The organism is Croceicoccus sp. BE223, from assembly GCF_031457155.1.
Classification (GTDB): Bacteria; Pseudomonadota; Alphaproteobacteria; order Sphingomonadales; family Sphingomonadaceae; genus Croceicoccus.
Window position 1 is genome coordinate 56,209 of sequence record NZ_JAVDWB010000009.1, and the last position, 55,558, is coordinate 111,766.

60 protein-coding genes (2 of these 60 running past the window's edge) are annotated in these 55,558 nt (G+C 63.5%); 46 read left to right on the plus strand and 14 right to left on the minus strand.

The genetic code is table 11. The features are described from left to right. Positions 1-220, minus strand: the beginning of a protein-coding gene (locus tag J2X37_RS15475) for a DM13 domain-containing protein (protein WP_310023006.1). It extends 269 nt beyond the left edge of the window; only the first 220 of its 489 coding nucleotides appear in the window; it begins with the start codon at positions 218-220; the stop codon falls past the left edge of the window. Positions 221-223: 3 nt separating this feature from the next. Beyond that, positions 224-697 (minus strand): redoxin domain-containing protein, encoded by a 474-nt coding sequence (locus J2X37_RS15480; RefSeq protein ID WP_310023008.1) that lies wholly within the window; start codon positions 695-697, stop codon positions 224-226. A gap of 264 nt (positions 698-961) precedes the next feature. On the opposite strand from J2X37_RS15480, the gene J2X37_RS15485 reads away from it, so the two are divergent. From J2X37_RS15485 to J2X37_RS15565, 17 genes are all read left to right on the plus strand, one after another. Further along, positions 962-1,891: a VPGUxxT family thioredoxin-like (seleno)protein, type 2 gene (locus J2X37_RS15485; protein ID WP_310023011.1), complete on the plus strand. Its 930-nt coding sequence runs from the start codon at positions 962-964 to the stop codon at positions 1,889-1,891. Between the two features lie 303 nt (positions 1,892-2,194). Next, a complete protein-coding gene (locus J2X37_RS15490; protein WP_404979638.1) occupies positions 2,195-2,800 on the plus strand; it encodes a sulfite oxidase-like oxidoreductase in 606 nt (201 codons plus the stop codon). After that, positions 2,793-3,539 carry a ferredoxin reductase gene (locus J2X37_RS15495; protein WP_310023015.1) on the plus strand — a complete coding sequence of 249 codons (747 nt, stop codon included), beginning with the start codon at positions 2,793-2,795 and terminating at the stop codon, positions 3,537-3,539. The genes J2X37_RS15490 and J2X37_RS15495 overlap by 8 nt, the downstream gene beginning before the upstream one ends. A gap of 31 nt (positions 3,540-3,570) precedes the next feature. Continuing rightward, entirely contained in the window at positions 3,571-4,836 is a 1,266-nt protein-coding gene (locus tag J2X37_RS15500; RefSeq protein ID WP_310023018.1) for a thiolase family protein, read from the plus strand. Positions 4,837-4,851: 15 nt separating this feature from the next. Continuing rightward, positions 4,852-5,922: an NADP-dependent oxidoreductase gene (locus tag J2X37_RS15505; protein WP_310023020.1), complete on the plus strand. Its 1,071-nt coding sequence runs from the start codon at positions 4,852-4,854 to the stop codon at positions 5,920-5,922. Positions 5,923-6,162: 240 nt separating this feature from the next. Further along, positions 6,163-7,701, plus strand: a complete 1,539-nt coding sequence (locus tag J2X37_RS15510) for a GAF domain-containing protein (protein WP_310023022.1) — start codon at positions 6,163-6,165, stop codon at positions 7,699-7,701. A gap of 7 nt (positions 7,702-7,708) precedes the next feature. Continuing rightward, complete coding sequence (locus tag J2X37_RS15515; protein ID WP_310023024.1) at positions 7,709-8,077, plus strand: response regulator; 369 nt, start codon at positions 7,709-7,711, stop codon at positions 8,075-8,077. Positions 8,078-8,192: 115 nt separating this feature from the next. Then, positions 8,193-9,926 (plus strand): cytochrome c biogenesis protein DipZ, encoded by a 1,734-nt coding sequence (locus J2X37_RS15520; protein WP_310023027.1) that lies wholly within the window; start codon positions 8,193-8,195, stop codon positions 9,924-9,926. A 60-nt stretch (positions 9,927-9,986) separates the two neighbouring features. Then, positions 9,987-10,259, plus strand: a complete 273-nt coding sequence (grxC, locus tag J2X37_RS15525) for a glutaredoxin 3 (RefSeq protein WP_310023029.1) — start codon at positions 9,987-9,989, stop codon at positions 10,257-10,259. A 44-nt stretch (positions 10,260-10,303) separates the two neighbouring features. Next, a complete protein-coding gene (locus J2X37_RS15530; protein WP_310023031.1) occupies positions 10,304-10,585 on the plus strand; it encodes a DUF427 domain-containing protein in 282 nt (93 codons plus the stop codon). Positions 10,586-10,612: 27 nt separating this feature from the next. Continuing rightward, complete coding sequence (argS, locus tag J2X37_RS15535; protein WP_310023033.1) at positions 10,613-12,370, plus strand: arginine--tRNA ligase; 1,758 nt, start codon at positions 10,613-10,615, stop codon at positions 12,368-12,370. Positions 12,371-12,480: 110 nt separating this feature from the next. Then, entirely contained in the window at positions 12,481-12,786 is a 306-nt protein-coding gene (locus J2X37_RS15540) for a hypothetical protein (protein ID WP_310023034.1), read from the plus strand. Positions 12,787-12,953: 167 nt separating this feature from the next. Next, positions 12,954-13,457: a Dps family protein gene (locus J2X37_RS15545; protein WP_084280918.1), complete on the plus strand. Its 504-nt coding sequence runs from the start codon at positions 12,954-12,956 to the stop codon at positions 13,455-13,457. 20 nt (positions 13,458-13,477) lie between these two features. Then, on the plus strand, positions 13,478-13,966 hold the full coding sequence (locus J2X37_RS15550; RefSeq protein ID WP_310023038.1) for a peptide-methionine (S)-S-oxide reductase: 489 nt from the start codon (positions 13,478-13,480) through the stop codon (positions 13,964-13,966). A gap of 207 nt (positions 13,967-14,173) precedes the next feature. Continuing rightward, a complete protein-coding gene (locus tag J2X37_RS15555; protein WP_310023039.1) occupies positions 14,174-14,437 on the plus strand; it encodes a hypothetical protein in 264 nt (87 codons plus the stop codon). Between the two features lie 50 nt (positions 14,438-14,487). Continuing rightward, complete coding sequence (locus J2X37_RS15560; protein WP_310023041.1) at positions 14,488-14,898, plus strand: hypothetical protein; 411 nt, start codon at positions 14,488-14,490, stop codon at positions 14,896-14,898. A gap of 90 nt (positions 14,899-14,988) precedes the next feature. Further along, on the plus strand, positions 14,989-15,258 hold the full coding sequence (locus J2X37_RS15565; RefSeq protein WP_310023043.1) for a hypothetical protein: 270 nt from the start codon (positions 14,989-14,991) through the stop codon (positions 15,256-15,258). 4 nt (positions 15,259-15,262) lie between these two features. On the opposite strand, the gene J2X37_RS15570 is transcribed toward J2X37_RS15565, so the two are convergent. Continuing rightward, on the minus strand, positions 15,263-16,543 hold the full coding sequence (locus J2X37_RS15570) for a hypothetical protein (RefSeq protein WP_310023044.1): 1,281 nt from the start codon (positions 16,541-16,543) through the stop codon (positions 15,263-15,265). Positions 16,544-16,649: 106 nt separating this feature from the next. Between J2X37_RS15570 and J2X37_RS15575 the strand changes: the two genes are divergently transcribed. Continuing rightward, the gene (locus tag J2X37_RS15575) at positions 16,650-17,621 is read left to right on the plus strand and encodes a lytic transglycosylase domain-containing protein (RefSeq protein ID WP_310023047.1); all 972 of its coding nucleotides are present in this window, start codon (positions 16,650-16,652) and stop codon (positions 17,619-17,621) included. An 18-nt stretch (positions 17,622-17,639) separates the two neighbouring features. Here J2X37_RS15575 and J2X37_RS15580 read toward each other — a convergent pair whose 3' ends face one another. Further along, positions 17,640-18,158 (minus strand): XRE family transcriptional regulator, encoded by a 519-nt coding sequence (locus J2X37_RS15580; RefSeq protein WP_310023049.1) that lies wholly within the window; start codon positions 18,156-18,158, stop codon positions 17,640-17,642. A gap of 104 nt (positions 18,159-18,262) precedes the next feature. Continuing rightward, complete coding sequence (locus tag J2X37_RS15585; protein WP_310023051.1) at positions 18,263-18,718, minus strand: hypothetical protein; 456 nt, start codon at positions 18,716-18,718, stop codon at positions 18,263-18,265. Positions 18,719-19,078: 360 nt separating this feature from the next. Between J2X37_RS15585 and J2X37_RS15590 the strand changes: the two genes are divergently transcribed. The 21 genes from J2X37_RS15590 to J2X37_RS15690 all read left to right on the plus strand — a co-directional run bounded on the left by J2X37_RS15590 (position 19,079) and on the right by J2X37_RS15690 (position 38,866). Further along, a complete protein-coding gene (locus J2X37_RS15590; protein WP_310023053.1) occupies positions 19,079-19,399 on the plus strand; it encodes a TrbC/VirB2 family protein in 321 nt (106 codons plus the stop codon). 58 nt (positions 19,400-19,457) lie between these two features. Further along, a complete protein-coding gene (gene traL / locus J2X37_RS15595) occupies positions 19,458-19,748 on the plus strand; it encodes a type IV conjugative transfer system protein TraL (RefSeq protein ID WP_010339788.1) in 291 nt (96 codons plus the stop codon). A gap of 1 nt (position 19,749) precedes the next feature. Next, a complete protein-coding gene (locus tag J2X37_RS15600) occupies positions 19,750-20,316 on the plus strand; it encodes a type IV conjugative transfer system protein TraE (RefSeq protein WP_310023059.1) in 567 nt (188 codons plus the stop codon). Further along, a complete protein-coding gene (locus J2X37_RS15605; protein ID WP_310023061.1) occupies positions 20,313-21,116 on the plus strand; it encodes a type-F conjugative transfer system secretin TraK in 804 nt (267 codons plus the stop codon). Before J2X37_RS15600 ends, J2X37_RS15605 begins: the two co-directional genes overlap by 4 nt. A 3-nt stretch (positions 21,117-21,119) precedes the next feature. Beyond that, positions 21,120-22,451 carry a TraB/VirB10 family protein gene (locus tag J2X37_RS15610; protein ID WP_310023063.1) on the plus strand — a complete coding sequence of 444 codons (1,332 nt, stop codon included), beginning with the start codon at positions 21,120-21,122 and terminating at the stop codon, positions 22,449-22,451. Next, a complete protein-coding gene (locus J2X37_RS15615) occupies positions 22,438-23,316 on the plus strand; it encodes a DsbC family protein (protein ID WP_310023065.1) in 879 nt (292 codons plus the stop codon). The genes J2X37_RS15610 and J2X37_RS15615 overlap by 14 nt, the downstream gene beginning before the upstream one ends. A gap of 38 nt (positions 23,317-23,354) precedes the next feature. After that, complete coding sequence (locus tag J2X37_RS15620) at positions 23,355-24,350, plus strand: TraV family lipoprotein (protein WP_310023067.1); 996 nt, start codon at positions 23,355-23,357, stop codon at positions 24,348-24,350. Position 24,351: 1 nt separating this feature from the next. Next, entirely contained in the window at positions 24,352-26,943 is a 2,592-nt protein-coding gene (gene traC, locus J2X37_RS15625) for a type IV secretion system protein TraC (protein WP_310023069.1), read from the plus strand. Positions 26,944-26,948: 5 nt separating this feature from the next. Beyond that, positions 26,949-27,308, plus strand: coding sequence for a hypothetical protein (locus J2X37_RS15630; RefSeq protein ID WP_310023070.1), 360 nt, complete (start codon positions 26,949-26,951; stop codon positions 27,306-27,308). Further along, positions 27,301-27,993: a TrbI F-type domain-containing protein gene (locus tag J2X37_RS15635; protein ID WP_310023071.1), complete on the plus strand. Its 693-nt coding sequence runs from the start codon at positions 27,301-27,303 to the stop codon at positions 27,991-27,993. The genes J2X37_RS15630 and J2X37_RS15635 overlap by 8 nt, the downstream gene beginning before the upstream one ends. Beyond that, positions 27,974-28,507, plus strand: coding sequence for a S26 family signal peptidase (locus tag J2X37_RS15640; protein WP_310023072.1), 534 nt, complete (start codon positions 27,974-27,976; stop codon positions 28,505-28,507). Before J2X37_RS15635 ends, J2X37_RS15640 begins: the two co-directional genes overlap by 20 nt. After that, positions 28,504-29,178: a type-F conjugative transfer system protein TraW gene (traW, locus tag J2X37_RS15645; RefSeq protein WP_404979640.1), complete on the plus strand. Its 675-nt coding sequence runs from the start codon at positions 28,504-28,506 to the stop codon at positions 29,176-29,178. Before J2X37_RS15640 ends, traW begins: the two co-directional genes overlap by 4 nt. Next, positions 29,178-29,447, plus strand: coding sequence for a hypothetical protein (locus J2X37_RS15650; protein WP_310023074.1), 270 nt, complete (start codon positions 29,178-29,180; stop codon positions 29,445-29,447). Before traW ends, J2X37_RS15650 begins: the two co-directional genes overlap by 1 nt. Beyond that, the gene (gene traU, locus J2X37_RS15655; protein WP_310023075.1) at positions 29,447-30,463 is read left to right on the plus strand and encodes a conjugal transfer pilus assembly protein TraU; all 1,017 of its coding nucleotides are present in this window, start codon (positions 29,447-29,449) and stop codon (positions 30,461-30,463) included. Before J2X37_RS15650 ends, traU begins: the two co-directional genes overlap by 1 nt. Positions 30,464-30,473: 10 nt before the next feature. After that, on the plus strand, positions 30,474-31,220 hold the full coding sequence (gene trbC / locus J2X37_RS15660; RefSeq protein ID WP_310023076.1) for a type-F conjugative transfer system pilin assembly protein TrbC: 747 nt from the start codon (positions 30,474-30,476) through the stop codon (positions 31,218-31,220). Continuing rightward, a complete protein-coding gene (locus J2X37_RS15665) occupies positions 31,217-33,103 on the plus strand; it encodes a conjugal transfer protein TraN (protein WP_310023077.1) in 1,887 nt (628 codons plus the stop codon). The genes trbC and J2X37_RS15665 overlap by 4 nt, the downstream gene beginning before the upstream one ends. A 21-nt stretch (positions 33,104-33,124) precedes the next feature. Beyond that, positions 33,125-33,520: a hypothetical protein gene (locus J2X37_RS15670; protein ID WP_310023143.1), complete on the plus strand. Its 396-nt coding sequence runs from the start codon at positions 33,125-33,127 to the stop codon at positions 33,518-33,520. Next, entirely contained in the window at positions 33,501-33,743 is a 243-nt protein-coding gene (locus J2X37_RS15675; protein ID WP_310023078.1) for a hypothetical protein, read from the plus strand. Before J2X37_RS15670 ends, J2X37_RS15675 begins: the two co-directional genes overlap by 20 nt. A gap of 26 nt (positions 33,744-33,769) precedes the next feature. Beyond that, positions 33,770-34,570, plus strand: a complete 801-nt coding sequence (locus J2X37_RS15680) for a conjugal transfer protein TraF (protein ID WP_404979642.1) — start codon at positions 33,770-33,772, stop codon at positions 34,568-34,570. Positions 34,571-34,635: 65 nt separating this feature from the next. Further along, entirely contained in the window at positions 34,636-36,036 is a 1,401-nt protein-coding gene (locus J2X37_RS15685) for a conjugal transfer protein TraH (protein WP_310023145.1), read from the plus strand. A 22-nt stretch (positions 36,037-36,058) separates the two neighbouring features. Further along, on the plus strand, positions 36,059-38,866 hold the full coding sequence (locus J2X37_RS15690) for a conjugal transfer protein TraG N-terminal domain-containing protein (protein ID WP_310023083.1): 2,808 nt from the start codon (positions 36,059-36,061) through the stop codon (positions 38,864-38,866). A gap of 8 nt (positions 38,867-38,874) precedes the next feature. Here J2X37_RS15690 and J2X37_RS15695 read toward each other — a convergent pair whose 3' ends face one another. The 3 genes from J2X37_RS15695 to J2X37_RS15705 form a co-directional block, all read right to left on the minus strand. After that, positions 38,875-39,078, minus strand: a complete 204-nt coding sequence (locus J2X37_RS15695; protein WP_310023085.1) for a hypothetical protein — start codon at positions 39,076-39,078, stop codon at positions 38,875-38,877. Between the two features lie 488 nt (positions 39,079-39,566). Further along, positions 39,567-40,442 (minus strand): restriction endonuclease, encoded by an 876-nt coding sequence (locus J2X37_RS15700; RefSeq protein WP_310023087.1) that lies wholly within the window; start codon positions 40,440-40,442, stop codon positions 39,567-39,569. Between the two features lie 3 nt (positions 40,443-40,445). Next, a complete protein-coding gene (locus J2X37_RS15705; protein WP_310023089.1) occupies positions 40,446-40,679 on the minus strand; it encodes a hypothetical protein in 234 nt (77 codons plus the stop codon). Between J2X37_RS15705 and J2X37_RS15710 the strand changes: the two genes are divergently transcribed. Continuing rightward, positions 40,668-41,045, plus strand: coding sequence for a hypothetical protein (locus tag J2X37_RS15710; protein WP_310023092.1), 378 nt, complete (start codon positions 40,668-40,670; stop codon positions 41,043-41,045). The genes J2X37_RS15705 and J2X37_RS15710 overlap by 12 nt on opposite strands. 275 nt (positions 41,046-41,320) lie before the next feature. Next, complete coding sequence (locus J2X37_RS15715) at positions 41,321-41,509, plus strand: hypothetical protein (RefSeq protein ID WP_404979643.1); 189 nt, start codon at positions 41,321-41,323, stop codon at positions 41,507-41,509. Here the strand turns inward: J2X37_RS15715 and J2X37_RS15720 are convergent. Beyond that, entirely contained in the window at positions 41,467-42,042 is a 576-nt protein-coding gene (locus J2X37_RS15720; RefSeq protein ID WP_310023094.1) for a hypothetical protein, read from the minus strand. The two genes, J2X37_RS15715 and J2X37_RS15720, sit on opposite strands and share 43 nt — an antisense overlap. 173 nt (positions 42,043-42,215) lie before the next feature. On the opposite strand from J2X37_RS15720, the gene J2X37_RS15725 reads away from it, so the two are divergent. Genes J2X37_RS15725 through J2X37_RS15735 form a run of 3 tightly spaced genes read left to right on the plus strand, consistent with a single transcriptional unit; the run spans position 42,216 to position 47,738 of the window. After that, entirely contained in the window at positions 42,216-42,947 is a 732-nt protein-coding gene (locus J2X37_RS15725) for a damage-inducible mutagenesis protein (protein ID WP_310023097.1), read from the plus strand. Next, positions 42,868-44,424 carry a DUF6504 family protein gene (locus J2X37_RS15730; RefSeq protein ID WP_310023099.1) on the plus strand — a complete coding sequence of 519 codons (1,557 nt, stop codon included), beginning with the start codon at positions 42,868-42,870 and terminating at the stop codon, positions 44,422-44,424. The genes J2X37_RS15725 and J2X37_RS15730 overlap by 80 nt, the downstream gene beginning before the upstream one ends. After that, positions 44,421-47,738: an error-prone DNA polymerase gene (locus tag J2X37_RS15735; protein WP_310023101.1), complete on the plus strand. Its 3,318-nt coding sequence runs from the start codon at positions 44,421-44,423 to the stop codon at positions 47,736-47,738. Before J2X37_RS15730 ends, J2X37_RS15735 begins: the two co-directional genes overlap by 4 nt. Here J2X37_RS15735 and J2X37_RS15740 read toward each other — a convergent pair. Further along, positions 47,716-48,594 (minus strand): hypothetical protein, encoded by an 879-nt coding sequence (locus tag J2X37_RS15740; protein ID WP_310023103.1) that lies wholly within the window; start codon positions 48,592-48,594, stop codon positions 47,716-47,718. The genes J2X37_RS15735 and J2X37_RS15740 overlap by 23 nt on opposite strands. 7 nt (positions 48,595-48,601) lie before the next feature. Then, a complete protein-coding gene (locus J2X37_RS15745; protein WP_310023105.1) occupies positions 48,602-50,011 on the minus strand; it encodes a HEPN domain-containing protein in 1,410 nt (469 codons plus the stop codon). Between the two features lie 152 nt (positions 50,012-50,163). Between J2X37_RS15745 and J2X37_RS15750 the strand changes: the two genes are divergently transcribed. After that, entirely contained in the window at positions 50,164-51,078 is a 915-nt protein-coding gene (locus J2X37_RS15750) for a hypothetical protein (RefSeq protein WP_310023107.1), read from the plus strand. 67 nt (positions 51,079-51,145) lie between these two features. On the opposite strand, the gene J2X37_RS15755 is transcribed toward J2X37_RS15750, so the two are convergent. Then, complete coding sequence (locus J2X37_RS15755; protein ID WP_310023109.1) at positions 51,146-51,769, minus strand: SOS response-associated peptidase; 624 nt, start codon at positions 51,767-51,769, stop codon at positions 51,146-51,148. A gap of 53 nt (positions 51,770-51,822) precedes the next feature. Here J2X37_RS15755 and J2X37_RS15760 point away from each other — a divergent pair, with 53 nt between their 5' ends. After that, positions 51,823-52,344, plus strand: a complete 522-nt coding sequence (locus tag J2X37_RS15760) for an SOS response-associated peptidase family protein (protein ID WP_310023111.1) — start codon at positions 51,823-51,825, stop codon at positions 52,342-52,344. On the opposite strand, the gene J2X37_RS15765 is transcribed toward J2X37_RS15760, so the two are convergent. Then, positions 52,341-53,963 carry a hypothetical protein gene (locus J2X37_RS15765; protein WP_310023113.1) on the minus strand — a complete coding sequence of 541 codons (1,623 nt, stop codon included), beginning with the start codon at positions 53,961-53,963 and terminating at the stop codon, positions 52,341-52,343. The two genes, J2X37_RS15760 and J2X37_RS15765, sit on opposite strands and share 4 nt — an antisense overlap. An 11-nt stretch (positions 53,964-53,974) precedes the next feature. After that, a protein-coding gene (locus J2X37_RS15770; protein WP_310023115.1) for a hypothetical protein crosses the window boundary here: on the minus strand, positions 53,975-55,558 show its 3' portion. It continues 81 nt past the right edge of the window; 1,584 of the gene's 1,665 nt are visible here — the last part of the coding sequence; the start codon falls outside the window, past its right edge — the gene reads right to left on this strand; the stop codon is at positions 53,975-53,977.

Genomic DNA, 55,558 nt, shown 5'->3' on the forward strand with positions numbered 1-55,558 from the left:
GTGACACCTTCACGTTACCTTCGCCCCAATGAACGAAATCGCTGCCCTTCAGTCTACGCTCAAATTGTCCAGTGTAGAGCGCCTGTCTCACGGCCGCTGCTAAGGCAGCTGCATTTGGCGCGGGCGGTGCCGTCAGGATCGGCAGAGCGTAAATACCGGCCGCAAACCCCAGTGCCAGCATCGCGACGTGGGTAGTGGCAAGGATGAGCCAGCGGCGCATCGATCAATCTCGATCCAGATGTGCCACCAGCTTGTCCGCGTCCAAATGAAAGTCCGAGAATACCACCGTCCCGCCGGCATCGATCACGCTGAACCAAGGCGTGCCACGTGTGCGGTAGTCCTCCATGAAGGTCGGGAGACGCGCGCCCTCCATCAGCGGATCATGGCCGAATGGCACCGGAAGCCCATACTTCAACTGGTTTGTTCGCAGCTTCTCGAAGGTGTTCTCCTGCTCTCCCTCAAACACTGTTTGGATCACCGCGAAGCCGACGCCTCGTTTCGCCAAGTCGGCATGGAGCCGCTGTAGCGTGGGGAAGCCGTGTAGATGGCAGCCGCGGCACCAATGCTGAAACGCGAAGAGGATCTTCGGTCCCAGCCCAAGATCGGAGAGCGTGATGGGAGTGTCCAGCTGCTTGCCATCGGCTCCAATCCATTCTCTGACGCGAAGTTCAGGGGCGAATTGTTCGACGTCGGCCATGGCGAGTTTCCTTGTCCTCCGAAGTGCCCGTCAACACCTGGAAGGTGACCACGACCGGCCCTCGGCCGGATTTATGGTGAACTATCTCCGCTTCCGATCTGGAGAACTTGGTGCTTTGTTTCTTCGGGCATCAACCTCAACCCGGGCGTTGGCACTATGAAGCTTGCGCCTGCGCCTTTCCAATAGCTGTAGGACATAGTTTCCATGCCTGCGGGACCGTGACCGCTGATTTGAGTTTCGCCTCACTACATAGTGGGCATGACAATGACTGGCGTTTCGCATCGCGACCATCGCGAGCTTGGGGATGTCCCTTGGCTGCGCGGCTACGAGCAGGGCTTGGCGCTGGCCTCCGCACAAGGCAAACCGGTGCTGCTGCTGTTTCAGGAAGTGCCGGGTTGCTCGACGTGCGTGCACTTCGGGCAGGACGTTCTGACGCATCCGCTGATGGTGGAGCTGATCACCGACCGGTTCGTGCCGGTGGCGATCTTCAACAACCATCCTGGGGCGGACGCCAAGATCCTGCGCCTCTATGGTGAGCGATCCTGGAACAATCCAGTCATGCGGTTCCTCCGACCCGATGGAGCCGAGCTGCTGCCGCGCTTGGCCGATCGCTACGATCCGCTTGGGCTGCATGAAAAGCTCAGCGCCGTTTTGCAGATGCTCGACGGTGATGTCCCGGCGTATTTCCGTCTGCTAGGACGCGACTTGCTGATCGAGAGCGGCCTCACCGAAAACGCTCTCTACAAGACGCCTTGTTTCTGGTCTGGTGAGACGAGCCTTGCACAGCATCCGGCGGTGATCACGACCGATGCGGGCTGGGTGGATGGCGAAGAAGCGGTGCAGGTTCAATTCGACCCGAAGACGGTCACGCGGGTCGACTTAGACGCTTACGCTCGTGAAGAAGGCTTCGCCCCGGCAGCGCCCGGCGGCTTCAGCTTGGATCGGGAGCCGCAATTCTACCTGCGTAAGAACGTCGTCCGCCATCTGCCGTTGACGGCGGCGCAGCGAACTCAAATCAACCTGGCGCTGCCTTACCGCCGATCCATCCCCGAGTTGCTCAGCCCGTCGCAGTCCGCCTGGCTTGCAAATCCGCTTTTGCAGCGAGTGAGCAACGGAGAAAGCTACCGCGAAGACATTCGCCATAGCTGGCCGGCGCTGAGGGCGCAGCTTGGTTCGGCTCGCAAATCCGACTGATACCGAAAGGTATCATCGAAACTTAGGTTTGCGGTGGGGTCGGTGATACGCTGCAATCGACGCCTCTGCGGCTATCGAAACTATAGTGACAGGGTATTGGGAAAGAAGGTTGCTCTAACGGTATAGTCGAGACGCACTTGTCACGGTCCCGGCGAGTGATGTCTGTGCAATTCTGACAGAACGTCAGGCAACGAGTTTTCTGAAGATCCGTTTTCGAACGGGTTCGCGTGCGAAAGTCCCTTGTCGCAGGAGTGTGAGCGGAAAACCAGGCCCGTGCTGTCGCGACGAGAAGGAGAGTCCGGCGTGGTCACAAGAGGTTTTACCGGACGCGGATCGGGCGGGGATCAGTCCGGCCGTATCCCCCCTGGCCAGCATCTCGTGGACAACTTCCCGGTTCTCACAGCGGGACCGACGCCAAACATCGATACCTCGAAGTGGAACTTCACGGTCAAGGTCGGACCGAAGCCAGCGAAGGTCTGGGACTGGAGCCAGTTCAACGCTCTGCCCCAGACCAAGGTTAAGAAGGACATCCATTGCGTCACTTCGTGGTCCAAGCTGGACACGGCCTGGGAGGGCGTGCTGATCGAGGACATCTTGGCCGATGCCGGACTCGAGCGCCCGACCGATTTCGTGCTGGTGCATTCCTACGATGGCTATTCGACGAACGTACCGCTGGCGGATCTGCTGTCCGATAAGGCGATGGTCGCGCTCAAATATGCGGGGCAGCCACTTCCGCGTGATCACGGTGGCCCAGCTCGGCTGCTCGTTCCGCACCTTTATTTCTGGAAGTCGGCCAAATGGGTGAAGGCGCTACAATTCACGACGCGCGATGAAGCCGGTTTCTGGGAGCTGCGCGGCTATCACATCTACGGCGATCCTTGGCGCGAGCAACGGTACACGCATGATTGAGAGCGCGGTGCAGGCTGCCAGGTGGCAGAAATCCGTTGTTGCAAAAATCGTTCAGCAAACGCCGGCCATCAAGAGCTTCTTCCTCCGGTTGGGCGACCCGTTCACTCATGTGGCGGGTCAACACGTCGATGTGCGATTGACCGCCCCTGACGGCTACATGGCGATGCGCAGTTATTCGATCGCCTCGCCAGACGATGGATCGGGCATTGTTGAGCTCGCCATCGAACGCCTTTCGGACGGGGAGGTCTCGCCCTTTTTTCACGACGTAGCAGCGGTCGGTGACGAGATCGAACTTCGCGGTCCGCTAGGCGGACATTTTCTCTGGCCGGAGGATGCAGCAGAGCCTGTGTTCTTGATCGGCGCAGGCTCGGGCCTTGTGCCGCTGATGGCGATGATACGACAGCGCCGCATAAAGGCGCAGAATGTGCCGACGGCGCTGCTCCTATCGGCGCGCACCGCTCTCGACGTCCTGTATGCCAAAGAACTCCAAGCCATCGAGTTCCATGACCGCAGCTTCGTGCTGTCGCTGGCGATCACGCGTGAAGCACCGACGCGTGAAACCGACTTCGCACGACGGATCGATGGCGCAATGGTGCAAGAGGTCATCACTCGGCTTCCCCGCAGGCCTGCGCACGTCTTCGTCTGCGGTTCGAATGGCTTCGTGAACATCGCAACGGACGGCGCGCTGCTCGCCGGCCTGGCCGCCGCTACAATCAAGACCGAGCGCTACGGTGGCTAACGGCGCAGATCCAGAGTCCGGGGAGACTATCATGAGCCGTTTCGCCAAACCCGTCTTCTTGGCTGCCGGTCTTCGTACCCCCTTCGGTCGCGGGGGCGGGGCGCTGGCCGCTTACGACGCAATCTCGCTGTCTGTCCCGGTGGTACAGGCGATGGCGCAGCATGCCGAGCCCGACTTCGTCGTCTGGGGGACCGTGATACCGAACTTGGGCTGGAGCAACATTGCCCGCGAGGTCTGGCTTGATGCCAAGCTCAACCCGAGTGTGCCGGCATTCTCGGTCGTTCTCGCATGCTCGACCAGCATGACTGCGACCTTCGCCGCTGCAGGCATGCTCGGCGGCGGGGCAGACCTGTCGCTAGTCGGCGGGGCCGAGGTCATGAGCCGACCCTCGCTTGCCCTGACGGCCGAGGCGTCCAAGCGGCTTACGGACCTCTTCGTGAGGGATGCAGGTGCCGCGCTGGCCGCGCTGCAGTCGCTCACCGTGCGGGACTACGTCCTGCCAACGAAGGGTTGGGCCAATCGCATCACCGGCCGCACGATGGGCGACCACATGGAGGAAACCGCGAAGGCTTGGAACATCGCGCGCGCGGCGCAGGATGATTGGGCGCTCAAGAGCCACCAGCGTGCAGTCGCTGGCTGGAGTAACGGCTTTTTCGACGATCTCGTGATCCCGCTTCCTGAACTTACGCGCGACGCCAATCCGCGGGCCGATACGTCGATCGAGCGGCTCGCCGCGCTGAAGCCAGCCTTCGACCGCGATAGCGGGCTGGGGAGCATTACGGCCGGCAACAGCTCACCGATTACCGATGGCGCGGCTGGTTGCTGGGTCGCCAACGAGGCCGGTATTGCCAGACTGCCGACTGATACCCCGCACGTCCGGCTGGTCGATTACGAGGTGTCGGCCGTCGATCTCCACATCGAGGGTCTGCTGATGGCGCCGTCCTATGGCATCCCGCGCCTCCTCTCACGGCACCGGCTCGGCTTCTCCGACATCGCGCTGTGGGAAATCCACGAGGCCTTTGCAGCACAGGTGCTGGCGAATGTCGCGGCCATCACCGATCCCGATTGGGTGCGCGCAAAGGCGGGTGTCGAGGCGGACATGGGTCCGTTCGATTGGGAGCGAGTCAATCCTATGGGTGGCTCAGTGGCGATCGGGCACCCGTTCGGCGCCACCGGCGCTCGCGACCTTAGCCAGGCGGTGAAAGAACTGTGGGCGCTACCGATCGGATCACGCGCAATCGTCAGCATCTGCGCCGACGGTGGCCAGGGCACTGTCGCGCTTCTCGAACGCGTTTGAAGGGAGACCTCAGAAGTGAAGGCTATTCGTTTCCATGAGTTCGGCGCGCCGAGTGTGCTTCGATACGAAGATGCTCCAAAGCCGGAGGTGAAACCGGGTGAGGTGCTGATCCGCGTCTCGGCGGCGGGGATCAACCCGCCCGATTGGTATCTTCGGGAAGGGTATGCGGAGCTGCCGCCCGAATGGCGGCCGGAGGTCGCATTCCCGGCGATCCCTGGGTCTGATGTGTCTGGCGTCGTCGAAGCTGTTGCCGATGACGTGCAGGGTTTCGCGCCGGGTGACGAAGTCTTTGGGATGATCCGCTTCCCAAGCTACGGCGATAGCCTCGGATATGCGGAGTACGTATCCGCGCCATCATCCGATCTTGCCCTCAAACCGAACACGATCGATCACGTTCACGCCGCAGCGACTCCGATGTCCGGCCTGACCGCGTGGCAGTTCCTGATCGAGCTGGGTCATGACGAGCCTAATCCTTTGCAGCCAGATAGGCACCGGCCTGTCCCGCTCGCGGGCAAACGGGTCCTTATCAACGGCGCCGCGGGCGGGGTAGGTCACCTCGCAGTTCAGCTCGCCAAGCAGCAAGGTGCGAGGGTCATTGCTGTCGCATCCTCTCGGCACGCAAACTTCTTGGATGATCTCGGCGCCGACGAGTTCATCGATTATACGAAGACGGCAGCGGAGGATGTCGTGCGAGACGTCGATCTCGTGATCGATGCCGTTGGGGGCCCTGCGGCAGACCGCTTCCTGCAGACGCTTCGCAGCGGCGGCGCTCTGTTTCCAATTTTTCCGCTAGGCTTCGCAGGCCACGACGAAGCAGCCCGCCTCGGCGTGACCGTTTCGGCAACGCAGGTGAGATCGAACGGTGCGCAGCTCGCGGAGCTCGGGCGGTTGCTTGAAAGTGGGGCAATCCGCGTCGCAGTGGACAGCACCTATCCGCTATCGCAAGCGGCCGCCGCGCATGAGCGTGCTGCGGCCGGGCACATCCAGGGAAAAATTGTGCTCACGGTCGATGGCGCAGAGCCGCAGTCTGATAGTCCAACTTCTACGTCCCAAACGACGTGGCCGCCGCGTCTGACCGGACACTGACGTGAAGGCTCTAGCTCAACCCTTTGCTTCAGAGCGCCAGCAGCTCTGCAGTGTGTCAATGTGTGCTTACGTCAGCGGAGTGACGCGGGGGGGGCTTCGCTCTCTGGAGCGATGCGCGGTAGCGTCTCGCAGTCTCGCGCCCTCACAAAGCAATATCTTGCTGGGAGGAGAGCAGTGGGACTGAGCGCTGGCACGACCGAGATGAGGGCGGTTTCGCGCCCCAAGGCACTTGCGGACCTGATGGTCCTGGACACTCCCGCCGAGCAGGCGTTCGACGACCTGGTCTTTGTTGCAGCCAAGGCTTGCGGCGTGCCGATCGCGCTGATTACTCTTCTCGATGCCGATCGGCAGTGGTTCAAGGCCAGGTACGGTCTGGATGTCCAGGAAACGGAGATCGAGCACTCTGTATGCCGGATCGAGATCGATCGTGCAGAGATGCTGGAGATCGCGGACCTGACCGCCGATCGGCGCACGGATCGCAATCCACTTGTTACTGGTGCCCGGCACTTCCGCGCATATGCCGGCGCTCCCCTCGTCCTTCGGTCCGGGGCCGTTGTCGGCAGGTTGTGCGTCATCGACACCGCGCCTCGGCCGGAAGGGCTGAGCGAATTGGAAAGGTCGATGCTGCGGGCCCTTGCCCGTCTCGCCAGCGAGAATCTCGAACTTCGTCGTATCGCTAAGGTCAGCGAGCGTCAGACAGAGTTGCAGGTCGCGTTGGTGGAGATCGGCGAGATCATTCGCAACAGTGGCGATGCCGGGCAGATGGCCTTGGCGACCGCCGCCGTTGTCGGGCGGGTGTTGACCGCCGATCGCGCCGGACTGGGTTTGGTCGATGATGCTGTAGAGGTGCTTGACGTCGAACGTGACTGGACTGCTCCCGGTGTCCTCAGCGTCGCCGGCCGGCATGCGCTCGACGAGTACCACGGTTTGCAAGCTCCTCTCTCCAGCGGAGATCCACTTGTCGTATTCGATTCCCTTGCCGACGAACGGACATTGCCAAACGTGGCGCTCGCTATGCGCAATGGGGTACGCGCGCTTGTCGACGTGCCGGTGCGGGACCCCGGCCGGACGACGGCCCTTTTCTTCGTCCATTCGGCACGGCCCAGGTATTGGCTAGCAGAGGAAATCGCGTTTCTCCGCAGCGTCGCCGATCGTCTTGAAGCCGGCGTCGCGCGCCATCGATCGGAGGAGCAGCAGCGCATTGTAAACGGTGAGATCGCGCACCGGCTCAAGAACACGTTGACCATGGTGCAGGCAATCGCAAGCCAGACGCTGCGATCAGCAACCGACCGTGAGTCCGTCTATGCTTTCGAACGCCGCCTGATGGCATTGAGCGTTGCGCACGACGCCCTGCTCCAGAATAGCTGGGCGCAGGCTGACCTCGCATCCATTGCGACAAATGCCATCGAGGCGATCGGCTTCATGGATCGCGTCAGTATGAACGGCCCGCCGGTTGCGCTTGGAGCACAGGCGGCACTGTCTTTTTCGTTAATCGTGCACGAGCTCCTAACAAACGCCTGCAAGTACGGAGCTCTCAAGGGCGACAGTGGAAAAGTATCGCTGACATGGGAAATCAAGAGCGATGGTGATGACGCCGGCCTCATGATCAAGTGGCGCGAACGGGGTGGACCTCTCGTCATCCCACCGGCGCGCCGCGGCTTCGGCTCCAAACTCATCAGCATCGGTCTAGTCGGGACTGGCGGTGTGGATATTCGATACGACCCTGAGGGGTTTGAGGCCGACTTGCGAGCGCCGGTCCGCCATCTGGCAAAGGGCTGACGTGGGAATGCGTATGATCATCAGGCCCGTAATTCTTGTCGTGGAAGACGAGCCAATCGTCCGGCTGTTTGCTTCGGACATAATCGAGGAGGCTGGCTTCGAAGTGCTTCAGGCGGCCGACGCCACCGACGCGATCAGCACCCTGGAAGAGCGCTCAGATGTCCGCGTCGTCTTTACGGACGTGGATATGCCTGGCGGGATGGATGGCATCATGCTGGCGATCTGCATTCGCGAGCGCTGGCCCGACATCCAAGTCATCATCACGTCAGGCCGACCTTGGCCGCAGGAAACCAAGCTACCGAAAAACATGGTCTTCTTTCCGAAGCCGTATCGTCAGGACCGGGTGCTGGAGACGGTCCGGAAGATGGCCGCATGACAATCCGCGCCCGCGTACTGCGCATCAACGCCGCCGAGCGTCCGAGTACTATTAGAGTACGAGCCTCTCACGACCCGAAGCCCGGGCTAATTGCATGGAAGGTGAGGGATCGCCCGTGCTGCTGCTGATCCTCTCTTACCTTGCCGGCGCGCTGACGATCATCAGCCCATGCATCCTGCCGGTGCTCCCCTTCGTGTTCGCGCGAGCGGGTCAACCGTTCATGCGCAGTGGTCTGCCGCTCCTATTAGGGATGGCGGTGACATTCGCCGGGGTGGCAACGCTGGCGGCGGTCGGAGGCAGCTGGGCCGTACACGCGAACAGCCTCGGGAGAGCGGTGGCGCTGCTGATACTGGGGGTGTTTGGACTACTGCTGGCGTTCCCCGCGCTTGCCGACCGAGCCACCAGACCGATCGTCAGGCTCGGTGCCCGGCTCACGGAAGCTGCCGGACCAGAGCGGACTGGTGCCAGCTTCTGGGCATCACTGCTGCTCGGGGTAGCCACCGGTCTTCTTTGGGCGCCGTGCGCCGGGCCGATACTGGGGTTGGTACTGACCGGAGCCGCGTTGAACGGCGCCACTATCGGGACTTCGCTGTTGCTGCTGGCTTATGCCGCTGGCGCGGCAACATCGCTCGCACTGGCGCTGCTCATCGGCGGACGTGTGTTCGTTGCAATGAAACGGTCCATCCGTGTGGGAGACTGGTTTCGCCGCTCTCTGGGCGCGCTGGTGCTTCTTGCAGTATTCGCCATCGCTCTGGGCCTCGACACGGGCTTGCTGACCAAGCTGTCGCTGGCCGGAACGTCCACCGTCGAACAGAAACTCCTGGACAGCTTCCGCCTGGACGATCGTTTGGCGCAGACCAGCACGCTTGGGAATGGTCCGCTCGACATTGAAGGGGAATTGCCACCGCTCACCGGCGCAACGAGTTGGCTGAATTCTGCGCCGCTCACGCGCGAGGCGTTGCGCGGCAAGGTCGTTTTGGTCGATTTCTGGACCTACAGCTGCATCAACTGCCTGCGGACGCTACCCTACGTAAAAGCCTGGGAGCAGAAATATCGGGCCGCCGGGCTGGTAGTGATCGGGGTTCACGCACCCGAGTTCGCTTTCGAGAAGGATCCTGACAACGTCGCGAAGGCCGCGCGTGACTTAGGCGTCACCTATCCCGTAGCGCTCGATAACAATCACGCGATCTGGCGCGCCTTTGACAACCGTTACTGGCCGGCCCACTACTTCATCGATGGTCGCGGCCGCGTCCGATACCATCATTTTGGCGAAGGCAATTATGCTGACTCCGAGAAGGTCATCCAGCGGCTGCTCGCCGAAAATGGCCACGCGGTCGGCGACATGCGAACTGTATCGGTGCGCACTGCGGGATCCTCTGCGGCAGCGAGCTGGAACGATGTACGCTCACCCGAGACCTACCTGGGCTATGTGCGTGGCGAGCGTTTCACGTCACCGGGGGGCTTCGTGCGCGAGACCGCGAATGACTATGTCGCGCCGCCTCAGTTGCCTCTGAACGCCTGGGCGCTTTCCGGACGCTGGCTTGCAGGGTCGGAACATGCCTCGTCACAATCCGCCGGGGCCCGCATCGTCTACCGGTTCCATGCCCGCGATGTCCACCTTGTGCTCGGCCCTTCCGCTACGGGCCGGCGGGTCCGGTTCCGCGTCACGATCGACGGCAAGCCACCCGCTAGCGATCATGGCTCGGACATCGACGACGCCGGAAACGGCACGGTCGAGGGACAAAGGCTCTACCAGCTCGTACGGCAGAAGGGCGCCGTTCGCGAGCGCACGTTCGCGATCGAGTTCCTCGATCCCGGCGCGCAGGGTTTTGCCTTCACCTTTGGCTGAGTCTGTTAGGTTTGAGCCGTTGCAATCCATCCCAACTACGAATGATCGGAGACGAGGGCCATGACGCCAAAGATCCTCATCTTTACGACCGACTGGTGCCCCTTTTGCCGGCGCGCGAAAGCACTGTTCACCGAAAAGGGTGTGAAATGGACTGAACACGACATCGAGGATGATCCTGCTCAGCGGCAGGTGATGGAGGAAGCGACAGGACAGAGCACCGTTCCGCAGATCTTCATCAACGGCAAGCACATCGGGGGCTCTGATGACCTTCTGGAGCTCAATGCCAAAGGCGAGCTCGACAAGCTTCTCGCCGGCGAAGCCTCCGCCACCTGATCAATGGTGCCGCTCAGCCAATCGATAGAGCGAAGGAGCGCATGATGGTTTCTGCAGTTTGGAACGACGCTACTATCGCAGCGAGCGACAAGACCGTGATTGTCGACGGCAATCACTACTTTCCGCCCGAAGCCGTCGATCATACTCGGCTCGAGGGAAGCGATCATTCGTCCGTCTGTCCGGTAAAGGGTCGGGCGCGCTATTATCACGTTCGGGTGGGCGAAGAGTGCAACCTGAACGCGGCTTGGGCCTACCCCAACCCGACACCGAGAGCCAAAGCGATCAGAGATCATGTCGCTTTCTGGAAGGGCGTTGAGGTTGCGTAGCAGGCTACGCGCCGGGGGCGGCCGCTGATGCCGGCAGCACTTCACGCTCGCGTCTCCGAATACGTCGGGCGCGCGCTCGACGGGCTGGAGACGTCTGGCGAGCTGCCGGCCGGTCTCGCACGGAGCGGCGTAACTGTGGAAACGCCGCATGACGCTGCGCACGGCGACCTGTCGACCAACGCTGCGATGGTGATGGGAAAGCGCGCTGGCATCCCGCCGCGGCAGCTCGCCGAGGCGCTCGCCAGCCGGCTGACGGCGCTCGAGGAAGTGACAAGCGTCGACGTCGCAGGGCCGGGCTTCGTCAATCTGCGGCTGACCGATGACGCGTGGCGGGACGAGCTGGCGGCGATCGCACATGCGGGCGAGCGATACGGCAAATCGGACACTGGTGCTGGCAAGACAGTGAACGTCGAATATGTCTCGGCCAATCCGACCGGTCCGATGCACGTGGGGCATTGCCGCGGAGCGGTCGTCGGGGACGCGCTGGCGAACCTGCTGGTGTTCACCGGGCACCGCGTCATCCGCGAGTACTACGTCAACGATGCCGGCGCACAGGTGGACGTCCTCGGGAGATCCGCCCACCTTCGCTACCTTGAGGCGCTGGGCGAGAATATCGGCGACATCCCGGAAGGCCTGTATCCGGGCGACTATCTCAAGCCCGTGGGCCAGGCCTTGGCTTCGGACTTCGGCGACCGCTACCGACATGCTCCGCAGGCTGCGTGGCTTCCGATCTTCCGTTCGCACGCCGTTGCAGCGATGATGGAGACGATCCGCGCGGACCTTGCCTTGCTAGGCGTTCGCCATGACCGCTTCGCATCGGAGGCCGAACTTCTCGAAGCGGGACGGCCCGCCGCCGCCGAGGCTTGGCTGCGCGAGCGCGGCCTGATCTATGATGGCGTGCTTGACCCGCCCAAGGGAGAAACCCCGGAGGACTGGCAACCGATCGAGCTGCCGCTGTTCCGCTCGACGCTCTTTGGCGATGATCAGGACCGGCCGATCCGCAAGGCAGATGGAAGCTGGACCTACTTCGGCGTCGACCTCGCCTACCACTTCGAGAAGGCACGCGACGCCGATGAGATGATCGACGTCTGGGGTGCGGATCATGCCGGCACGGTGAAGCGGATCGTCGCAGCTACCGATGCCCTCACCGAAGGGCGCAAGCGCTTCGACGTCAAGCTGGTGCAGATTGTTCGGCTGCTTCGCGAAGGCGAGCCGGTAAAGATGTCGAAGCGTGCAGGCAACTTCGTGACCCTCGCGGATGTGGTGCGAGAGGTCGGCAAGGATGTCGTTCGTTTCACCATGCTCACCCGCAAGGCGGAGGCGCCGATGGACTTCGACTTCGCGAAGGCGGTCGAGGCGTCGCGTGATAATCCGGTCTTCTATGTTCACTACGCGTACGCGCGCATACATTCGCTTTCTCGACGAGCAATCGAGGCCAGGATCGACTTGAGCGCTGAGCCCGACCTTTCCCTCTTGGACGGTCGGGACTTGATCCTAGTTAAGCTAATGGCCCAGTTTCCGCGAGTAGTGGAGGCGGCCGCGTCAGCGCGCGAACCGCATCGGATCGCCTTCTTCCTCGCCGATCTGGCGGCGGCTTTCCACGCCGTGTGGAATGCCGGATCGGATGATCCGGCACGCCGCTTCATCCGCGACGATAACGCGCCGCTCAGCCGCGTACGGCTCTTCTTGGCAGCTGCCGTCGGACAGAGCATCCGCAATGGCTTGGCGCTGATGGGCGTCGAGCCGATGCAGCAGATGCCTCGGAACGACGTTGATTTCGGTTAAGCGGATGGGTTCGCTGCGCAGCGGTTGGGTAAGCCGGGTGGCTGGCTGGTCGGCGGTCATGCTGCGGATCGGCACCGTTCTTGCTCGCCGAACGAGGGCCATCTTCGGTTATGCACTCGCCGCTTGAAGTGGAGAAAGCCGCCTTCGAGGCAGCGTGGGAACGGCTGCCAAGCGGCTACAGTGAGGGCGTCTTTGACGGCTACCGCTACGGCGTGACCGTTAAGCGATCTGACGACGGTCGGCGAAACAGTCTGTTTGCGAGAGATCTCGCCGCCACCGATATCGTAAGCTTCAACCTGTACCGCCTGGAAAGCGGCGAGACATTACTCAAACCCTGCGAAATGTCCTCAGAGAAGGTAGTGAAGTTCGTGCTCGGCTTCACCCCACGGAATAGCCTTGAGTCGAGTTCTGTTTAGCTATCACCACGAGTGTTTCGCTCACAGCCTTCGTCACGCCAGGCTATCGAAACTATAGCCGCGAGTCATTGGACTTAGACCTTGGGCAGCCTCATTCTGACGGCCTCTACGGCCTTAGGGGAATCGATGCCGGCTCCTGCGAAAGCCACCGATCAGGGAGTCTTCTGATGACGGACGCTACAGCTGCGCAACTTGCGACTCCGACCGACCTTGATGAGGCCGCAACGATGACCGTAGCGGACGCACTCAAGATTATCCTCGCAAACAGCTATGCAGTCTACCTAAAGACCAAGAACTTCCACTGGCATGTCTCTGGACCCTACTTCAGGGACTACCATCTTCTTCTCGATGAGCAGGCTGCGGAGATCCTGGCCGTTACCGACGCCATCGCCGAGCGCGCCAGAAAGACCGGCAATCGCACACTTACATCAATTGGTGACATCGCGCGTCATCAGACTATCCGAGACAACGATGCCGAGTTCGTGACGCCGCAGGAAATGCTGGCCGAGCTAAGGGCCGACAACCTCCATATGGTGGAAGGGTTTCGGAAGGCGAAGGCAGTCGCGGATGAGGCAAAGGACAACGCCACCTCTGGCTTGGTCGACGCTTGGACCGATGAGGCCGAACGCCGTGCTTGGTTCCTGTTCGAGGCCAGCCGGCCGAGCCAATGAGCGCTAGCCCGAGGTAGAAGATGTTGAAGGTAGGCCTTGGCGGCGGTTGCCATTGGTGCACCGAGGGGGTGTTCCAAGCGTTACGAGGGGTCACGCAGGTCGATCAGGGCTATTTGCAATCCGAGCCACCGGCGGACACTTGGGCCGAGGGCGTGGTCGTGACGTTCGACCCGTCCACCATCAGCCTAGGAATGCTCGCCGAGGTACATCTTAGAACGCATTCATCGAGCAGAGCTCGTTCCCCGCGTGGGAAGTACCGCAGCGCAATCTATATCTTTGAGCCCGGACAACGGGCGGAAGCTGAGCGGACGGTGCGCCGGTTCGCGGAAGAAGCCGCAAAGACGGTTCACACGCAGGTGGTGCCGTTCGTCGACTTCTTGCCATCGCAGGAGCGCTACCAAAACTACTATCGCAACGGTCCCAATCGACCATTCTGCCGCCGATACATTGATCCGAAACTCGATCTCATCCGCCGCGAGTATGCGGAACATGCGCTACCAGGTGGGTGAGCGCGTGTGTGCTTCGTCGAGCTGGAAGGCCAGGTCGATGAAGCCGCTGATAGTTCGCTGTGTTGTGCGCTCACTCAGGAAGATGAGGTCTGAAACGGCAATGCAAATTCGGAGCTCGCGTTAGGGGAGGTAGACCGATGATGGTCCCGATGATCTCAGTTCTGTCGCCGTCCCGGCTGTGATCGAGGGGGTTAAAGGAACATGCAGGTGACGATCCTCGCGATCATTACGGATGGCACACACTGCCTGAGCCTCCATCATTCCCATCCTGCAGCCTGGAGCCAACTAATGAGCTTCATCGACGCGAGATGGTCCGAGCGTATGGGATCTACAGCTCCGCCGGCTGATGACGAGGCGAAAGCGCAGATGTTCTTTCGACACAATGATGACGACCTGTACGCGATCGTCGATGCTGACGTCTCGGAACTCCAAGAGGCGTTGGGTTCGGCCAGCGACCCCGTCATTGGTTAGCGCGGCGGCCCGCCAAGCTGCTTCGACCACATCGAACCAAGGGGCGCTCTATGTTCGAATGCCTTATTCTTGGCGACAGCATCGGGCTTGGCACAGCGAAGGCGATTAACAGCCAGTACGCTCCACGTTGCGACGTTCAGGCGGTCGAAGGGGCGACGGCCGCGCAGATCCTGAGTTGGAGAAGGCCGATCAAAATCTATGGCAGTTGCGTCTTTGCGATCGGCTCGAATGATCCGCCCGGTGCGCCCCTCGCCAGAACCCTCTCGCGCATCCGCAGCAGCATCTGCTTTCGTCGAGTGATTTGGTTGCTCCCGTACGCGCGCGGCCAGGCCTATACTGTCAGCTCGGTAGCAGCTCGGTACGGAGATGAGACCGTCGATCTCACCCGGTTTCCATCGGTGGATCACATACATCCTCGCAGCTACTCGCAACTGGCATCGGCGCTTCTCCGACGGCCATGACCGATTTATCTCCGCACAGTCATATGGTTGGTAATTGGCTTGGAACCCTGCCGGTCAACAGGCATGCACCTACCAGCAGCAAGGCTGGTAATGGCCCATCTGAGCGAAGCTGAACTGACCAACTGGACGGCGCTTTATACCGCGACCGCGCTGTGCTGCGCGATCGCGATGAGCTTGGCCATCCTCGTTCTCGCCTGCCGTCTCTGCCGTGAGAAAGTCTGGACGCAGCTGCGAGGTGCCAGGCAAGTGGCGCTTTTCCTGCCGAGGACCTGGTGGCGGTGGCAGAAGCTCTACCTGCTCTCGACGCCCGTAACGCTCGCGATCGTCACCTCGTTCGGTTTGACGTTAAGCTGGGGCTGACCCACTAGAGGCCGAGGGCGTCGGTCAGTCGGGCTACCAGCACTCCAGCGGCGCAGTCGGTCGTTGTGACCGTCAGCACCGGCGCTATGCGCCGAAGCCTGTCACGTTGTTGGTCCTCGCGCTCGCCGAACTCCATCATCTCCAAGATCAATTGCTTGATCTCGCCGGTCCTGTGTGAGCGCGCCTCGATCAGGAAGTCGGGTCTGCACGGGCCGGCGGGAGTGAGTAGGTCGAAGACGGGTTTCTCGACCAGCAGATCGGTGCCTCCATCAGCTAGCTGGCGCCGCGCCTTGAGCAGCGCGTGCAGGATGTCTCGCTCAAGATCGGAGTTCACTGGGATAAAGCGATGACCTGAAAGGATCGGCTGGGCATATGCGCGCAACGGTGCGTAGCCCTGGGCTTCTGGGTATTCGCCGGCGACGATCATGACCAGAAACGGTCCCTTGACCGGTTTTCCGGTGAAGGAGAACGATTGCACGCGGTTCGCGACGCGCACGTCCTGCTGGCCAACTACCTCTACGTGGTGACCCCGGACACTAGGCGAGAAGACGGTGAGGAAGCCTTGAGCGGCGTGGCCTCTTGGCCAGCGCTTCGCGAGCTGGCGGAGGACGGCATAGGAACGGCGGCTGTGCAGCGCGTCGGCATGGGTCCAAAACGCGCGGCTGAGCTCGATCCCCGGCGCGATCTCTATCTTGGCGGCAGCACGGGACAGCGCACCGAATTCAGCCTTGATCGACGCCGGCTCGATGTGGTGGGTGAAAGGCGGCACGCGGTTTGTTCCAGCGATGTCGATCAGCCGCCACAGGAGCCGGGCTAGGCGCGGAACCGAAGCATGGCGCGTGCGATCATCGGTCGCATCGTCTTCGGGGCGCTGAGCCAGCTTCTCGGGGGCTGGCCTCAGCACTTCGAAGTAGCCATCCGGCGGGTTAGCCGGCGTCTCGCGTGTGCGGACTTCGGAAAGCCGATGCGTGATTTGATCGCGGAAGAAGGGGCAATCCCCGCGATGCTCGGGCCGCATCGCGCTCGTGAGCCTGCGCAGATAGTAGGTTTCGGCTTCTGAAAGAAACGCCGGCGTGAGAATGGGCGGCGGCTCCCCGGCCGCCAGGCAGTCGCAGGCAATCCATTTCGCACCGATGCGCGCATTCTGGACGAGGGTGATACCCGCATCCTCATCAGCGTGGTCACCGGCCCCCGTATACCAGCGGACCAGTGCTTCACGCAGTGGCGGTGGAAGAGGGATTCGACGTCCACCGGCGCCATTTGTCTCGCGATCGATGAGCCACATTGGCTGGGTTCCACGGCTCCAAAGATTACAGTGTTCGGCTTCTTCGACGGATTGACAACGCAAAACAGCTCGATCTCACTTTCCTAAATTAGAGTGGGAGCAGCTGATGCGAGCGTTGATGTTGACCGGTTCGGCACTGGGTTTGATGGCAGCCGGCGGCGCCGTTGCGCAGCCGTCCAAGGCGGTAAGAGCGGCGGTGGTAATCTCCATGGCTGAGGCCGTGGGCGGCACCGAGGATGATCCCGCCTCGCGGCCGGTGCGTCCCGTCGAAACGAGGCTGGACCGTCCTTCAGCGTCGAATGCTTCATCGCTGGCGACCGGGTTTCGCATCCACGATCTCAGCCGGCGTTGGGTCGAGTATCAGATGGCAAGCGCCTTTGTCCCGCAATCCGTCGGGGCACCCGACGTGTCAGAGGATCCGTTCGCTCCCGTTGGAGTAGCGCAACTGCAGGTGGTGCCGCAAGGCGCAGCGCTAGCGCCGGTTTCCGCTATTCCAGTCCCGGCTTGGATGCGGGGTGGCAGCGCCTTTGCTGCCGCGGCGGCCACCTATGTGCCGGGGTGTTTGCCGACCGGATATCGGCCCAGTGGGCTCCTCACCGGCGACGCCGAATACCGGCGAAGAGGCTTTTATGGGCTGATGGCGAACATTGCATGCCAGTATGGCATCCCGGTCGGTCTATTCGACGCGATGATCATCCGCGAAAGCAGGTACAACGCTGCGATATTCTCGCCGAAGAACGCGTTTGGACTTACGCAGTTGATGCCAGGTACAGCCGCTGGTCTTGGCGTCAATCGCTACGACGTGGAGCAGAACCTTCGAGGGGGAGCGCGCTACCTGCGTGAGCAACTCGACCGCTTCGGCCACTATCATCTTGCCCTCGCGGCTTACAACGCGGGCCCGGGTCGCGTGCGCAATGGCTCCGTACCACGGATTGCCGAGACACAAGCATACGTCTCCAGCATTCTCCTGAACTGGTCGAAGCTGAGTGGATCGCCTTCGACACTTAGTAGCGAAGCCGGGAGATTTCCGATGAGCAGTGTGCCGGCCACAGCAACGGCTGTCGTGACGTCGTTTTGAGCCGACCAGGTCCTAAGTTTAGAGAGTTAGGTCCTCTTCGAAGGCGGCCCGGCGCTGGAGTATCCTGCTGATTTCGCCGACCATCTTCTTGATCACCGCGGATTGGAAGTGGGTCCCCCATTCCTTCCTGATCTCGCTTCCATCCATGCCTTCGAGGTCTTCCAACGCTTCGAGCAGTCGGTGCGGAAGGCCTTTAAACAGCGTGCTGAGCATTGCGACGAGTGTCGCGAAACGCTCGTCGTCCATCAGCTTCAGGTCGCTAGCCATTTCGACGCTGATGATTGCGTGCATGAGGTCAATGTTGAGCGACCTCAGAATTGATTGGAACTCGGGCAATGTCATCGCAGCGCGTTTGGCTGGGTTGCGATGAAGTATGACCCCGAGGCGGCTCTTCTTGATGTTGGTCCTGAGCGACATCTGCCGGATGCCCATGTCCTGGGCCTCCATCGCCCGCACAATCAGCGGGATGTAATCGGGATCGTGCCCGGGCGTTGCGGCACCAGGCGCATCAAGCTCGATTGTGGCCAGCGACGACACAGCTAAAGCCCCCGAAAGACACTTCGGACGAGGCTAGGAAATCACCCGCTCGGGAGGTTGGCAAGCCCTATCTAATCCAGAGCTGCACCAACAGCCTCGGCTATCTACCTGAGGGGAACGATCTTCCCGCTCTCTTCCGCAGACTTTTTGGCGCTTTCGCCGGGCTCGATTCCCATCTGGGTGAGCAGCTTGGTCGCGCTCTTGTCGACGACATAGTCGAACAGGAGCATGGAGATCGCATCGGCAACCGTAAGGTCGGTACCAAGCGCCTCACCGAGTCTTCTCTTAGCCTCGAAAAGATTGTCGGCGCTCGTCCTCGCAATCTGAAGATGGATGCGGATCGGACCCCCGGTCGGGATCTTACTGAGGTGCTGACGAAGAGTCTCGATGTCGTGCTGCGCTAGCGCATCCGCAGCCGTTGGTCCTGCCAGCTTTTCGACCAGGCTCGTAATGCTCTGGTAGGTTTTCGTGTCATTGGAGAGGAGCCGAAGGCTCTCCGTCGTCAGTCGGAACAGATACTCCGATACGTCGAGCGAATAATCGCGGCTATCGCCACTCATCTTCCCACGTCCCCGCTCTCGATCAACCAGCCTCGCTACGCCACGCATAGCAGGAATGGATGAGCCCGCCCAATACGACTCGACGGTCGATGGGTCGACTCCACTCTCCACTGCGGATGTCCGGAAAGCAGGACAGATGTCCGCCGTCGCGGACAGCGCTTACTTCTACGTGGACGAAGATCCGTGAGTCGGGATGGGCGTCTGGACAGGCGGACGAATTGAAGCCGAAAATTCCGGTGCACAGCTAAAAGCGCGAAGCGGTGCAAGGTTCCGTGCCGGAGCCGGTGTTCCCGCAATCCAAACGGTCTCACCCTTCAATCGGGCGCGGAGAAACCGCGTCTCCATCGAAGGGAACTCACTATGCAGTCTGTGCTGAAGCGGCGCGACCGTATGGAGATGGCGATCCTCGCCCTCGCCGTGCTGGCATTCGCGCTCCTCTACTTCGCCGGTCCGGCTTTCGCCGGAGCCGATACCACCTTTGACACCGCCCTGACGAAGTTCACCGACTTCCTCGAGGGCTCTGGTGGCAAGATCATCACGGTCCTGTCGCTCGCTGGCGGCATCGTGGCGCTCGCCTCGGGCCGCTTCTCGATGGGCCAGATCGCCATCCCTGTCGGCGTGGGTGTCGGCGCCGGCACCGGTATCCCGATCGTCACCTCGACCGTGACAGCGACGATCTGACGCAACCGTTCGGGTCGGTCGGGGTGGCAGCCCCGGTCACTCGCGGGAGGGTGGTGCAATGGCCGCAGACAAGTACGCGATCCCATCTCATCTGGATGATCCCGAGCTGATCGGGCTGTGGACCCTGGATGAGTTCCTGGCGATGGTGATCCCATTCGTCTGGGGGATCATGACCCAGCACATCCTTATTGGCATGGCGGCAGCGTTCGCCGGCTGGTGGGGACTTAAGAAAGCGAAAGCGGGTCGTGCAGCGTCTTGGCTGCTTCACTTGGCCTATTGGCATCTTCCGGCCGGTTTTACTGGCCTGAGAGCCACGCCACCCTCGTACCTTCGATTGATGGCGGGGTAACATGGATCTCTCGTACAGCCACGCGCAGAACCAGCGCGTCCTCAAGCAGCGCAACCTCCTGGTGGTTGCCGCAGCCGCGCTCGCCGGGCTGGCGGCGCTTCTCCTTACCCTCGGCATCTCGCGCGATCGCGAGGTCGTGCTGCAACCAGTGTTGCAGTCGCCGGTGACGGTCAGCAGCGCGGGTGTCTCGCGCCAGTATCTCGAGATGATCACGCGCGACGTCGTCGTCCTGACGCTCGATCGCAGCCCGCAGAACCTCGAATACTGGATGAACCAGGTCCTCGCGATTACCTCGCCCCGCGCGCAGGGCAAGATCAAGGGCGACCTGCTGAAGATCGTCAATGAGCAGCGCGGGTCGTCCATCGCGCAGTTCTTCACGATCCAGTCGATGGAGATCGACCCCAAGAACCTCCGCTCCGAGGTGACAGGCGAGCTGCACACCATCGTCGGCAACAAGGTGATCTCGAACGAGCGCCGCACCTTCCGGTACGACTGGGAGTACAAGGGTCTGTCTCTCCGTCTCGTCGGCTTCGGAATGGTCCGCACGGGCAAGGAGCTAGACCAATGACCGCTATCTACGCCGTCGGCAGCGCGGCGGTTGGCACCGTCCTGATGTCTCGGATCAGCTGCATCCTGAGCAGGATGATCGGCGCCTGCCTGTTCACGCTCGCCATCCTCTTCTTCCCGCAGCCTGCCTGGGCCGATCAGACGATCTTGGCGGCCGACAATGCGCAGGTCGACTGCCAGGCGTCCGCCAAGGACCTTACGCGCATTAGCCTCGTCGAGGACGAGTTCGCGAGCGTGTCGAAGATCTCGACCGGCAACCCGCAGGACGACTTCTCGGTCGTCAACGAGCCGGTGCGCGGCGACATCTACCTGAGCGTCCCCGAGGGCTACGGCCGGCAGGCGCTCTCGTTCTTCGGCACGACGAAGCGGGGCTATGTCTACAAGTTCATGTGCCGGATCTCGGGCGATGCGGCCGCGCAGGTGTTCGTGTCGAACCCCGCGATCGCTAAAGAGAAGGCCGCGGAAGCCGCTCCGCAGCAGGTTGCGGCCGGGCCGCAGGACGCGGCGGTCGAGCTCGTCCAGGCGATGTATTCGAACAGCGTCGCCGACGGCTACGAGATGCGCCAGCGCGCGCTCAAGCCGGTCTATGTCGGCAAGCTCAAGGTCCAAATGATCGCCGAATATCGCGGTCAGGACCTGACCGGGAAGGTCCTGCGCATCGAGAATACGGGCGACGCCCCGACCGAGCTCACCGAGCGCACGGTAGCTCCCGCCAGCGCGCTCGCCGTCTCCATCGCCGAGCCCAAGCTCGCCCCGGGGAAGGTCACGACGGCCTACCTCGTCTCCCAGAACGTGAGGTAAGCCATGGCTTTCGCCGACATCTTTAAGCGCTCCCGCAAGCCTCTCGACGAGGCCGAAGGGGAGGGGGTCTCCCCGGTTGGCGGCGAGCTCGCCGGCAACGAGGCGGTGCGGCGCAAGCAGCGCATGCTCCTCGCCGGCGTCGCCGGCGTCGGGCTGGTCGTCTCCTCGATGTGGATCTTCAGCGGCGACGACGGGAAGAAGGTCGCCGACACCGATGGCGCGGAGAAGGTCGAGGTCTCGACCAAGGACATGGTCAACCGCAACCTGTCGCAGCAGGAGTGGATGGCGCTCTCCGAGAACCGCTTCCAGTCGACGGAAAACCAGCTGAAGTCGGTCAACGGCCAAACGGCGCGCGTGGACAACCTCGCTGCGCAGATCGAGGCGCTGAAGGGCCAGAACCAGGCGATGCAGGCGGACGGGCAGCGCGTCCTCTCGGCCTACCAGGCGGAGAACGAGCAGCTCCGCAAGCAGATCAACGATCGTCCCGCGGCCGTAGCGCCTGCCCCCGGGCCTGCCGCGATGTACGGCCCTCGTGGTCCGCAGGCCTATCAGCGGCCTGACGGGGCCGGAGCCGGTGCGGATGCCGCGGTCGCAGTTGGCCGCCCGGCCGAGGTGAAGATGGTCAGCTTCACCACCAGCGAAGCCGGAACGGCCTCCAAGGTCGCTAAGGGCAACACGGTCTATACCGACAGCCCGAACTACCTGCCGCCCAACAGCTTCGCGTCGGCAAAGGTGATCGTTGGCGTGGACGCCAGCGCGGGCGTGAACAGCCAGACCGATCCGCTGCCGGTCGTGCTTCGCGTCACCGGCCCGGCGCGGTCGGTGCTGCAGAACGGCAAGCTGCTGACAACCAAGATTCAGGGCTGCCTCATCAATGGTGCTGCACGTGGCGATCTCTCGAGCGAGAAGGTCTACGTCAAGCTACAGAAGATGACCTGCCCGCAGCCGGGTGGCCGCTATGCCGTGTCCGAGGTCAAAGGCTTCATCGCGTTCGGCGGTAAGACCGGCGTTCGTGGCCGCGTCGTCAGCCGCGAGGGATCGCTCGCGATGCAGGCTTTTCTAGCCGGCTTGGTCAGCGGCGCTGGTGGCGCGCTCAATACAGCCTTCAACGCGCCGGTCGCGACCATTCGCACGTCCGGTGACGGCGATCTCAATCACACGCCCAACCTCGGCAATGTCGGGCTTCGCGCGCTGGGCGGCGGCGCTGAAGAGTCCGGCAAGGACGTCTCCAAATACTTGATCGAGCGCGCCGAGCAGTACCAGCCGGTCATCGAGATGCCGACCGGAATCGACGTGGAAATTGTCTTCCTGGAGGGTGTCTATGTTCGGAATTGATCGACTCCGTCGGCGCCTGCCGACCAAAATGGCGGCGTTGCTCGTCGCCGTGCCGGTGATCGGCGCCGCGAGCATGGCCGTCGCCGGCCAGATTGCCAGCCCGAGCAGCGTGCAGGTCGCGAACCTCCTCAAGACGCGCCTGCCCAAGACGCAGCTGAGCCAGGTGAACTGCGAGAAGGTGCATGGTCTCTGCGAGGTCACGGCCGGATCGAACTTGTTCTACGTCGACGCGGGCGCGCGCTACCTCATCATCGGGCGCGTCTACGACATGGAGACGCGCCAGGATCTGACCGCGGCGCGCCTCCTCGAGATCAATCCCGACATGCTCGTCGGCGGGGCCGCGAAGGCCAACGCGGCGGCCGCCGAAGGAGGCGGGGACGCCGAAGGCGCGATCGGGCCGGCGCCGGGCAAGGCCGAGAAAACCTCGGTGCCGCCGCGGCCGGCGGTCATCTCCCTGGACGGGCTGCCGAAGGACGGTGCAATCGTCTGGGGCAATCCCACTGGCGAGACCATCACCGTCTTCACCGACTTCCGGTGCGGCTACTGCCGTGCGCTCGCCAACGTCCTTCGGGGCATGAACGTGCGAGTGGTCGAGCGGCCGATCTCGGTGCTGGGTAGCCGCGACATCGCAAACCGCGTCTACTGCGCCAAGAATCGTGAGGAGGCGCTTCACGCGGCATACGCCGGCGAGCCGTTCAAGGGTGGCGCGAGCTGCGACACCTCGGGGCTCGATGCAAATGAGGCCTTCGCCCACAAGCACGGGCTGAGCGGGACGCCGGTGATCGTGCGGAGCGACGGGGCGATGCTCGAGGGATACCGGCCCAGGGAGTTTCTGCAGAACTGGATCAAGGGGGGACGCTCGTGAGCGGGCGTCGCCACGGCCGTCAGGTCGCTCTCGCCGCCGTGAGCCTCGCTGCTCTTGCCGCCCTCAATGGCTGCGCGACCCTTGGCACCAACGTGAAGGGGAGCTTCTCCTGCCAGGCGCCGGACGGTATCTGCGCGCCGTCATCGACGATAGACGATCGTGCGCTGGCGATGATCTCGGGCGATGCGGGCGATACGGTGATCCCGGCCGGCCCGTACCAAGCGCCCGCCCAGCAGCTTCGCGCGAAGCGGACGGCGCTGACCGTGCCTGCGCCTATGGCCGACCGTAGTGCGGCCGCGGCGTCGCGGACACGCGAGAAGGTCCTTCGGGTGGTGTTTCAACCCTACATCGACGACCGCGGCAGGCTGCATGAGGCGACCGCGGTCCACACCGTCGTCCAGTCGGAATGGCAGGCACAGGCGCTCGCCGACGCCACGCCCATCCCCGACCGGAACCCCGCGGCGGGCGCGACGGAGGTGAGCCTAGCCGACGCCGTCGATCGCGACGCGCCCGGCTATCTCGACGTCGCGGCGATCGATCCCAACCTGCCCGACCCCGCGGTGGTCGCGGCCGCCCGCGCGCGCAAGCCGGACCCGGTCGAGGCGATCAAGGCGGACGTCCAGACCCGTCTCGGCCAGCGGGGCAGGCGGCGGGCGCCCGTGTCGGGCGCGCGCACATCGTCGGCGGTCCCCGTCGTCCGGCCACCGGCAAGCGCGCCAGCCCCGGCCGTCGCCCGCGCTGAGCCTGCTCCCAAGCCTTTTCAGGTCGCCGGCCAGGGCGGCTCCGTCCATCGCGGTTCGGCTCCGGCGGCGACCGGGGAGCAGACCCCGCTCGCCGCAGCGCCCAAGACCGTGGTCGGGGCCGAGGCGGCGGCGCGCGTGAAGGCGAGCGAGGCGTACCGCACCGCTCAGCAGCATGTCGGGGAAACGGCGCGCAGCGCTGGCGCCGCGGCCCCAGCAAATGGGCTCAAGAGCCTGGCTAGCCCGACCATTGGCGCCGCGAGCTTCCCCGCGTCGGTTCCGGAGGACAAGTGAGATGAGCGAAAAGCGCGGCTTCTTCGACAACCTGCTCTCCGGCGTCTTCGGGGACAGCAAGCGTCCCGACGCGCAGCGGCCCGACCTCGCAGTGCCGATGCTCGCGCACTGGCTGCCCTACCGCAGCTACGATCCGAAGACGGGCATCTTCTACAACTCGGCGTCGCGCGGTTTCGTGGTCGAGGTGTCGCCGCTGGTCGGGGCGGACGAGCGGACAGGCGAGATCCTGACGCAGTTTCTATCGGAGGGCATCCCGGCGCCGGGGTGTCTGCAGTTCCACGATTGGATGAGCCCGCGCATCAGCGAGCGCCTTTCGAAGTGGTATCTGCCGCGCTACTCCGCAAGCGGCGTGTACGAGCGCATGGCGAAGCACCGCGTCGACTTCCTGACCGACGGGGTCTGGAATTCGCTCTCGGCAGATGCGCCCTTCTGCCTTCGCAACCACCGCGTAGCGATCTCCTACTCGACGCCCGAGAACTCGAGCGTGTCGAACGAGGAGATCGTGGCCGTGATGGAAGGCCTCATCTCGGTGCTCGGGTCGATCGGCGTCTCCGCGCGCAAAATGGACCCTGTCGCGCTGATCGGCTGGATCGACGACATTACGTCGCCGACCACCGCAGCCGGCGAGGACGTGGTCAGCTACAACCCCCTCGATCCGATCTCCGACCAGGCGGTACGGCGCGACATCGAGATGAAGATCGATCCCGATCGCATCCTGCTGCGCACCGAGCGGTTCCGGCCGACCGGCAAGGAGGTCGACGGCGCGCCGGAGATCGGCGAGATCTATCCCGACGTCTTCGACGTGCGGTCCTTCTCGGTTCGGAACCTGCCCCAACGCTGGGCGCCGTGGGACTGCGCGCGCCTGATCGGCGATATGTTCGCGGACAAACTGCGCATGCCGTGCCCGGTGTCGACGAACCTGTGCCTCGACTTCCCCGATCCGCAGGCCGCGACCAACAAGGCCAGCTACAAGTTCATGCGGACGACGAGCCTCGCGGACTCGAAGTCGGCCCGCTTCCTCCCGCAGCTCCGCGACCAGTCGCAGGAGTGGAAGTTCGTCAACGACGAGGTCCGGCAGGGCCGCAAGCTGGTGCGTCTCTTCTACAGCGTCACGTCGTTCTCGCCAAAGGGGAAGGGCGACTCCAACGAGCGCACCCTCAAATCGGTGTATCGGGCGGCGGGCTGGGACCTCCTCGACGACCGCTACCTGCAGGTCATGGGGCTGCTCAGCGCCATGCCGATGACGATGGCAAACGGCCTCTCCAAGGACCTCGAACGCATGAAGCGCATGCGGACGATGCTGAGCACGACCGCGGCCAACCTCGCGCCGATACAGGGTGAGTATCTGGGCGGGCACACGCCGCACCTGCTGCTGATCGGCCGGCGCGGCCAACCGTTCTTTTGGAGCCCCTTCGAGAACGCTGCCGGCAACCACAACGTCGCCGTGTTCGGGAAGAGCGGCAGCGGCAAGTCGGTCGCCCTGCAGGAGCTTTGCGCCTCCCTGTGCGGTGCCGGCTCCAAGGTGGTGGTGATCGACGACGGCCGCAGCTTCGAGCATTCGGCCAAGCTCCAGGGCGGGGCCTTTGTCGAGTTCACGATGAGCTCGGGCTTCTGCCTCAACCCGTTCTCGATGATCGATGCCGCCCAGGCGGCCGAGGACGAGGACTACCTCCTCGACTGCATGGCGATGCTCAAGGCGATCGTGAACCAGATGTCCCGCCACATCGACCGGCTCACCGACACAGAGCGCGGCCTGATCGACGGCGCGGTCAACCGGGTCTGGGAAGCGAAGGGGCGGAACGGCTCGATCGACGACGTGATCGCCGCGCTCAACGAGACGGGCAACGAGCTGGCGTCGCATCTCGCCATCGCGATGATGCCGTTCTCGAGCGCAGGCACCTACGGCAAGTTCTTCAAGGGCGAGGTGTCCTTCGAGCTGCAGGCGCAGCTGACGGTGTTCGAGCTGTCGGACCTGTCCTCGCGGGAGGAACTGCGCAGCGTCGTCCTGACGGCGATCATGTTCATGTCGCAGCAGATGATGCGCAAAGTCGATCGCTCGATCCCCAAGGCACTGCTCCTCGACGAGGCGTGGCAGATGCTCCGGGGCGGCGCGATGGCCGACTTCATCGAGACCTATGCCCGTACCTGCCGCAAGTATGGCGCGTCGCTCGTCACCGCCACCCAGTCGCTCAACGACTATTACAAGTCGGCGGGCAGCATCGCGGCGCTGGAGAACAGTGACTGGTTCGTGATCCTCCAGCAGAAGCCGGAGACGATCGCCGACTTCAAGAAGCACGATCGCTTCGAGATGGACGACTATACGGACGCGCTCCTGCGCTCGCTCAAGCGCAACGGGTTCGAGTATTCGGACATCATGATCAAGGGGCCGGAGACACTGGCGGTCGGCCGGCTCGTCCTCGATCCCTTCTCGGCCGCGCTGTTCTCGTCGAGCCCGCGCACGTTCGCGGCGATCGAGGCGCTGGTGGCGCAAGGCCTCACGATGGACCAGGCAATCGAGCGGATCGCCTACCCCGACAACCCCGAGAAATGGGCGATGCCTGCCGACGATCCGGCCGCCATTGCGGCGGAGTGATCTTCATGGCGACGATCCCGGCAGATTTCGGCGGCGCGACGACGGCAACCCGGCGCAAGGTCGACGTCGGCTTCCTCCTCTACTTCTACCTGCACATGGCGGGGTTCCTGGCGACCACGCTCCTGATCACCTGGGGGCTGTTCGTCCTGTTCTTCCTCGCGATCGGCGGTCTCTCGGTAGACGGCATGATGCACCAGCTCAACAATATGGCGAGCCGGTACGTCGCGGCCGACGCGGCGCGCATCGCCTCCTTCAAGCACATCCTCATCGTCGCGCACTTGGCTCTGTCGGCCGCGATCATCTTTTTCCGCCGGCACAGCATCCTTCCCTCGCGCGACCCCAAGCGGAGCAAGGCCAATGGCTGACCAGCCCGAACTCGACCTACCTTCCCCCGCGACCTCCGCCGCCCCGGCGCCGGTCGTCCGCGCCAAGCGCGGGTTCGGCGGGTTCACCCGCGCGCAGCTCGTCTTGGGCGCAGCGCTCGTGGTCGCGCTGATCTGGTCGATGTGGGTGACGAAGGCGCTCGTCGCGCCGCGCGAGGAGCATATCGTCAAGGCTAGCCTCTCCAGCATCGTCGGCGAATACGTGACGGCCCAGGCCCACGCCGCGTCGCCACCCGCGCAGGTCGAGGCCGAGATGCGAACCTTCATGTCGTCGCTCAAGCACGAGATCCAGCGGCGCAGCGCCAAGGGTCAGGTGGTCCTCGTCGGCGAGGCGGTGCTCACCGAGAACGTGCCGGACATCACCGACAGCCTGAAGAAGGCGGTCTACGCCAGCGGCATTCGTCAGCCGCGTCCGGCGAGCGCGGAGGAAATGCAGCAGCTTCAGCAGCAGCTCGCCCCGGCCGCGGCGGCGGTTCCCCAGGCCTACGCCGTCCCGCCCGCGATGGCCGGTGCCGGCGCGACGATCAATCCGATGTCGGCGGCGCCACCTGCCGCCGGCGGGCAGCAGCCGATGCAGGTGCCGTCGGCGATGCAAGGCGTGCCCTCGGGCGTGCCTGCGGCGATGACTTCGACCTTCGGAGGCCCCAATGGCAACGGCGGTCAGTGACCTCGCGCCCCGGGCCAGCAGCCGCAAGCTGCGCTGGGGTCTGTTCGGCGCGTTCGTCGCCGGCAGCGTCATCCTCGGTGCGATCAGCGACTGGCGCGACAAGCACGCCCTCCTGATCAACACGACGGACTCGCTGCCGAACTGGGCGTTCGTCATCCACAAGAACCAGATGCCGTCGCGCGGCGAGTACGTCTTCTTCCTACCTCCCAAGAGCGACCTCGTCCGCCGGCATTTCGGCTCCAAGCCGGAGATGTTCGGCAAGATCGTCTACGGGATGCCCGGGGATACGGTCCGGCACTGGGGCAGGCTGGTCACGGTCAACCACCGTGTCGTCGCGTACACGAAGCCCTTCACCAAGGCGGGTGAGCCGCTGGCGATCGGTCCGAGCGGAGTGATCCCGTCGGGCTGCTACTATGTCGGGACACCGCACAAGGACGGTTTCGACTCCCGGTACGCGGCCATCGGGTTCGCGTGCCAGCGCCAGATCGTCGGCACCGGCGAGGCGATCCTATGAAGCGGTCAACGCTCTTGTATCTCGGCGGCACCGGCTTGGGCGGCGTGCTGCTCTTTGCGGCGGCGTTTCTGCTGGTCGGCGCGGTGCCCGGCCAAGCCCGTGATTTCGGGCAGCTCGGGCAGACGTTCCCGATCGCCGAGGCGGATCTCCTCACCACGATCGAGGCGCGCCTTCAGCGGGCGCAGGCAACCGGCGAGATGGACCGGGTCAACACGACGTTCGCCAAGCGGGTTGAGGCGAGGGTGCGGCACCCGGCCGCCGTCGCCGGCATCACCGCGGCCGAAGAGCCGCGGAGCTGGGACTATGATCCGACCATCACCCTCGAGCGCGAGATTCGCGATCACAAGGGGCAGCTGATCGCGGCGGCGGGCCAGCGGATCAACCCGCTCGATTTCGTCTCGATGCGCCAGAGCCTCGTCTTCGTGGACGGCGACGACGACGCGCAGGTCGACTGGGCCACGAAGCGGTACACAGAGCTCAACGCGAAGATCATCTTCGTCAGCGGCTCACCGATCGAGTCCATGACCTCGCGTAAGCGCCGGTTCTTCTTCGACCAGGAGGGCCGCCTGACGGGCAAGTTCGGCATCCGCCACACGCCGGCGGTCGTCGTCCAGGCGGGCAAGCTGCTGCACGTCTCAGAGACCGTCCTCAAGCCGGGAGCGAAGAGCTGATGCCTTTGTGGCTGGACCTCCTACGGACGCCCATGGCTGCGCCGGAAACGCTCGCGCTTCGCCGGATGCGACGCACCTGGCAAGGCCTGTGCCTATCGGTCGCACTGGTCGTTGCCTTCTTTACGCAAATCCACACGGCAATCGGCCGCGGTGCTCCATGCTTCGTGGCCGCGCTGCTCGTCGGCGCGGGCCTCTACACCTGGCTCTATGTTCGCCGGAAGAACGCAGCGGACAGCGCGTTCCTCGAGCGGGCAGGGGAGCCGGGCTGATGCGCTGGCTGCGTGCCCTCGTGAGCGTCCTGGGTCTGCTCCTCGTGACGGTCGCGTTGACGCCTCGCGCGGAGGCGGCGCCGACTTGCACAGGCAAGTTCGTGAACCCGATCACTGACGTCTGCTGGAGCTGCCTGTTCCCCCTGTCGATCGGCGGCGCAAAGATATGGCCGGGGAACCGCCCAGACCCGAAGAACCCGGTCTCCCCGATCTGCGCGTGCGCCGACCCGCTGCCGCGCATCGGCATCTCGGTCGGCTTCTGGGAGCCGGCGCGCCTCGCGGACGTAACGATGAAGCCGTGGTGCTTCTCGAACCTGGGCGGCATGCGGATCGCCCCGGGGTTCGACATCGGTCAAGGCTATCTCGCCGGGCCATCGATGGTCGGGGGGCGCTCACAGAGCACGGCCAAGTGGCACATCCATTGGTATGTCTACCCGCTCCTCTACTGGTTGGAGATCCTGACCGACTTCGTCTGCTTCGAGCAGGCTTCCTTCGACATCGCCTACATGACGGAGGTCGACCCCCTCTGGCAGGATGACTCGCTCACCGCGATCATCAATCCGGAAGCGATCGTCTTCGCCAACCCCATCGCGCAAGCGGCGTGCGCCGGCGACTGCATCGCTGCGACGGCGAACCTGCCGCTGGACTCGCTGTTCTGGTGCGCGGGCTGTCAGGGGCCGATGTACCCGCTGAACGGCAACGTCCCGGCGTCCATCGGTCACGTCCAGTCGTCGCGGCTCGCCCTCTCGCGGTTCGCCTACAAGATGCACCGCGAGGGTCTCGCATGGGGGACGATGGGCTCGGAGGGGCTCTGCAAGAAGTACCTCATGCCGATCATGCGGAAGCAGCAATACCGCTTCCAGATGGTCAACCCGATCCCGACGGTCAGTGGGCGGTTCGCCTGCTCCGCGATCGGCGCGTCGACGATGCCTCCCGAGGCCGGTCGCGCCTTCCCAGCCGGTGGCGAGGACATGGGTTACCTCGTCTGGCGTAAGCGCAACTGCTGCGTGTTGTGAGGAGAGAAGCATGCGCCTTATGACCTTGGGCATCACCGCGCTTCTCGGCACCGCGGGTATGTCTGCGATCCTCGCGCAGACCGTCGACGGGCTGGACGTCCAAGCCGTGAAGAAGCGGGCGGCGGACCTGCAGGCGGAGGCGCAGGCCTTCGTCGACCAGGTGAAGGACCGCGGCGACGAGTTCCGCGAGCAGGCAACCGTCGTCCGCAAATCGGGCATGGATAACTTGCAGCAGGTCGCGGCGATCGACTCTCCGAAGGGACCTGACGGCAAGATCGACTTCGACGAGCTGGTGCAGGGCGCGGCGTCGAACGCCAACACGCCGGGCGGGGACGCCCCGCAGTTCATGGTTTTTGCGAGCCTCTCCATGCCGCCGGCGTCGCTCAAGCAGCTGATCGCCGACACGGCGAGGGCAGGGGGCGTGGTCGTCTTCCGCGGCTTTCCAAACAACTCTGCCAAGGAGTTCGTCAGCCGCCTCGGCCAGGTGGTCGAGAAGAACGACATGCCGAACATCGGCATCGACCCCCGCCTGTTCCGCGCCTTCAACGTGCAGGCCGTGCCGACCTATGTGGCGGTTTCATCGACGTTCGACCTGTGCGCCGGATTCCACTGCCAGACCAAGGTTCCGCCCTACGATCGGATAGAGGGCAACGTCACCGTCGACTACGCGCTCAACACCTTCGCGGGTGCGAACGGGCCGGGCGCGCGGATCGCGTCGGTGGCGCTCGGCAATCTCGCGCGGAGCCGCCAGCAGTGAAGCTCCGCCCACTCCTCAGCGCGTTTCTCGGCATCTGCCTGGTCGTCGGCCCCGCGGCCGCCCAGCAGATGACAGTCGAGGAGGCACGCGAGGAGGGAAAGGCGCTCGGCAACGCAAAGCGGCAGGACGAAAGTCTGGTTCCGTCGACTGACGCGCAAGCCGAGGCGGTGCCGGGCTACACCGGCACGAACCGACCCGAGAGCACCTATTTCGACGATCCGGATGCGCTCGTCGCAGCCGGAACGGCGCAGCGGTCGACCAACGACGCTTATCGAACGGCCACTGACCAAGGTCGCACGCGTGCGACGTTCAGCAACTCCGAGATTCTCGCGACGACCAGTCGCGCGACCGCGGTCGAGAACGATCCAGAGGCCTACCTGCAGGGCGAGAGCATCGGCTCCGAGAGCGGGCAGTGCCAGCCGCTGCCGCCCGGCTCGGGGACGACCGGCTACTACGAGGCAACGTGCAACCAGGGCACCAAGGTCACGGAGGAATCGCGGTCCTGCAGCATCCGCATAGTCCCCCAGATCGTAAACACGGAACGCTGGTTCTACTACGGGGCACCCGAAGCGAACGAGGGCAACGGGTTCGCGCGAAACTCGCTGATGCAGGCCAAGGTCGCTGCTGGCGTCTGCCGGGTGGAGCCCGTCACGCGCCACCTCTGCGACGCCCAGATTGAACTTGGGGCGGGCGGCGACGACGTCGAGGGCTACCGACGCTATTGCAAGCGGCTGTCGTCGATGAACCGCGGTGTCGCGCAGCTCTATTCCTGCTCCCCTGAGATCCCTGGCGGCGAAATCCCCGCCCACATCAACTACCAAACAGGCACGACGTATCTCAAGAAGGAGGGGGAGGCCTCCGTTACGGTTACGCGCGAAGAGAGCGGCTGCTCCGCCCTGGCCGCCGACAGCATGTGTACGCAGGCGTCCGGCCAGGATGTCTGCGTCGAAGGGCCTGAGACGCGACTGTTCGATGGCGTGTTGGTTACCCAGGCCTGCTGGGCGTGGAAGCGGGACTACTCTTGCCACGTGTTCACCGCGGGCAACGACTGCGGCGATCTCGAGGGTAACCGCCAATGCACCTACCTTCGCGACGAGTGCCTCGACGATCCGCAGCGCGGGCCGTGCAAGGTCACGGAGAAGGTCTACAAGTGCCCGATCCCGGATGGCACCAACCCTGCCGACAAGCAGTACATCTGCGGCGACGACGTGTACTGCATCAACGGTGATTGCGAGCCCATCGTCCGCGAGGCTTCGACCGAGTTCAAGGATGCGCTGGTGGCGCTTCACTCGATCGATCAGGCCGGCAAGGAGTTCGACCCGAACAACCTGACGGTCTTCTCCGGTGAGCGGAATACCTGCCACAAGCCGGTGTTCGGTCTCGTCAACTGCTGCGCGGGGAAGACCTCGGGCCTTCTGACGGTCGCGGCGGGTGGGGCTGCGCTAGCGGGTGGGCCTGCCGCGATCGCCGCGCTGGCGACCCCCTTCCTGTCGGTCTTCATGTGCTCGCAAAAGGAGATGATGCTCGACATCAAGGATCGCATGGGGTTCTGCCACAAGGTCGGCACCTACTGCAGCGACAGCTTCCTTGGCGTCTGCACCTCCAAGTCGACCGCCTATTGCTGCTTCGAGAGCAAGCTCAGCCGCATTCTGCAGGAGCAGGGCCGCCCCCAGATCAACAAACCGTGGGGCCCTCCCAAGAAGGAGCAGTGCAAGGGCTTCACGATCGACGAGTTCGCCCGACTGGACCTGTCAGTAATGGACTTCGCCGAAGTCTATGCCGAGTTCATCGACGCCGCGAAATTGCCGGACGAAGTCCAGACGATGACCGAGATCCAGCAGAAGATTCAGAACTACTACGATTTGCATGGGGGCCAGCCATGAGCGGGAGGCTGAGTGGTCGATATGACGGCTATGGCGAATGACCTGGTCTATGCCGGTCCTCCAGTCTGCGGCTGGTCGATGACGGTGTTCGAACTCGCAATCTTTATCTGCGTGTTTCGCGCCAGCCGTCCACCGCAGGTGGAGGAAATTTGCCAGGTGATCGGCTCGTGGTTCGAGTGCGTGGTCGACCCGCCGGCCGCGTCGGCGCCGATCGAGAACATGCTCGCGAACCGCTGGGTATCAGAGAACGGCCGGTGCTTCCAGGCGACCGAGGAGGGCCGTCGAGCGGCCCGCCCGCTGATGAACGGCATGATCCGACTGCTCGATCAAGGGACGCGCCTGATCGACGTCGCCCTGATGATGTCGGTGCTGCGCTTGTCGAAAGGAGAGCTGGATAATGGCGTTCGTGATCGTTGAGCCCGCGATTGTCGCCGCGCTGCTCGCCGCTGCGGCCCCGGCGCCGAACTCGCCGGCCGCACGGCCGCCCGCCGTCCCAAACTGCAGTGCCGGCCAAGCCTCCACCGCCAGTTTCGACTGCTGCCTCTACCTCGCGAGGTGGAGCGCACCGGCCTCCACCACCCACACCACTCCCGCGCCATCGTCGTCGGACGTCGCGGCCGATCAGGAGGAAGGACGATAACCATGTCGAGGATGGCGAAGCTGGCAATGCTCCTGCTGACGGTCGCATCAATTGCGACACCGTCGCTTGCTCAGGAGGCGCAGGACCGGGATGAGAGCGTCGAGGCGACGGGTCGCGGGGACGACTTCTACTGCGGGCAGCGCAAGCTCGGGCAGTGGTTCTATTGCACAAAGCCGAAGCAGGAGGAGACGGCGAAGGCTCAGCCCCTGATTCCAGAGAAGAGCGCGGCCGAGCGCCTCGCGGCGATCACGCACCAGCTCGATGAGCTCAAGGCCAAGGCGATCCTCGACCCGTCCGAGGAGAACGTCATTGCCTATGTGCGCTTCCAGCGCGAGCAGCTCGACCGCGCGTCGACCTTCTCCGATACCTGGCAGCGGGCGCTCTGGCAGAACCCGGACATCGACTACACGCTGCAGCGGCCGGTCAACACGGTCGCGAAGCGCGCGTGGCTCGACAACCGCAAGGCCGACCGCGACCAAGTCCTGACGAGCCTTAGCCAGCGCTACGGCCTGTTCTACTTCTACGCGCAGAGCTGCGGTGCGTGCGAGGTGTTCGCGCCGATCCTCCGCTCCGTGGCCGACAGTCACCGCATGGCGGTGATGGCGGTCTCCATGGACGGCGGCCCGAGCCGCGACTTCCCCAACTACGTGGTCGACTCCGGGCAGCGCGCCCGGATGGGCATCTCGGGCAACGAGACGCCGGCTCTCGTCCTGTTCGACACCGCCACGAAGCGGACAATCCCCGTCGGCTACGGCATTCTGAGCGCGGATGAGATCATGGATCGCATCTTCATGCTCACCAACACCAAGGTCGGGAGCGACTACTGATGACCAGTCCGCGCCAGCATGGCCGCTTGCGGAGGCTCGCGCGCCGCGCGGGCACTGCCCTGACGATGGTCGCCGCGACGCACTTCGCGCTGATCGGGGTCGCTCGTGCCGATGTCGCCTCGGAGATGAACGGCTTCTTCAACGACGCCGGCGGTGCCGCCAACGTGACCGGCCCGACCGCATTCCAGGGGCAGTCGGCCGGCTACTATTCGCTCGGTAACGTGTGGACGCGGTTCCCGCAGAAGAGCGTGTCGCCATTTAATCTCCAGCTTCCCAACGCGCGCGCGGGCTGCGGCGGAATCGACCTCTTCTCGGGGTCGTTCAGCTTCATCAACGCAAGCGAGATCGTGGCGATGCTGAAGGCGACGGCCAACAACGCGCTCGGGTTCGCGTTCAAGCTGGCGATCGACAGCGTCTCGCCCGAGATCGGTAAGGTCATGGACGAGTTCAGCCAGAAGGCTCAGCTCCTCAACCAAATGAACATCTCCAGCTGCGAGACCGCGCAGGCGCTGGTGGGCGGTATTTGGCCACAGATGGAGACGACGCGCTCAACCATCTGCGAGGCGGTGGGCAACAGTCAGGGCGTGTTCTCCGACTGGGCGGCTTCGCGGCAGGGCTGCAACAACGGCGGCCAGCGTGAAGGTACGCTCGCCGGCAACACGGATCCGCACATGAAGGACCAGATCGTCGGCGACCCCCATAATTATACGTGGGAGGCGCTGAAGCGGTCCTCAAAATTTGGTGCGTTCGACCAGGCCTTCTCCGAATATGTGATGACGTTGGTCGGCACGATCGTCACCACGCCCCCGACCGGCAGCGATCAGGGACCAAAGGTCGTGATCTACGGTCCTGCCGAAGAGGCGGTCGTCACGGCGCTGTTGGACGGCACTGCCGGCGCGCCTCAAGTGAAGATTCTGAAGTGCAACAACGATCTTTGCACGGACGTGTCTGACCAGACGCTGAGCGTGCCCGAGGCGAGCGCGCTTCGGCCGCGGATCGCCACGATGATCAAAAGCATGAGCTCGAAGATACGCAGCGACACGGCGCTCGACGCCGCCGAGAAGCAGCTCCTGAACATGGCGACTGTACCGATTTACAAGATCCTCGCGGTGCAGGCCTATGCTCACTACGCGTTGACCGACGGCGAGATCCAGACGCTCTCCGAGATTGTCGCGGTCGACCTTCTCAACGCCATGCTCGACAACATGCTCGACCGCGTCGAGCAGGCGAAGGTTTTCTACCAGACCGCGGACCAGGAGACGGCGGGTCAGTGGCGCCAGCAGATCGCCGCCACGCGCGCCAAATTTGCCCAGCGCGACGTCAAGCTTAGCAACAAGCTCCAGGTGACGATGCAGATCATCAACCGAAGCATCATGCTGGAATCGACTCTGCAGAACAGCATGACGCCGGGCATGTCCTCGGCGCTCAACTTCTCGCGGGGCTTGAACGCACAGGGCCTGCTCTAGGCACGAACGGGAGGGTTGGGACGTGCTCGAGGTCTTCACCGTCGGCGGGGGCGAGTATCTCGTCAACACCTTCAACGCCGTGGCAGCGTGGGCCGGGGGAGGGGGCTACAAGTCGCTCATCCGGGTCGTGATGGTCATGGGCCTGATCTACTCACTGCTCGTCGTCGCCTTCACCCTCAACTTTCGCGCTTGGATGAACTGGTTTCTGCAGGCGACCGCAATCTATCTCTGCCTCATGGTGCCGACGATCAACATCAAAGTCACGGACCGCATCAATCCCAGTCTCGCGCCGGCAACGGTCGCCAATGTCCCGCTAGGCTTGGGGGTGCTCGCGAGCTTCACCACCCAAATTGGTGACTGGCTGACGCGGACGGCCGAGACCGTCTTCGTCATGCCAGGCGAGCTCAACTACACCACCAACGGCATGGTCTATGGTGCGCGGCTGTTCGACGCGACCCGCAACTTCGTCATCCGAGATGCCGAGTTCTCGACCAATCTCGAGAGCCACTTTAAGAACTGCGTCTTCGGCGACGTGATGCTCTACCAGAAGTCCCTCACCAATCTGGCGAAGGCGACCGATCTCTGGGCGGCGATAGGACCCGGGTCGGAGGCGCGGTCACAGGAATGGTTGGAGCGCCAGGGCGACGGAACGGTCCAGAACTTCATCGTCACCTGCCGGCAGGCTTATGACACGCTCAACGGACAGTGGGCCGGGATGATCGAAGCCAATGCAGAGCCGTGGGCCAAGGAGGTCTACCCCAAGCTCAGCAACGCTGTCGCGGCCGCCAAGCTGAAGCACGACGTGCCGATCGTCAACTCGGCCTTCACCGGATCCGGGAACGACTTCACCGGCGTCATGCGCCAGAACACTGCGATCAACGCGTTCATGCAGGCGCGAAACTCCATGGCCGGCGGGAGCGGGGCAGCGTCGATAGATACGTTCGCGCAGACCCGAGCGGACATTCAGGCGCGCAATACCTACAACTCCATCGCGCAGCAGGCGATGGCTTGGGTTCCGATCCTCAACATCGTGCTCACTGTGGTCTTCTTCGCGATGTTCCCCGTCATCTTTCCGCTGTTCCTGCTCCCCCAGACCGGGCTGAACACGCTGAAGGGCTATGCAGTGGGGTTCTTCTACCTCGCTTCCTGGGGCCCGCTGTATGTGATCCTGCACATGATCTGCATGACGCGAGCCGAAGGCGCTTCCAATGGCGTGGCGGCGGGCGGAATGTCGCTTGGGAGCTACGCCGGCATCGGCGCGGTGAATAGCGAGACCGCGACAATCGCCGGCTTCATGCTGATGAGTGTTCCGTTTCTCTCTGCGGGCTTGGCCCGCGGGGCGATGTCGATCGCCGGGCAGGCGACGTCGATGCTGGCCCCGGCGCAGAACGCAGCGGAAGCGGCCGCTCTTGAGCAAACGACGGGCAATTACTCGTACGGCAATGTCAGCTGGGCGAACTCAACCTCGAACATGCGGCAGGCGGATCAGTGGTCGACTGCTCCCAGCTTCATGGGCGGCGCGGCGAGCGTCGGGTGGCGCCAGGATAACGGCGCGCTCATCAACAACTTCGGCAACGGCCAGGAAGTGTTCGATACCGGCGGCGCCATCTCGCGGCTTTCGTTCACCCCGACAGCCACGACTGGCACAGTCGCCGAATGGCGGCAGATGGCCAGCGAGGCGCACCGCCAATCGCAGGCGTATGACAACGCGGCGCAGGAGATGCTCACCTGGACCAAAACCGACCGCAGCGCCTACGGTACGTCCAGCGAACGCTCGTCTGGCTGGGATTCGAGCAGTGGCCGCGCGGCCAACACATCGATCGAGCAGTTCGACCGTACGACTGGCAGCATCTCGCAGGGTCTGGAGGATCGGTCGTCGACCGGCCAGAGCTTAAGCGTGTCGAACGGCCATGATCGCTCGGCGGGCACATTAGACCAAGTGTCCGGTTCCGTATCGGCCGGCCTTCCGCAGGGTGCGGGAGGCTCCAAGGGTGGCATCGGGCGGGTTCTCCGCCGCCTCCCAGGCATTGGTGGCAGCGTGTCAAAGCAAGGGCAGCAGCAGGACACTCTGCGTCACGGAACCACCGATTCTCGCTCCTCTGACAGTTTGAGCACGGCGAGCAGCGGTGTGCGGGACGAGCATTCCAACGGCACGGGTGCGACATCCTCGGATGGCACCTACGATCGCTCGGGAGTGTTCAGTCGGGCGTCGACGACGTCTAGCTCGTCCTTGACCCATGAGCAGGCCCTCGCGCGCGCAAAGTCGTACACGGAGACGGCGCGCAAGCTGGAGGAGCTGTCCCAACAGCTGTCACGCGACGCCAGCTACGCCGAAACACATGGCATGCAGCTAAGCGAGAACATGAGCCAGGATCTCGCGCAATGGTATCGCGCGCAGCAGGCCTCCAACCCGGGCCTTGATGCGCCCGAGCTCTGGGCGACCGATCTCAGCGACCATCAGCGCGCCGTCCGGCAGGAAATGGTGACGCGCTGGATGCGCGAGAAGCAGGATGACATTCGCGAGGAGATTGCTGGCAAGTTGCATGAGCCGGATCTCGTGCAGGTCGACAGGCCTGGCGTCGACAGCGCAGCGGATGTCAGGGGCTCGTATCGCCCGCATGGCGTATCAGGCATTCCCTCTGGCCCGACCGGCGGCGATCCTCGCGCGGCGGAGGCGGTCATCGAGCGTGGAGGAGCAAATCTTGCCGATGATCGGGCCGCGGCGCAGGCCGCTCGGGCCAACTCTGTGCAAGGATCTATAGGCGTTCAGCAGGAGGTCCACCGAGACCACGATCGCGGCTTTTTCAGTGATCCGAAGCTGCGGGAGTGACTGCCGTGCTAGAGAGCGAGAAACAGGTAGCCCACGAAGCCGGCCATGAGCGCATATGCGACCAGGTAAGCCGCCGCGCTCGCTTTGCTCACGTTGCCGTCGGCATCGGTCATCGGCCCCTGTGGCTCGATGCCATTTTCAACAAACTGGATAATCGGTCCCGCCGTGTTGTCCTGCGTCATCAAGAACGTCGCGGTGTCCAACTCGCGCATAAGAACCTCCGAACCTATTCAACATACAGGTTTAGGAGTTTGTTCACAAGCGATTGAGGGTACGGCTGAATGCCAATTGTTTGGATCGGTGAAGGAAAACCAAAACGCTGACCTGAGATCCGCAACGCTGATCATGAGCTCGCGGCATGCAAACGCGAGTATCAATACGTTGGTGTAGCGGCGGTGCTAGACACCGCTGGCGGTTTAGGGCACTCTGTCCGAGTCATTTGGCGTTTTATAAGGCGCTAGACGTGCTTGTATTGCCGGTGATCCAGAGCATTAACTATCGGCAGTCGGCGGAAATCTGCCAGACTGATAATAATGATTATGTTAAATCGAACCTCAATTTGGTCGTTCCTGAAGTGTTTTAGCGCTCCCTCAGCGGAATACGTTATGTAAACCTAGCTCGGATGATCTCCGGTTCCGCCGCGATGGCCGATTGGAAGCTCCGTTCGCTCAGAGAGCCGAGATGGCAAAATGAGCGAAGGTCAGGTCGTCGCCGTCGGAAAGAGCGTACGGAGTGGCGCGAAGGGCAGCCCGGTTTCTGCGGCATGGCGGACCTTCCGCTCAATCACCGTGTCGATCGGGATATTCCGGTCCAACGCCTCATAGATATCTCGTCCCTCCATGCAGATGACCCGCTTAGCGGCCTGTCCGAACGCCTGGAGGCCAACCTCGGTAAAACCGCCAAAGCTCACGAAGAGCCCGCGTGCCCAGGATGCCTTCTGCTCGACCTTGCCGTGAAAGCCGTGCAGCTCGAGTACCCCAATCGGGTCGTTCTGCCATTTCGCCTCCAACAGGTAGGTCTCATGCCCCAGCTGGAAGCTTCCGTCGATCTGCTCGCCTACCAACGTGAACGGCGCGCGCGCGTTCAGGTGGAACGTGTCGAATAAACGCTTGAGATAGGCCTCGAACGCATAACCGCGCGGCCGCGCATCGAGCTCCCACAGCCGGTTCAGCTCATCGCGCAGCTCCTCGTACTGGCGGCGGTTGAAGATAGGCTTAGGTGAAATGCCCGAGGTTCCCTCCCCGCGTTCAAGACGGTTGATCAGCGCCAAGAGCTGGCCCTCGCCAAGGGGGCGTACGTCGCTTCGCAGATGCGCAGGGATACCTTCACGATGGGCCATGAGGCGGGTCAAGACCCGAGCGGCCGACGCGTCGTCGACCTGCTTGAGGAAGGATCGCACGCGGTTTGCCTTCGAGGTTCCCTCGCTTGCATAGTCATCGGCATAGATGTCGACATCGAACTCGAGGGTGAAGAATTCCGCGAGGGTTCGGTTGGAGAAGTCTAGGACATAGCCCTTGCTTTCTCCACGAAGGACCTCCTCTATCATGGTCAGTTCGGCAGATACGATCGAGCTCATCGGTCAGGGATCCCGCGTCAGCCAACCGACGACGATCCTCTCGAAATCAACATATGGTATCTTGGCGGGATCGAACTCGAGCGCAGCGGCCAGCGCCGGAAGGTCGGCAACGAACTGCTCGTAAGACCGGGCGATCTTGTCGCCGCTCGATATCTGGCGCCGTGAGACGTTGGCGAGCCAGTCGCGCGTCTCGCGAACCGCAGTCTCTGCCTTTCCGCCGTGCTCGTGAATATCCATCCCGGCGAGATCCGAGATGAACTTCTGATAGCGGAAGCGCTCAACGTCGAGGATCAGCAGCCGCTTGTCGTGCTGGGCGCTGTTTCCGTAGCGCTTGGCACCGAGGAAAAGACCGAGTTCAAGGGGCATGTTGAAGCGGGGGAGGTTGTGATCAGCGTCGAGTTCGGTCCGAGAGAGATCATGGATCCCGTACCGGCATTCCTGGATCAGCCCGTAGAGCTTCTCGATCCGAGTTTGGCCGCCATCGTCCAGCTCGCGCGCCGACCTTGGGCGAAACCCGCATGCATAGATTGTGAAAACCAGCGACTGGAAGATTGGTTTGAAGTCTGGGTCGAAGGGACAGTTTATGAAAACATCGTCCGTTGACAGCCGAGCCGGTGCCAAACCTACTTCTTCGAACTATAGACAGTATTCGCAGCCGATCGAGCCTTGGCGATCGTAACCTTGCCGCTTTTGCTGGCCGGTGCGAGAACGAACTGGCCCGTCACCGTGCTACGCCCAAGCTTTTTGGCACCGCTGTTGGTGCTCTTGCTGGTGGTCGTGGAAGCTGCCGTCGCCATGCTTCTTATGTGCTCTTTTTTGGTCGGATTCGCAACCCTTCGACGCTCTTAGCCCTCTGGAGAACGGACGTGGACATTCGGTTGACCGCAACGCCCAAGGGCAACGGATTTCAGGCGACAATCACCTTTTCCAACGGCGTCGCTATCAGCTCGGCGGAAGCCTTCCCAAGTGAGGCAGAGGCCATGCTGGCAGCGGCTCAAAAGCTGCTCGAAATGCCCGAGCGGATTCAGCGCCTGGTGAATGAGGCGCGCGACGCGGACACAGGCTGAGCCTGGCGGCGAAGCACCATGAGCGCTTCAGGCACGATCGTGTAGACCGCCTCGCGCTGTGCGCCCCGGTTCTCATGGTCAACCCGGTATCCCTGATAGTGGCGTCGAAGCAGGCCACCGCGAACGAGATCCGAGACGGTTCGACTGATATTGCAGCGCCCTGAGCTTCTCGCGCGCTCTCGAACCATCTCGTCGATCAGGCTTTCAGCCTCGACGTGATCAGCCGGGAGCGCTTTCGCCCGCTCCAGCTCGGCCCTGACAGCTTCCACCGTCGAACGCCGTCGCGGATCGCGCTGGCCCATCGGGACGAGTGCATCGCAGAGCCAATCCCGTACGGGAACAGCCGTATTACCCGTCGTCACATAGGGGCCGGCGCTCCCGCGATCGTCGGCTATATCCGCGAGGAGCTGGAGGAGCATGAATGCGAATTTCGGCCGCGACGACGAGCCTGCAACCGCCGCGAGAAGCGCCGGCGTGTCCATGCTCTTGAGGCCGATCAACGGTTGCTCGAACAGGTCAGCTTGATAGAACATAGAGTGAATCTACGCTGCCTCGAGTCGGATGTGAATCCCACTTGTGCGAGCGGCAGCAACTTTTTGCGGACAATCGCTCGTCATTCGGGTCGTCGCTACCCGCCTTGACACCTCCCCGCCGTACATAGAACATAGAGGGAACGGTTCAACGTTTTCCGAGTCTCTTGAATGCCATGCGTCAGTCCAATGTCCTCGAAGATCTGCGAGCGCGCATCGCGCAAATCGAGGGTACTGGCGTCCGGCACGCGGCGGTTCCGTTCGGCATCGGTGCGCTAGATCAGCGCTTACCTGGCGCAGGGCTTGCCACTGGTGCTCTCCATGAGATCGCCGGAAGCCCCGACCTTGCGGATGATGCGTGCGCAACCGTGTTTCTGGCTGGCATTCTGGCGCGGATCGACGGGCCTGTCTTGTGGTGCCTGCGGTGGCGCGACCTGTTCGCCCCTGCCCTCCACCTTGCCGGCCTGCATCCTGAAAGGGTCATCTATGTAGAGGCCGGGAGTGACCCCAACGTACTCCTCGCCATGGAAGAATGTCTGAGGCACGCCGGTATCGCAGGCGTCGTCGGCGAGGTCGCGAAATATTCGACGACTGCATCGAAGCGTCTGCAGCTCGCTGCAGAAAGCTCGGGGGTGACAGCATTCGTTTTCCGTCGCGCCTCCAAGGTCGAGCAGGTGGCCGAAGGCACTGCGGCAGTTACTCGATGGAGGGTGTTGGCAGCGCCGAGTGAGGATCTCGGCATCCCCAGTCTTGGGCGGCCGCGGTGGCGCGTCGAGCTGGAACGCGTGCGTGGCGGCAATCCGCAATCCTGGATCGTGGAGGCGTGCGATGCGACGGGTCGTATCGCTCTTCCTGCCGCACTGGTCGACCGACCGGCTGCGGCGGAAGGGCGCAAGTTCGTCGCCTGACCGGCGCGAGGCCGCCGTCGACCTTCCTTTGGTGACGGCCATCCCGGACCATGGTCGACGCGTGATCGCGGCGGTCGATGCCGGTGCGCGTGGTCTTGGCATCAAACCTGGAATGACGGTCACAAAGGCGCGCTCGCTGGCGCCAAGCCTGGAAGTGGTCGATGCCGAGCCAGACGCCGATCTCGAAGGTCTGCGACGTCTCGCGCTCTGGGCCGGGCGGCGATATTCTCCATTTGTAGCGCCTGACGCACCGGACGGGATCTGGCTCGATATCACGGGCTGCGCCAGCCTCTTCGGAACGGAGAAGGCGCTGCTCAATGATCTCTATCGCCGCGTTGTAGCCTCGGGCCTTTCGGTGCAGATCGCGGTGGCGGAGACGGCCGGCTGTGCACACGCGGTCGCGCGACACGTCCCCGCTGGGCGCCCGGTGTCGATCGAACCAGGTCATCATCGCAAGGCAATCGCGATCCTGCCGATAGCGGCGCTTCGTCTGCCAGGAAGCGATGTCGAGGCGCTGCGCAAACTGGGGTTCGAACGGATCGAGCAGCTGATCGCCGCGCCTCGGGCGCCGCTTGCCAAGCGCTTCGGTCGCGAGCTCTATCGGCGGCTCGATCAGGCGCTGGGGATGCTTCCTGAGCTGATCGACCCGATTTTCCCCGACCATCTCCCCAAGGCGCGACGAGGGTTCCTGGAGCCGATCGCAACGCCCGAAGCCTTTGCCCTCGTGATCGGCGATCTCGTGGCCGATGTGGTCGGCCAGCTCGGCCATATCGGAAAGGGCGCCCGCCGCCTCGACTGCTATTTTCACCGGGTCGATGGGTACAATCAGGCGATCCGCGTCGGAACGGCGGCCGCATCCCGCGATGCAGGCCACTTGGCCAAGCTCCTCTGCGCCAGGATTGAGACGATTGAACCCGGCGAGGGCATCGAAGCCATGACCTTGGTCACGCCGCTCGCCGATGCATTGGGATCGATGCAAGGCGAAGGGCTCGAACGCCTTGGTCAGCGCGGCCCTGACCTAGCCGCTCTGGTCGACGCCTTGGTCAATCGCTTCGGGCAGCGCAGCCTTCACCGGGTCAATCCGCGAGCGAGCGCAATGCCCGAGCGATCGACCATGATCCTGCCGCCGCTCACAAAGATCACTGATGCGGGCTGGGAGGACGACCTCCCGCGCCCCGCAAGGATGCTCGACCAACCCGAGCCGATCGAAGTGATCGCGCTGTTGCCCGACGACGCCCCGCGCATGTTCATCTGGCGACGCAAGCGCTACCGCGTGACCCAAGGCGACGGGCCCGAGCGGCTGCACGGCGAATGGTGGCGCGACAGCGGGATCGAGGCCGACAAAGCGCTGACCGTCCGCGACTATTATCAGGTCGAAACTCAGAATGGCGGTCGCTACTGGCTGTTCCGTCTAGGGGATGGAATCAACCAAGCCACCGGCAGCATGCGGTGGTTCATCCATGGTGCGTTCGCGTGACCGGTGATGCACCGCGTTACGTCGAGCTCCAGGTCACGACGCACTTCAGCTTTCTGCGCGGCACGTCGTCGCCGGATGACCTGTTTGCAGCGGCAGCATTGCTCGGCCTGCCCGCGCTCGGCGTGGTCGACCGCAGCTCCGTCGCCGGGATCGTACGTGCCTGGGATGCCGCGAAGACGACAGGCGTGCGCCTGATCGTCGGGTGCCGGCTCGATCTGGTCGATGGCACAGCCCTTCTTCTCTATCCAAGCAATCGCTCGGCCTATGGCCGGATGTGCCGCCTGCTCAGCATCGGCAAGGAGCGCGCCGGCAAGGGCGCTTGCCTCCTCGACTGGCCGGACGTCGAGCAGTGGCAGGAAGGCCTAATCGCTATCCTCGTCCCGGACCGGGCGGACACCGTTGCCGAGGTCGCGCTCGCGCGGGCGCGAAAGATCTTCGTGGACCGGCTCTATCTCGCGCTCTCGGTTCGACGTCGGCCGAAAGACGCGATCCGGCTGCGGGATTTGGCCAATATGGCCGCGGCCGCCCGCGTGCCGACGGTCGCCACCAATGACGTCTTGTACCATTCACCCGATCGCCGGATGCTGCAGGATGTCGTGACCTGCGTTCGGGAGCGGTGCACGATCGACGAGCTCGGCTGCCGGCGCGAGCGGTTTGCCGACCGCTATCTGAAGACCGGCGAGGAGATGGAGCGCCTCTTCCGCCGCTACCTCAAGGACGCCTCACCAGTGTTCCGGACGCTCGAGGTAGCAAAGCGCTGCACCTTCAGCCTCGAGGAGCTACGCTACCAGTATCCCGACGAAATCAGCGTGCCGGGCCGCACGCCGCAGGAGGAACTCGAGCGCCTGACCTGGGAGAAGGCGCCCGAGCGCTATCCAGAGGGGATCGAAGGCAAGGTCCGCGGCCAGCTCATTCACGAACTCAAGCTGATCGCCGATCTGGACTATGCGCCCTACTTTTTGACCGTCCACTCGATCGTTGCCGAGGCGCGGCGGCGGGAGATCATCTGTCAGGGGCGTGGATCGGCCGCCAACAGCGCTGTTTGCTATGTGCTCGGAATCACCTCGATCGACCCGGTGCGATCCGAGCTGCTCTTCGAGCGCTTCGTTTCGGCCGAGCGCCGCGAGCCTCCAGATATCGATGTCGATTTCGAGCACGAGCGGCGCGAGGAGATGATCCAGTGGATCTATGAGACATACGGCCGAACGCGCTCGGCCCTGACAGCTGTCGTGACCCGTTATCGCGCGCGCGGAGCGGTCCGAGACGTCGGCAAGGCGTTGGGCCTGAGCGAAGACGTGACAGCTGGTTTGTCGGGTGCGGTCTGGAGCTGGGGCCGGGAAGGTGTCGAGGAAAAGCACGCCGAAGAGCTGAACATGGATCTGTCGGATCGCCGGCTTGCGATGACGCTGGAGTTGGCCCGCGAACTCATCAACACGCCACGTCATCTCTCACAGCATCCTGGTGGTTTTGTTCTTACTCGCGACCGGCTCGATGAACTGGTGCCGATTGAACCTGCGGCGATGGAAGACCGTCAGGTGATCGAATGGGACAAGGACGATATAGACCTGCTGGGCTTCATGAAGGTCGATGTGCTGGCGCTCGGCATGTTGTCGTGCATGCGTCGGGCCTTCGAATTTCTGGAGGTCGACAAGGGATTGAAGCTCGACCTCGCGACGGTCCCGGCAGAGGATCCGGCGACCTATGCCATGATCCGGAAAGCCGACACGCTGGGCGTGTTCCAGATCGAGAGCCGGGCCCAGATGGCTTCGATCCCGTTGATGGCGCCACGCACATTCTACGACCTGGTCATCCAGGTGGCGATCGTTCGTCCCGGCCCGATCCAGGGCGACATGGTGCACCCCTACCGCAGGCGGCGCAACGGCGAGGAGGAGGTCACTTATCCGACCGAAGAGCTTCGACGTGTGCTCGAAAAGACCTTGGGAGTGCCTCTTTTCCAGGAACAGGCGATGCGGGTCGCCATTGAGTGCGCCGGCTTTACGGCGAGCGAAGCCGATCTCCTTCGCCGGGCGATGGCGACGTTCAAGCTGACGGGCGGCGTCTCCCATTTTCGGGACAAGCTGATCGAGGGGATGGTGAGCCGCGGCTATGCCCGAGAGTTTGCCGAGAAGACCTTCAAGCAAATTGAAGGCTTCGGCTCTTACGGATTCCCCGAGAGTCATGCCGCGAGTTTCGCGCTGATCGCCTATGCGAGCAGCTGGATGAAATGCCATCATCCCGATGCTTTCTGCGCAGCATTGTTGAACGCACAGCCCATGGGTTTCTACGCCCCGGCGCAGATCGTGCGGGACGCTCGACAGCACGGCGTTGAGATCCGACCGATCGATGTGAACTACAGTCGATGGGACTGCACGCTCGAGCCCTCGAAGGGCCGCTACATGGCCGTGCGCCTCGGCCTGTGCATGGTTCGCGATCTTGCGAACGCAGATGCGGCCGCGATCGTGACCGCGCGCGCCGACACCCCCTATGAGACGGTCGAGGAGATACAGCGCCGCTCCGGCGTCAGCCGCGGGGCGCTCGACCGGATCGGGGACGCCGACGGGTTCGGATCACTCGGCGGCACCAGGCGCGAGGGCCTGTGGAGCGTGAAGGGTCTGGGCAAGGCAGCCATGCCGCTCTTTGCTGCGGCGGACGAACGCGAGGGCAAGCTGCGGCAGGAGGCGATTGAACCAACCGTCATCCTCGCTCCCATGGGCGAAGGCGCGGAGGTGGTAGAGGATTACCGCGCTTCGGGTCTCTCGTTGCGCGCACATCCCCTCGCCTTCCTCCGCGACGAGCTACGCACGCGCAAGATGATCAGCTGCCAGGAGCTTCAGACAATCAAGGACGGCCGATGGATCAATCTGGCTGGCATCGTCTTGGTCCGGCAGAAGCCTGGCTCGGCCAGGGGCGTCATGTTCATCACGCTTGAGGACGAAACCGAAGTTGCCAACTTGGTCGTGTGGACGAATGTCTTTGAGAAGCACCGCAGGATTGTACTCGGCGCGTCGATGATCGGGGTGCGCGGGCAGGTTCAACGCGAGGGCAGCGTCATTCACGTGATCGCCCAGCGGCTCGACGATCTGTCACCGCTGCTTGCGAGCGTCGGCAATCGGACGGATGTCGCCGACGTATACCGCGTTAGCCGGGCCGACGTCGTCAAGAGCCCCGTCGGCCCCGACCCGCGAGACCCCGCCAATGCCCCGCTCGGCCGACAGCCGCGCGACATCTTCATTCCTGACCTACGACTGGGGTCGGGCATCATCCCCGGTCAAGCGACTGAGGGGATCAAGATCAAACCTCGGGACTTCCGGTAGGGGCGTCCGCAGCGTCCGGCGGCACCCAGTCTTCACCGACAAACCCGCCGAAGCCACGTAGGATCGCTCGTGCTCCGTGCGACACGGACTGGAGGTCATCGTCTGCGCTCAATACCCCGTTGAAGAACGTCGCCATCGCGGCGACCTGCATGTCGACGATGTCGTTGACCCGCCGCAAGAGCTTACGATCGGTGCGACCGCGCCGCACCCAGGTCATATAGTAGAGCAGCATGCACAGCGAGTAGCGGAAAGCGAAAAGGCTCATGGCATCGGTGAGTTTCATCGGCGCACGGCGGCCTGGTTCCTGGTTGCGGAGGATGAAGCTCCCCGTCGTCTCCTTGAGCAGGTCTAGCAGCTTGCGGCGCGTCGTGTCCGTTACAGCGACGCCAGTCCGAATTTGCGTAAGTTCGGCGGCGGTGAAATCCTTAGCTGCGTCGACAAGGGCCGGCTGGAACTCGGCCACTTCCGCAGTCAGACGCTCCATGATCTTACGGGCCTCCTCCTCTTCGGCCCGCATCTGGTCGCGAAGCCACGCTGGGACAGGCAGGATCGTCAACTCGCGAGACCGCTGAGCGAGTTCTATGCCCGCTTGGTAGTCGAACAGCTTTGCACAATCGGCGTCGTTGCGGACCTGCTCATCGAGCATGAGATCGGTGCGGCGTAGAACGAACAGCTGATCAGGGAATGCACCGACGATCTGCAGCGATTCTCGCGAGGTGCGCAGAGCATTGCGCTTGCACATCTCGACGAGCGTCAAGTCGGACAGTGCCACGAAGCGATCGCGGGACGACTGGAGATAGGCCTTGAGACCAGGATGACGGAGCGCGTTGCTGTCGACGAGGAGCGTGGTGGACATGGCTCGCTCAGGTCTCAGCGACATCGCCGAGGAGGTTGCCCATGGCATTGTTGGCCGTGGGCGTCCACGTCGCCAAGCGCTCTGCGATCGCGCAGAAGCAGCGCGTGAAGGCGACCTGCGCACGATGGATGTCAGTCGCGTGGTCCGGCGCACCCGTGTGGACGATTTCGCTTCGGGCAATGTATATCGCAACGACGCTGTCCTGATAGGCGGCGACCCCCGGCACGTTCTTCAAGCAGATGCCGACCCGCCGACGAAGGCGCTTGGAGATGCCGGGCGCGAACTGATCGGTAAGGAGCGTCTCGAGCGCAACCGCGAGCGCTACGATAGCCTCGGCTTCATTGGCACGGCCGCTGAAGGACTGCCGGAACCAGTCGAGCGCCGTCACGAGGCGCCGGTAAAGGCGGTTTTCCGGCTTGGACTTGGTCGTCAAATTCACGTTGAGGAAATAGCCTCGCTCGACTGTTTTGAGCGCGCGCGTGATGCGCGGGACAAGGCGCTTCATCCGCGCTGTCCCAAGCGCCACGGTGGATAGCGTGGCCTCCACGTCGGAAAGGCGCGCGAGATCCAGGGGCGACACATTCATTGGTACGCGCCGGGTCGACATCGGCTGACCGGGGATCGCTTCACCGATCAGATAGTGAGCGATGTCGAGGGTCGCGAAATTATTCACGAAAGACGAGTTCCTATAGCGATCGAGCGCGCCTTCGCTTTCCAGCGAGAGTGCGTGCATCATCAGCATCTGGGCCGCAGCAATCCGGATCTTGAGTGTGTAGACGAACTGATTTTCGTACATGTCGCCGGTGTACGAGACGAGCCGGACCAGCATTAGTGGATTGGTGCCGAACCACTTGGCGCTGTAAGCGAAATGCCGGAGATCCGAAGTCGGAATTCGCTGACGAATGCCAAGCCCGCGCGCCATACGCTGAACGCTCGCTGCAGCCGCGTCGAAGGAGTTGCTCTGGGTGCTGACCGCGAAGCCCGCCTGCTTGAATATCGCCTCTGATCTAAGCGCCGTATCTTTCGAGAAGATTCCCGGCATCTCCATCCCGAAGCCGATCAGCGGATAGAGGACAAACCCTGGGCGCTCGGCACCGGCTTTTGCAAGGCCCGAGATCACCCGAGTTGCAACATCGCCATCGCCTGTCTTGGCGGTGTGAAGGACATAGTCGTCCAAGAGCGAGGTTCCGATATAGATCTCGTTCGACCACAGTTTGCGGGCGATCGCAGCGCGCATCTGGAGAATGTGGTGTTCGATTGCCGCACGCTCATTAGCCGTGAGCTTGGTTTCGTCGGTGACAAGATCGTCGACGCTGTTGAATTGGCTAAGAAGGTTGTGCTTCCCTTTGAGGAAGTCATCCGTCCCCTTGAGCTTCTTGCCGAGGGGGACGACCAACGTCTTCAGGACGCTGATCATGCACGCCTCTTTACCGGTCTATGATGGTGTCCGGCCATCAACCCCCCCAGCTTCTCCCCCGCGCAACGCCAATCGCTACGGACTTACGTCATGCTGGCATATAGGAAGGGTCGATCGAAGACAGTATTTTGAACCGACATGAAGGGACCACCGTGACGGCGGTAACGGCATCGAGCGCCCACTATATCAAACTCGGCCGAGGCGGAGATTGGGAGAAGGAAAGCATTCGCGATGGCGTGCTGCGGTTCGGCTATCGCGAAGCGCCGCACGATCTATGCGTCGCCGGCGACTGGTCCGCGGTCTGGGCGGCTATGAACGCCGTACGGGGCGACGCTGGAGCGGCGACACGAGACGTCAATCAGATCAAAGCTTATTATGAGACCGACGAGTCATCGCTTTTCGTCACATTTTTCGGCGGGCTTCTCTACTGGTGCCGGCCGACGGGGGAAGTAGAGCTGCTCCCCGACAGAAGCCACCGGCGACAGACGCTCGATGGGTGGCACAGCACCACGCTGGGAGGCGTGCCGCTGACGACGGATCGCCTTTCTGGCCGCCTGCTCAAGGTCCAGATGTTCCGGGGCACGATCTGCGACGTGAAGGCGGTCGACTACCTGCTGCGCAAGCTCAGCGACGAACTGCTGCCGGAGGTAGCGACGGCGGAGGCGGCCGAGAAGGCGCTGATGGCGGCCATCATTCCGCTGATGCGACTTCTGACCTGGCAGGACTTCGAACTGCTCGTCGATCTCGTCTTCTCAACCAGCGGGTGGCGGCGGATCAGTGAGCTTGGCCGAACACAGAAGACGATCGACCTTGAGCTCGTCCTGCCGAGCACGCGGGAGCGCGCTTTCGTCCAGGTGAAATCGCAGGCGACCGGCGCCGCGCTCCAGGACTATGCAGAGCGGCTGGCAGCCACCGACGCCTATGATCGCATGTTCTTCGTGTGGCATACAGGCGCGATCTCGGAAGACGAAGGCCCGGACGGTGTCATTCTGATCGGCCCGAAGCGGCTCTCGCGCATGGTCCTTGATGCAGGTCTTGCCTCGTGGCTCCGCGAGAAGGTCTCTTGATGCGAAAGCGGCGACCGCCCGTCGCAGCGCTAAGGAATTTGCGTTTTTGACGAGCGTACCACGCAGGTTAGACGTCCAGCGTCGTTTGCTGCGGTCCAGGCGCCGGCGGATAGACCCGAGTAACCTGCAGGCTGCCCCTTGGCATGGTACGGAGCACCTCGTCGGCCGGCACCGAGGGATCAAGCCAATCTACCCAGCGGTCGCGCGGCAATACGACGATCTGGCGCCGGTGGTAGGGTTTCACGTCCTCGCCAGGCTCCATAGTCAGCATCGTGAACGCCTCGCCTTCGGGTGCCGCGCGCCAGATCCCGGCGACGCAGAACCACGGATGGTCGCGCATCGTGAAGAGCCACTTGGTCTTGCGCTTCTGCTTGGGGTCCTCGGGCGCGGTGAACTCGTAGAACCCATCGGCGAGGATAAGACAGCGGTGGGAAGTGAACGCGCGTCCCTCCGACTGAAAGTTATAAACCGGGCGGCCGTTATGGCCTGCCCATGCCCAGCGTCGGTTGACCAAATCGCCTTCGCCCCTACCCTCGCCGCTCTTTACGATCGGCGCGACGTCGCTAATCTTGATGTCCTCGCGCGCCGCTACGTTGGGCGTGCCTTCCGGGAACTTGATCTTGATCTTAAGGTCGTCGAAGTCCTCGCTGATCGTCGCGATGTCGACTTCAAGGCGGTAGTCATTGCACATCGGTAATCCGTCCTTCGCGGCTTGCGACTCAGCCTCGTTCTAAATATGTTCTTATGGTGAGTACGCCCACCCCTTTCGACGCTGATGCGCCGCTTGGCAGCCAGCGTGCCATCATCCGTCGCAATCCGGAGGACCCGGAAGAAATCGAGATGGTCGAAGCGCGGTGGGGGTCCAATCCGCGCTTTTCCGACGGGGAAAGCTATCGCTTCGTCCGGTCGGAAGGGAAGACCTTCCCCAGCCATCGCTGCCTCGTGCCCGCGTCCGAGTTTCACATCACAGTCGGCGAGCGACGCTATCGCGCGACGCTGGACGGTGGCAACTTCTTCTACATCGCGGCGATCTGGGAGCCAGCGATGGGCGACTGGCCACTAAGCTACCGCGTGGTGACCGTTCCCGCCAATCCGGAGGTCGCCCGCTACCAGGATCGGCACGGCGCGATCATCCAGCGGCGCCAGAACATGCAGTGGCTCGACGCACTCGTGCCGGATGCCGGGCTGCTCACGACGCCGCCTGCGCGAACTTTCGTGGTCGAGGAGCTGTCCGGCGGGCGGCGGCAGGCCGCGCTAGCGCTCTAGTCGGGAACGCCAATCCCCATCTCGGCGAGCCGGGCGACCAGCCGGGCTCGGGTCATCGGTTCGTCGAAGCGCCATTCGAGCAGGCGCACGCCCTGATGCGCGAGCAGGGCGCGCTTCCTCTCGTCGCGGGCTTGGGTCATCGCGAGCCCCTCCTCGCCGCCGAAGAGCGTGATCGGCTCATAATGCTGCTGCCCCTGATACTCGATGGCGAGCTGCAGCTCGGGCACATGGATGTCGATCGATTGAAGCCCCAGGAAGGCGGGCCGCCATTGATGAACCGCCGATGGCCAGATCGTGCGGACAAGATCGAGGAGCGCGACCTCTGAAGCCCAGCCGCGGCCGATCTCCGGGACTCCACGCTCGCGGCGGAACGCATCTTCGGCCGCGACCATCCATTGCGCAAAGAAGGCCGATGCACCGACGTCGGCGACGCCCATGTTCCTCGAAAAGATCCTGCCCCGGGGGCTGCTCGGATTGATGAACTGCGCGATGTGGCGCCGGCACGCCGCCCAATCGGACGGGGGCGGCATCGGCGGGATCGCGAGGGGCACGAACCCCGCCTGCAGTCCGGTCATGTCGCTCAGGATGGGCGGGTCGAGCGCAAGCTGCGCGTCGAGATGGTCGAGGAAGCGCTCAAACTCCTCCAGGAGCCGACCGGCGATCGACGAGGTCGCGGCGTGCTTGCGTGCGAGCACGCGGACGTCCTGCGCGCGAAGCGGGGTTTTTGTAAGAAAGCGAAGGTAGAGCACCTCGTCGAACAGCGGTTCGCGCGCATGTCCGGGCACCTCTTCGACAAGTGCCAGCGCCTCCTCCAGCCGATCGGTCTCGGTCAGCTTCAGCACGCGCTGCCAGTGCGGATCAGGGTCCCAAGGGCCGGCGTCAGGCGCAGGCAGGTCGTCCGGTAGACCTTTGCCGTCTGAGCCTCGCCACTGGCTGCCAAGCAGCCAGGCATGGTGGCTGTAGCCCATCGCATGGCCGTTATCCTGCCAGATCCGAGCGATTGGGAGCGCGGGATCAACGGGATTGGCGGTCCAGCTCTCGCCTGGCGCGATGCCGTCCGGGCGCATGACATAACCGATGTCAAAGCCCGCAGCCGCGACGTCGTCGGAGGCGAGCTCTCCGATCGCCTCGACGAGGCGGTGGAACAGGCGCACCTGGTCCTTGCGCACGCCAACCGAGAGCAGGACGCGGCCGCGACCGGAAGTCTGTCGCGAGACGGCCGGCGCGTAGGCGGCGAGCTCGATCGCTCGCTGCCGCCGGAGGCCCGGACCTTCGAAAAAGTGGATCCGGTGGCTGATCTCGTCGGGAAAGTCAGGGTAGCTGAGCGCGACGGCAACGCTCCCTTTGCGCGCGCGTACCTTGGGCGGCGATTCCGGACCATATTCGGCGAGGAGCGCGCCGCAGAGCGCCGAGAGTTTGGCGAAGTGGGCCGCGGCTGGCGAGCCGCTCGGCCGCTTGGCCGCGAGCGTCGCATAGAGCTTCTGCCATTTGGCGAGGTCCTTGCGGTAGAACTCGCGTAAGGACCTGTTGCGAAGCGATCCTTCGTACAGCTTGGCGGCTGCGCGGAAGGCGGCGAGGCCCTCGGCCCCGGTCTCGGGCGATGGTGGCTTAAGGGGCACGGGACAGCGTCTCAGTCGTAGGACGGCGAGCCGTCGGCCCAGCCGGCCGCTTGCCACAAGATGTCGAACTGCTCTCGCAAGCGCGGCTGAAACGGCGCACCGAGATCATCGACCTCAAGGTTGGGCAGGACGAGCTCGGGCCGACGGATCTTCCGTCCGCCGGGCCGCGCGCGCCGGAGCACGACGTCCTCCACCCCGCGCAAACCGACGCTGGCAACACCAGGTCCCGGCAAGCCGATGGTGGCAAGGACGACGGCGAGCCGCTCGAAATGCTGGACGACTACTCCTTCCAGCGCGCGGCCATCGATCATGATCTCGGGATCATCGTCGATCCGGTCGCCGATCGTCATCTCGAACTCGATCATGCCGGGCCGAACGAAGCGAGTGAGCCAGCGCGTCTCGGGATTGTTGTCGGTCTGGATCAGCGGCAGGCCATAGCTCCACCATTGCCGCTCATCAGAATCCTCGGCGACCCTGACGTTCGTATCCGGCGGAAAGCGGCGGGCGCCCCAGATCACCACCTTTGGATCGAGCCGCAGCCGCTCCATGGCGGCGAGCGGCACGAGCCGCAGCACCATGCTCGGTATGCGCACTATCTGCGGCACCCCGCCGCGGACGCGATCGGCCGCCAGCTCCTGCAGCGCGGCGCGTGCCGCCTCCCAGCGGCCGTCGACCGGGGGTGGCGCCGCAGGTGCCGCCGCAACCCGCACCCGCGATCGGCCCACCTTCTCGAACGCGTCGATCGCGTTGACGAGCGTCTCCGCGCGTGCGTTCAGCTCCTCGATGATCGCGAGCGTCGCCGGCTGAATACCGCGCCGCACATCGTCGTCCGTCTTGGGCCAGCCCATCTCGGGGTTGCGGTCCATGGCGTAGATCCGCTCGTCGATGAGCCGGATCAGCGAACCGTTTGCGTGACGGAGCGCCTTGCCGGCCTCCTGAAGGACCGGGTCCTCGAAGTCGAACTCTGCGCCGGCCCAGGCCACCGCCATCTCGTCGAGCGGGTCGAGCATTTTGCGGCGGTAAGGCGTGCCGAAGCTGTGCTCGCGCAAAAACTGGCGCAGTTGCTCGGGCAGCTGCGCCCTGTAACGCTGTAGCAGCGCCACATCATGCGGGTGCGGCTCGGCCGGCGGCGGGACGCGTGCCGCGCGTAGCACCTCGTCGGCGAGGATCCCTCGCAGCGCCTCTTCGAGCGCGCGCTGCAGGCCTGTACGCGCCGCCTGCCTCTCCTCGTCGCCGGCGTCGGGTGGGCAGTGATAGAGGATGGGCCGGCGGTAATGCCGCAGGTCGAAGGGCAAAGGATGCCCGTCGGGATGCCCCATGGCGGTGTTCATCACGCCGATGAGGCTGCGCCAGCCGCGCGACTTCAGCGCATAGCCATGCTCGAGGAGGACGTTCGGGTTGGGCGACCGCTCGGCATTAGCGCGGGTCGCAACGTGCGTCAGATCGGAGATGAAGGCCGCGGCACGGTCGATCTTTTCGAAGATGGTGTCGGCAAGCGGCGGCATACCGGGCACGTCCAGCGTATCGCGGTCCGCCTGGAGCTCGCGATCGGCCGGGTCGACATCGGCGTCGGCGTTGATCGCCCGGATCGCGCG

Bases quoted from the DNA above. Each gene is read 5' to 3' on its own strand.
- trbC (WP_310023076.1), top strand. From the start codon at position 30,474: ATGCGCCTTATGACCTTGGGCATCACCGCGCTTCTCGGCACCGCGGGT.
- J2X37_RS15725 (WP_310023097.1), top strand. From the start codon at position 42,216: ATGCGTCAGTCCAATGTCCTCGAAGATCTGCGAGCGCGCATCGCGCAA.
- J2X37_RS15560 (WP_310023041.1), top strand. From the start codon at position 14,488: ATGTTCGAATGCCTTATTCTTGGCGACAGCATCGGGCTTGGCACAGCG.
- J2X37_RS15495 (WP_310023015.1), top strand. From the start codon at position 2,793: ATGATTGAGAGCGCGGTGCAGGCTGCCAGGTGGCAGAAATCCGTTGTT.
- J2X37_RS15500 (WP_310023018.1), top strand. From the start codon at position 3,571: ATGAGCCGTTTCGCCAAACCCGTCTTCTTGGCTGCCGGTCTTCGTACC.
- J2X37_RS15540 (WP_310023034.1), top strand. From the start codon at position 12,481: ATGCACTCGCCGCTTGAAGTGGAGAAAGCCGCCTTCGAGGCAGCGTGG.
- J2X37_RS15695 (WP_310023085.1), bottom strand. From the start codon at position 39,078: ATGCGCGAGTTGGACACCGCGACGTTCTTGATGACGCAGGACAACACG.
- J2X37_RS15675 (WP_310023078.1), top strand. From the start codon at position 33,501: ATGGCGTTCGTGATCGTTGAGCCCGCGATTGTCGCCGCGCTGCTCGCC.
- J2X37_RS15635 (WP_310023071.1), top strand. From the start codon at position 27,301: ATGGCTGACCAGCCCGAACTCGACCTACCTTCCCCCGCGACCTCCGCC.
- J2X37_RS15760 (WP_310023111.1), top strand. From the start codon at position 51,823: ATGGTGAGTACGCCCACCCCTTTCGACGCTGATGCGCCGCTTGGCAGC.
- J2X37_RS15590 (WP_310023053.1), top strand. From the start codon at position 19,079: ATGCAGTCTGTGCTGAAGCGGCGCGACCGTATGGAGATGGCGATCCTC.
- J2X37_RS15720 (WP_310023094.1), bottom strand. From the start codon at position 42,042: ATGTTCTATCAAGCTGACCTGTTCGAGCAACCGTTGATCGGCCTCAAG.
- traW (WP_404979640.1), top strand. From the start codon at position 28,504: ATGAAGCGGTCAACGCTCTTGTATCTCGGCGGCACCGGCTTGGGCGGC.
- J2X37_RS15480 (WP_310023008.1), bottom strand. From the start codon at position 697: ATGGCCGACGTCGAACAATTCGCCCCTGAACTTCGCGTCAGAGAATGG.
- J2X37_RS15530 (WP_310023031.1), top strand. From the start codon at position 10,304: ATGGTTTCTGCAGTTTGGAACGACGCTACTATCGCAGCGAGCGACAAG.
- J2X37_RS15575 (WP_310023047.1), top strand. From the start codon at position 16,650: ATGCGAGCGTTGATGTTGACCGGTTCGGCACTGGGTTTGATGGCAGCC.
- J2X37_RS15485 (WP_310023011.1), top strand. From the start codon at position 962: ATGACTGGCGTTTCGCATCGCGACCATCGCGAGCTTGGGGATGTCCCT.
- J2X37_RS15745 (WP_310023105.1), bottom strand. From the start codon at position 50,011: ATGATCAGCGTCCTGAAGACGTTGGTCGTCCCCCTCGGCAAGAAGCTC.
- argS (WP_310023033.1), top strand. From the start codon at position 10,613: ATGCCGGCAGCACTTCACGCTCGCGTCTCCGAATACGTCGGGCGCGCG.
- J2X37_RS15650 (WP_310023074.1), top strand. From the start codon at position 29,178: ATGCCTTTGTGGCTGGACCTCCTACGGACGCCCATGGCTGCGCCGGAA.
- J2X37_RS15570 (WP_310023044.1), bottom strand. From the start codon at position 16,543: ATGTGGCTCATCGATCGCGAGACAAATGGCGCCGGTGGACGTCGAATC.
- J2X37_RS15730 (WP_310023099.1), top strand. From the start codon at position 42,868: ATGCGACGGGTCGTATCGCTCTTCCTGCCGCACTGGTCGACCGACCGG.
- J2X37_RS15615 (WP_310023065.1), top strand. From the start codon at position 22,438: ATGTTCGGAATTGATCGACTCCGTCGGCGCCTGCCGACCAAAATGGCG.
- J2X37_RS15670 (WP_310023143.1), top strand. From the start codon at position 33,125: ATGACGGCTATGGCGAATGACCTGGTCTATGCCGGTCCTCCAGTCTGC.
- J2X37_RS15610 (WP_310023063.1), top strand. From the start codon at position 21,120: ATGGCTTTCGCCGACATCTTTAAGCGCTCCCGCAAGCCTCTCGACGAG.
- J2X37_RS15755 (WP_310023109.1), bottom strand. From the start codon at position 51,769: ATGTGCAATGACTACCGCCTTGAAGTCGACATCGCGACGATCAGCGAG.
- grxC (WP_310023029.1), top strand. From the start codon at position 9,987: ATGACGCCAAAGATCCTCATCTTTACGACCGACTGGTGCCCCTTTTGC.
- J2X37_RS15630 (WP_310023070.1), top strand. From the start codon at position 26,949: ATGGCGACGATCCCGGCAGATTTCGGCGGCGCGACGACGGCAACCCGG.
- J2X37_RS15705 (WP_310023089.1), bottom strand. From the start codon at position 40,679: ATGGATATTCACGAGCACGGCGGAAAGGCAGAGACTGCGGTTCGCGAG.
- traC (WP_310023069.1), top strand. From the start codon at position 24,352: ATGAGCGAAAAGCGCGGCTTCTTCGACAACCTGCTCTCCGGCGTCTTC.
- J2X37_RS15600 (WP_310023059.1), top strand. From the start codon at position 19,750: ATGGATCTCTCGTACAGCCACGCGCAGAACCAGCGCGTCCTCAAGCAG.
- J2X37_RS15550 (WP_310023038.1), top strand. From the start codon at position 13,478: ATGTTGAAGGTAGGCCTTGGCGGCGGTTGCCATTGGTGCACCGAGGGG.
- J2X37_RS15565 (WP_310023043.1), top strand. From the start codon at position 14,989: ATGGCCCATCTGAGCGAAGCTGAACTGACCAACTGGACGGCGCTTTAT.
- J2X37_RS15510 (WP_310023022.1), top strand. From the start codon at position 6,163: ATGGTCCTGGACACTCCCGCCGAGCAGGCGTTCGACGACCTGGTCTTT.
- J2X37_RS15545 (WP_084280918.1), top strand. From the start codon at position 12,954: ATGACGGACGCTACAGCTGCGCAACTTGCGACTCCGACCGACCTTGAT.
- J2X37_RS15700 (WP_310023087.1), bottom strand. From the start codon at position 40,442: ATGAGCTCGATCGTATCTGCCGAACTGACCATGATAGAGGAGGTCCTT.
- J2X37_RS15680 (WP_404979642.1), top strand. From the start codon at position 33,770: ATGCTCCTGCTGACGGTCGCATCAATTGCGACACCGTCGCTTGCTCAG.
- J2X37_RS15605 (WP_310023061.1), top strand. From the start codon at position 20,313: ATGACCGCTATCTACGCCGTCGGCAGCGCGGCGGTTGGCACCGTCCTG.
- J2X37_RS15585 (WP_310023051.1), bottom strand. From the start codon at position 18,718: ATGAGTGGCGATAGCCGCGATTATTCGCTCGACGTATCGGAGTATCTG.
- J2X37_RS15685 (WP_310023145.1), top strand. From the start codon at position 34,636: ATGGTCGCCGCGACGCACTTCGCGCTGATCGGGGTCGCTCGTGCCGAT.
- traL (WP_010339788.1), top strand. From the start codon at position 19,458: ATGGCCGCAGACAAGTACGCGATCCCATCTCATCTGGATGATCCCGAG.
- J2X37_RS15515 (WP_310023024.1), top strand. From the start codon at position 7,709: ATGCGTATGATCATCAGGCCCGTAATTCTTGTCGTGGAAGACGAGCCA.
- J2X37_RS15740 (WP_310023103.1), bottom strand. From the start codon at position 48,594: ATGTCCACCACGCTCCTCGTCGACAGCAACGCGCTCCGTCATCCTGGT.
- J2X37_RS15640 (WP_310023072.1), top strand. From the start codon at position 27,974: ATGGCAACGGCGGTCAGTGACCTCGCGCCCCGGGCCAGCAGCCGCAAG.
- traU (WP_310023075.1), top strand. From the start codon at position 29,447: ATGCGCTGGCTGCGTGCCCTCGTGAGCGTCCTGGGTCTGCTCCTCGTG.